Raw genomic sequence first — 57,671 nt, forward strand, 5'->3', positions numbered from 1 at the left:
GATGGCCGAAATCTACGGCAAGAAAACCGGCGTCTGCGAGGGCAAGGGCGGCTCGATGCATATCGCTGATCTGTCCCTGGGCATGCTGGGTGCCAATGGGATTGTCGGCGGCGGCCCGCCACTGATCTGTGGCGCTGCCCTGTCACACAAGCTGCTGAAGGATGGAGGAGTTGCAGTCGCCTTTTATGGTGATGGTGCTTCCAATGAAGGCACGACGCTGGAAAGCCTGAACCTCGCCACAGTCTGGTCACTACCAGCGGTGTTTGTGCTGGAAGATAACTGCTATGGCGAGGCGACAGCGTCTTCCTATGCCTGCGCAGGGTCCCAACGCGCACGCGCTGAAGGCTTCGGCATGCCCTATATCGAATGCGACGGCTCTGATTTCTTCGCTGTACACCAGGCTGCGGAAGAGGCGATCGCGCATGCCCGCTCCGGTAAGGGGCCTGTGATGATGCATGTCCATCTCGCCCGCTGGTACGGGCATTTCGAGGGGGACGCCGCGAGTTATCGGCGCAGCGAAGACGTAACGCGCCTGCGCGCCGAAAAAGACTGCCTCAGAAATTTTCGCGAGCAGGTGAGCACCGTCAGCACGATCGAGGCCTCGGCTTTCGATGCGATCGATAGCGCCGTACGCGAGGAGATCGATCGGGCAGTCAGCAAGGCCAAGTCCGATCCCGTGCCGCAGGCAGCCGACCTGCATGAGAATGTCTACGTCACCTACTGAGCCACATCACGCCAGGGAGGGAGAATTATCATGTCCAGAAAAAGCTTCAGACAGGCCATCAATGAGGCACTGCGTCAGGAGATGCGGCGCGATGAGCGCGTGATCCTGATGGGGGAGGATGTTGCGGGCGGCAAGGGCGGCAGTTCAGGGGTCGATGACGCCTGGGGCGGCGTACTTGGCGTCACCAAGGGGCTCTACACCGAATTCGGTCCGGATCGTGTGCTCGACACTCCAATCACCGAAGCCTCCTATATCGGCGCTGCGGCGGGGGCTGCCGCCACAGGCTTGCGGCCCGTTGCCGAGCTGATGTTTGTCGATTTCGTAGGCTGCTGTCTCGATCAGATTATGAATCAGGCAGCGAAATTCCGCTACATGTTCGGCGGCAAGGCACGCACACCGCTGGTGATACGCGCCATGTACGGCGCGGGACTCTCGGCAGCGGCCCAGCACAGCCAGGCGCTCTATCCGCTCTTCACGCATATCCCCGGTCTCAAGGTCGTCATTCCCTCATCGCCCTATGAGGCCAAGGGGCTTCTGATCGAGGCGATCCGGGACGATGACCCGGTGATCTTCCTCGAGAACAAGCTGATGTATGACGAGGAGGAAGAGGTGCCGGACGAGCCCTATACGATCCCCTTTGGCGAGGCGAATCTGACACGTGAGGGCGATGACGTGACCATTGTGGCTTTCGGCAGGATGGTCGGCTTTGCCAATCAGGCCGCCGACAAGCTCGAGAAACAGGGCATCTCCTGCACCGTACTCGACCCGCGCACCACCTCACCTCTCGATACAGGCACCATCCTCGACTGCGTGGCCGAAACGGGGCGCCTCGTAATCGTGGATGAGTCGAGCCCGCGCTGCAACATGGCCACGGATATCGCCGCACTGGTGGCGGAGGAAGGGTTCGATACGCTCAAGGCGCCGATACGCCGTGTCACCCCGCCCCATACGCCCGTGCCGTTTTCCTCGGCGCTTGAGAAGCTCTACATGCCCGATGCCGAGAAGATCGCCGCTGCAGTGCGCTCGGTCATGGATTACCGCGCCGTGCAGGAGGCCTGAGCCATGAGCGGGTCTATCATCCCCATCACCATGCCGAAATTCGGTCTCGCCATGACAGAAGGCAGCGTCGTTGGTTGGCTCGCCGCGCCAGGCGACACCATCACGGCCGGGCAGGATCTGGCGGAAATCGAGACCACCAAGATCACCAATGTCTATGAGAGTCCCGCCTCGGGCGTTCTGCGTCGGCAGCTCTCACCGGAAGGAGAGATGCGTGCAGTGGGCGCGCTCATTGGCATCCTTGCCGACCCGACAGTCTCTGATTCCGAGATTGACCAATTCATTGCCGGTTTCGAGGCCGAAGAAGGCAATGACGAAGAGAAAGCGCAGAGCATTCCTGCTTCCGGCGATCGCATGTTAACGCTTGGTGCGCTCACCCTGCGGATACAGGAAAGCGGCCTTACCGCAGGAGATCACCTGCCGATCCTTCTTATTCATGGTTTCGCCGGGTCTCTGGAAAACTGGATGCTCATTCAACCCGCTCTGGCGGAGCACACGCGGGTGATTGCCGTTGATCTGCCGGGTCATGGCGGCTCCAGCAAGCGCGTGGACGATGGCGCGACTGACACACTGGCCCTCCCCCTGGTGGAGTTGATGAACGCCCTCTCCCTCGAAAAGGCCCATCTCGTCGGGCATTCGCTCGGTGGCGCGATTGCCCTTCAACTTTCCGCCCTGGCTCCGGACCGCGTGGCCAGCCTCACACTGGTCGCCCCGGCCGGGCTGGGAGAGACTCTCAACGGGTCCTTCATCGAGGGCATCCTGACAGCTGACAGGCGCAAGACACTCGAGCCGATCCTCTCACTTCTGGTGCATGACAAGGGCCTGATCTCGCGCCAGATGGTCGAGGAGATGATCCGTTTCAAGCGCCTCGACCACGCACTCGACTGCCTGAGAACCATCGCTGCGGCGAGCTTCGACGGCGACCGGCAGAAAATCTCTCTTCTGCCGATTATGGCCGCATTCCCAGGGCCTGTGTCGGTATTCTGGGGGGAAGAGGACGAAATCCTGCCCATGCTCAGAGCAGAATCGCTCCCAGATCGGGCGGCGCTTACGCTCTTTTCCGGATGCGGCCATATGCCGCAACTGGAGAAGCCCCGTGAACTCGCCGAGCATATCGTCAGAACCGTTCTCTTCTGAAAGGCTCCCGGGGGGAGGCGCGTTTGCCCTGCCCCCGTACCGGCCCGAGACGATCCGCCAGACGCGCCTTGAATTGATTGATATATCTGTTATTCTCGATATATGGATAGTTCAGACGCGCTTAGCGCCTTTTCAGCCCTTTCTCAGCCCTCGCGTCTCGCGATCTTTCGCCTTCTGATACAGTATGAGCCGGACGGGCTCCGGGCTGGAGAAATTGCGCAGGCGCTGGATCAGCCCCAGAACACCATCTCGACCCATCTGTCGATTCTTCAGCGCGCGGGTCTTCTGACATCGCTTCGACAAGGCCGGGCGATTACCTATCGGGCAGCCCTGAGCCAACTCGAAGCCCTCATGCAATTCATGCTTGCCGAATGCTGTGCAGGGCGCCCCGACCTCTCAACCCCCCTTCTCTCAGGGCTGCGACCCTGCTGCATGGGCGCGAAGCCGGAAGGGTGAGGCAACGAGCAAACACCTCGTATCTTCTCCAAGGAAAGCGTCTCCATGCAGAACACGCCCCTTTTCGACACGAATTATCTGCCGCCCGTCGATCTGCACAGACTTGAGCCGACAGAGCGCGCGGATCACAAGCCCCGCATCCTGTTGCTCTATGGCTCGCTCCGTCCGCGCTCCTTCAGCCGGTTGCTGGTTCAGGAGGCAGAGCGCGTGTTGACCGCTCTGGGAGCAGAAACACGTGTGTTCGATCCGACCGGCCTGCCCCTGCTCGATACGGTAACCGAGGATCACCCCAAGGTTCAGGAGCTGCGTGCCCTGTCACTCTGGTCTGAGGGACAGGTCTGGTGCAGTCCTGAACGTCACGGCACGATCACTGCGATTTTCAAGAATCAGATCGACTGGCTTCCTCTCGAACTCGGCTCCATCCGTCCGACACAGGGGCGTACGCTTGCCGTCATGCAGGTTTGTGGTGGCTCACAGAGCTTCAACAGTGTGAATGCCCTGCGCATCCTGGGGCGCTGGATGAGGATGATCACCATCCCCAACCAGTCCAGCGTGCCCATGGCCTATAAGCAATTCGACGAGGATGACCGCATGATCCCCTCACCGCTCTATGATCGCGTGGTGGATGTCATGGAGGAGCTTTTGAAATTCACCCTCCTGACCCGCGACCGCGCTGGCTATCTGGTTGATCGTTACAGCGAGCGACGCGCCAGTTTCACGCTGCCCGCTGGACTTTAGACGCGTGATCCTTCCACGCGCGCTCGAGCCCTTGGCAGGAATGGCGAATGACGTTTTCCAGATCCTGCTCGTACAGACTGTCGGGCACGTCTGAGGAGAAGATCTCGAGAGTGCAGACGCCCCGATAGCCAGCCTCCCATGTTGCATGCAGCAAAGAGCCAAGGGGGATGGCCCCCGAGCCAGGCACGAGGCGGTCCATAGCGGAGAGCGGCGTGCGCCAGTCGCTCGCCTGAACGACGAAGATGCGGTGGCCAGCGCGACGAATGGCCCCGTCACAATCAGGTTGTTGCCAAATATTCCAGTAATCGAGGCACAGCCCACAGGAATCATGTCCAACGGCATCCAGCAGGTCGAGCGCCTGATCGACGGTCCAGATCGCCGTTTCGACATTGATCGAGGTGGGATTCAATGGCTCGATGGCGATCTTCACCCCAAGATCGGCGGCAAGGGGGACGAGGCGGCGCAGGTGATGCACCGTTTCATCCAGGCAGCGCTGCATGTTACCATTGCTGGGGGCACCGGTATTCATGACAAAAGAGGCGCCCTCAGCGTGGGGGGCAAGCCTCTTGAGACTCTCCGCAAACGCCGCGACGCGTTGTTCCACAGCTTCCGGCTGGGGGGCCATCTTGCTGCCGAAGAAGGTACGTATACGGGGCTGGACCGCGCTAACGGCAAGACCCGACGCGCGCGCGGCCTCCATTTGCTCGACAGCGCGTTCAGGGTCGAGTTTGGCCTCGCATATCTCGATCGCCTCCACCCCAAGTGCCGCATAATGAGCGACATCTTCCTCGAAGGACCAAGGCTGGGTGGTAAACTCGTTTACGCCAAAGCGAAAAGGAAAGCCCTCGATCATGCGATGAACTCCAGAACCGCGCGGTTGAATTTCTCCGTCTCGTCGATGAACAGCATGTGCGAACTCTCGGAAAAGCGCAGTTCACCGCATCCGGGCATGTTCTGTGCCACCCAGCTCGGGCCTTCCGGCACGAGAACGGCATCTTTCTCGGCAATCATCATCAGGGCGGGCAGGTTCAGATGAGGCAGAAGATCGCGCCAGTCGTGAACCGTATGATCCGCCATCATGGCGGCGCGCGCGTGAGCCGGGCTCTTGGCCATCTCACCGAGGAGCATGGACTGCTCCTCGTCCGATAATTCTGAGGCACAGCAATCGGCCAGATTCTGCCGGTCGAAATCCTTGGGAGCCAGGGTCAGTTTCTGGATGGTCTCCGCAAGCCCAGCCTGATCATAACAGGCGGCATGACCATGCTTCCATTCCGAGGAATAATATTGTCGCGGTGTCTGTTGCACGAAAATCGCATCGCGCAGCCGAGCCGTGCCGAACAACTCCAGATAGGACCAGATGATCGGACAGCCGATGGACCAACCGAGCACCGTGACATCATCAAGATCAAGAGCCTGGAGAAGATCGCGCAGATCGGCTGCGAGACGCGCGATACGATAGGAATGATCGGGCTTGTCTGACTCGCCATGCCCACGCAGATCAAGCGCGATTACCCGGGCCTTTTCCGACAATACGGGAATATTGCGATGGAAGAAGCGTCCGGAAAATGTCCAGCCATGGATCATGACCAGAGGTCTTCCCCGCCCCTCCTCCCGGTAATGCAGCTTCGTGCCATCGCTGGCGGTAATGAAGGGCATGGACGCTTCCTCGCATTTGCGTGATCAGAATGGGCGTGATCTGGCAAGCGCGTGAGCCGTGGTGAGGTTCCTTACGGAGACAAACCCGCGGGCGGCGAGGATGAAACATCCGGCGCTCCGGGCGTTGGAAACGCCAAGTTCGGATACGTATGACGCGCGGTACGGACGGCACTGTTCTTTGACGGAGCGCTGGAAAGGGCAGGACATCATGGGTCGAGGCAAGGGGCGTGTGGCCCCCAGACCAAGCAAGGCCAATCTGCCTGAGAAAATCTGCCCCGTCTGCCATAGGCCCTTTTCATGGCGCCGCAAATGGGCACGGGACTGGGATCAGGTTCGTTATTGCTCCGATGCCTGTCGAACCGCAGCACGCAAGACGGGGCTCAGTGCTTGAGGGATGGATCGGCGAGTATGAGTTCGGCGTCTTCCGGCATCTCCTCGGTGAACATGCGGATTGCCTCCTCGATATGCGGCGAACGCGGGCGATTTTTCATCCAGGCCAGGCCACTCTCGAGCCGCATCTCGTCCAGAAGCTCGTAGCTTGCGCGTATATGCTGATGTTTTCTGGCGATCGGCACGGCGTAGAACGGCAGAATGCCCCACCCATCGGTGCATAGAAAAAGCTCCTCGAGACCGATCGAGGAATTATATTCGACGATGTTTTGTGGAGGTTGCAGGTCGCGCGCTGAAAGAATGGCGTCAAAACGTTCCCTCAGGGCAACGCCCTTGACCGGCATGATCCATAAATTCTGCCGGTTCACCTCCCAGCCGCTCAGAAGTTCCGGCACAGAAAGAGACGCATTGCGCGATGCCGCGAAGCAGTTATCGCGATGCATGATTTCCAGGTTGAGATTCTCGTTCTGGTTGAGCTGAAAAAAATCGACGAACGCGAAATCCAGTTCGCCATTCTCGAGCATCTCGAGCAGGTATGGGCGCTCGCGATAAACGATCCTGATCTTGAGAGACCCGTCTCTCTGCTTGAGTTTCGAGACGCCCTGCATGATGCGTTTCTCGAGCGCAGGCGCCTGAAATCCGATATTGATCGCGCCTGTGCGAATCTCCTTGAACTGGTTCACCCTATGCGTCAGCTTTTCGAGCTCGGAACGAATGACACGACTGGTTTCGACAATTGAATGACAGATCTCGGTCGGCATCATTCCTGAATTCGACCGGGTGAACAGTTTGACGCCAAGAAGATTTTCCACTTCCAGACAGGCTTTTGACACCGCTGTCGGTGTGAGGTTGAGTTTTGACGATGCACCGACCAGAGACTGCGCGTTGAATATTTCTTCAATAACCCTGAAGTATCGAAGTTTCATATTTTTCATTGCTCGATGCGATTCAATATCGAAATCGCCATTATATGCTACGACCTTCCGTAAGGCTTCTGACGCCATTTGCATCCGGTGGCGATCATGCTTCATATGAGGATCGATCCAAGGAAAAATTTGTTAATGTTCTGTACCGATATTTTGACGGTACATTCCATGCAGTTGCCCAGATACGGTTAAGTCCCTGCAATATCCCAGTTTAAGCACCGGGTATTGCAGGGACTGACCAGATTGGAACGAGGTTTGGGAGTGTCCTGAGGTGCTCAGGAACCGGGGAGAACAGGACTGAGTCCCTGCGACCTGAATTCGGCACGCAGCGCGGCGCTCGTCTCATTCGAAGCGCCCGGACCCGTCGCGAGCACCTGTATCGCCAGCACACGGCGCCCCGCCGCTGAGAGGCGGCCAAGCGGCAGGACCGCGCAGCCATTCGTCCATCGCTGGGCGCGACCTTCTGCCGCGTGCCAGCCACGGGCGTGGTACAGGAAGTCACGCACGTCGATTTCAGTCGCACCGTCGGGGGCATACAGCGTCATGGCGCCTATCAGCACACCGAGCATGCGCCGATCATCGACAAAAGGCCCGATGACCTCGCTCGGACGCGCGGCAGGCGAGCAGATATGTACCGTGGAGCAGCCTTCGGGAAGGTGGAAGACATGGCAGCCATCATTCTCTCTCACCGCCTGCAGGATCTCCCCCGCTTCCGTGCGCAGATGAAGGCGAGGCGTCGTCTTCCCGGTCAACCGGCCGATGCGCTCCACTCCGGCGCGGCGCGCCAGTCTGTTCCAGATCGGCTCGACGAATGCTCGCGAGACATCAAGAGGCGCCGCCATCACCGGCTGGCTCTGCGACACTTCTGCGGTCGCGCCGGGCGCAATCCCACCCCGCCCCGAACCGAGGCCGTCGCGGTTGCCCGTGTCCAGATAGGTTTCGCTGAGCATGCCATCGGCCATGACGGTGGCATGGGTCTGTGTCTCTATATGGTAATAGCTGTAGCGGGTGAGGCTGGTGTCATGGGTGATCGAGCGGCCATTGACCAGCATTCTGGCGGGTATGAGAGCCCCATCGAGATACAGGCAGTGTTCGGGCGTGATCAGCAGATCCTTGTAGGGTACCCCGTCTCCCAACGCGCCTGCCGAGACCCGGACCGGATAATCGGTCGGCTCGAAGCGGGCACTCTCGGTGCACTCGACCGATCGCTGACCGACCCAGGTGACACGCTGCACTTCCTGACACCCGTTGTGATAGACATAGACAAGGTCGCCTGGCGCGATCGTTTCGACGGCGCGCTCTCCCTCGGGGGTTCTGACCAGGGTGCCGGCAAGGAAACAAACAGCGAAAATGGTCGAATTGCCGGGGCCATCCGACAGGTCGTACCGTGCAGGCTTCTTTCCCGCGCCCGGGACAGTCATTCTCAGGCGACGATCACCCGAAAGCACAAACTCGACATGATCGTCATCGGGAAAATCCACACCGATGATCTGGGATCTCGGGATATCCCGCAGAATGATCTGATCCGACGCCGACGGAGATTCGCCGTTGAACCCGGAGATGATCGATGTCGGGCTCGTCGTTCCGGTGAGTGTCAGCCGTGTATAGCCGTTACCCCCCAGATTGACCGTGCCTCCGGCATTGCCATCCAGTGTTGCCGAGGCACCCGGCGCAAGCGATGCCAGACCGATGAGCGACCCCCCGGCATCTATTTGCAACGAGCCCCCCGAGGCGACTGTCAGCGCTGTCGTTGTTCCCCCGGAAACGACCTCGAGCATGCCTGTGGACTGAACCGTGCCGCCGGAAACGATACCCGCGGCGGAGATATGCCCACCATAGACGCCGCCAGCCGCAGCACTCAGGAGCCCGCCCTGCCCGATCGTCCCACCCGACAGGATACCTCCGGAAGTCACCAGAGTACGCCCCCCGGAGAGAACGATCGCATTCGAGGCAATACCCGTCGCCAGGATCGTTTGTGTTCCTGCAGCCGAAACCACGGTCTGCACCGCCGTTCCACCACTGATGAACTGCTTGCCGCCACTGACCAGCGTGGAGCCAGAGGTCACACCGCCGCCATAAGTATTGTCGCGGGAGTTCCAGCCTACATCCTGCCAGCCATTGCCAGTAACGAGAGCATTTTCGGAATAGGCCCCCTGCCCCTGAACAGACTGATAGCCCCCGGAGAGTGTCGCGTTGAGCGATGTCCCGCCGGAACCCACCAGGATGGCCGCCTCTTCCGTCCCCCACCATCCGTTACCGGAGGCGGTGAGATGCGACGCGGTACCCCCCGACTGGATGCGAGCGACGGCACCGCGTGAAAGGACGGAACTCGCCATGACACCTGAAGATGAGACGAAACCGCGCGCGCCACTCAGGAGAGTGAAATTGGTGACCGTTCCGCCACTCAGGGCCAGAGCGGAGCCTCCATTCTGAACTGTCATGCCCGAGGTCTGACCATTCAGGGCCACTGCGGTGCCGCCCTGATTGACCTGGCCGACGCCACCGGAAGCGACCTGGGCGTTGAAGCTCGTGCCGCCGGCCTGAACGACGATCGATCCGCCCGACACAATGAGAGAGCCTGATGCGATTCCAGTGCCCATCACGGTCTGCGTACCAGCACTCGAGATCAGCGTATTTATGGCGGTGCCGCCGCTGAGGAACTGCTTCCCACCCCCGACCAGCGTCGACCCGGAGGCCACACCACCACCATAGGTATTGTCTCGCGAATTCCAGCCTACATCCTGCCAGCCACTGGCCGTGATGAGCGTGTTCTCGGAATAGGCACCCTGACCCTGAACAGACTGATAGCCCCCGGACAGTGTCGCATTCAGCGATGTTCCGCCCGCACCGATAAGGATGGCCGCCTCTTCCGTGCCCCACCAGCCATTCCCCAACGCCGTGATGCCGGTGGCCGTACCACCGGACTGGATACGGGCAACACCACCCCGTGAGAGAACGGAGTCAGCCATCACCCCCGCCGAGGATACGATAGCGCGCCCGCCACTCATCAGGGTGGCCGCGCTGAGACGCCCCCCAGACAACGCGACCGCGGAACCACCATTCTGCACGGTCAGACCCGATGCGACCCCGTTTGATGCCTGAGCGATACCCCAGACATTTCCCTGACCGCCGGAGAGGATCGCATTGTTGATACCGGTGCCACCGGCGTCGATCTGGAACTGCCCCCCGGCAAAAACAGTGCCGCCCTGCGCCGTACCGCCTGCTGCAACCTCCTGACGCCCGCCCGAAGAGACCTGCGTATCAACAGCAAGCCCGTTCTTGATGAACTGCGCCCCTCCGTTGATCAGCGTCGTGGAGGACGCGACACCGCCGCCAGTTGCCCCGTTATTGTTCGAACCGACATCCTGCCAGCCATTGGAAGTGACGTAAGCATCGCGCGAGACAGCACCATTGCCCTGGACGGACATATAGCCGCCCTCAATACGCGCATCGACGCTTGTGCCCCCTGCACTGAGGATGAGCGAGCCCTGTATGCCGGTACCGGGACCATTGAGACCCGTTCCAAGTGTTCTGACATTCTGGGCCGTGCTTCCTGAGAGGATCGCCACCTGTCCACCGCGCGAGACGAGCGCATCCTGTACCAGACTACCCGCAACCGCGCTGACGATACCCCCAGACTGCACTGTGCCACCCGACCAGACCACGCCGGAGAGAACGCTGAGACTCTGGCCGATCGTCAGATTATTCACGCGTGCCGAGCGATCGGCGTAGAAATCTCCGCCATTGAACTTGGTGTTGTTGATGGCGGTGCCGCCGCTATGGATCTTGTCGCCCGTATGATCGAGCATATTATTGGCCAGGACGCCGCCAGAGCTGACAACCGCCACAATGCTCTGCAGGGTCGAATTCTCGATCGTACCGCCGCTCTGGATGAAGGCGCTGGCCCATTTGGCTGTCCAAGCCGACATGGGAGATGTCAGACCCGTCACCACGGCTCCGCTGAACACATGCAGTTCCGGCGCCTGCCCAACCAGATTGACGGGGCCGTCTATGACCTGGCCATTACTCTGATAGACAGTTTTGCCATTTGCCAACACTGCGCTCCAGACGCCACTGATCGATGTAGTCATAGCTCGGCTTTCCGTCCGTTGATCCGGGATAAAGTCGGGAGACCTGGGGTTTCCCGAATACTTCTCACTTTCTGACTATCAACCGGCCATCAACGATCACACCTCGACTCCACCGAGAGAAGAAGGAATTATATATTTGGCAAATAGTTCACAATCTTCACTAATGAATAAAAATTAGTGGCGGTTAACGCAGATTTATGATGTGTCCTATAATCTGCCGAAAAAGATGAACAATCGAAATTAGGTTCACAGCCCTGAACTTATTTTCGATACATGACCCGGATAGTCCGGATCTGCGCGATCACGGCGGTTATCCGTTCATTCCCCGGCCTAATGCGAGGAAATACTCACGATTTTGTGACGTTGTGTATTCCCATGTAACTTTATGAAACAGGCGCAGAAAGAAGCAGAAGGAATCGTCTGCGAAATGCAAAAAACCCCGCCCTCTTGCGAGAGCGGGGTTTTTCGTAACCCTGAGGCCAGCGGGGCCAAAGCCCCGCCAGAAATCAGCGCTTGGAGAACTGGAAGGAACGACGTGCCTTGGCGCGACCGTACTTCTTACGCTCGACAACGCGGCTGTCGCGGGTCAGGAAGCCTGCAACCTTCAAAATGCCACGCAGAGCGGGGTCATAATGGGTCAGGGCGCGCGAGATGCCGTGACGCACTGCACCAGCCTGGCCAGACAGACCGCCGCCCTTGACCGTGCAATACACGTCGAACTGGTTGTAGCGATCGGTCAGCAGGAAGGGCTGCGTGATCAGCATACGCAGAACCGGACGAGCGAAATAGGTCGTGACCGGACGGCCATTAACGATGATATCGCCCTTGCCCGGCTTGACCCATACGCGTGCCGTGGCGTCCTTACGACGACCCGTTGCATAGGAACGGCCCTGTGCATCGCGCTTGACTTCGTGAACCGGAGCAGCCTGCGTGGCAGGAGCGATGCCGGCGAGGTCCTGAAGCGTACCTGTGCGCTCTTGAGTTTCAGACATATCTCTCAGGCCTCGATCACATTGAGGGTGTTCTTGCGGTTCATGGACGCAACATCCAGCTTCACCGGCTGCTGGCCTTCATGCGGGTGCTTGTCACCGGCATAGACATACAGATGCTTCATCTGGGCGCGCTGCAGCGGGCCGCGCGTGATCATACGCTCGACTGCCTTCTCGATCACGCTGCCGGGGTTCTTGCCCTCGAGACGCTGCGTGATGGTGCGCTCCTTGATGCCACCGGGATGGCCCGTGTGGTAATGGAACAGCTTCTGGCCCACCTTGTTGCCGGTCAGAACGATCTTCTCGGCGTTGATCACGACGATGTTGTCGCCGCAATCGACATGCGGGGTGTACTGGGGCTTGTGCTTGCCGCGCAGGCGGGTCGCGATGATGGTGGCGAGGCGGCCAAGAACGAGCCCTTCGGCGTCGATCAGGGTCCAGCCTTTCGTCACCTCTGCGGGCTTCAACGAAAGTGTGGTCTTCATGGTTCGGACTGATCCAGCAACATGTGTTGGTATTGGGGGCGCCTTATGGGACGCCCCCGGCATTAGGTCAAGCTTTTTCGACTCATGCCGCCCTCCTGAAAACGGCTGATTTCCGCCATTTTTCGTCTATCGGTATCATGATACCGCATAAATAAATCCCGAGATTGTCCCTGTTGCAAAGCCGGACTAACATGGCGACCGTCGATTGAGGCCGTTTCAAGAGGATGATCAGACGTGAAAAGACCCTGGCTCGCCGCAGGACTCTGCCTTGTTGTTATCGGTCTGGGCGGAATTGGCGTACGCCACGAGTCCAAGGCCGAGCTGCAGCGCGCTCTGGCCAGTTTCAGGGCCAATCTGCCCCCAGATGCCAGATTCGAGTACGACCGGGCCTATCCACGCTTTCTGGCGCGCGGTGCCGGTTTCGATAATGCCCGCTTCATACGCGGCGACGTCACCCTGAGCGCCCAGCACCTGACCATCAACAACCCAACGGGCTATCTGACCACCGGGCTGAGCTTTTCTCGCATTCACGCCGATCGCGTAAATATTGTCGGTCCGGTGAGCGGCACGATTGGCGAGTTGACGCTCAAGAACCTGCTCCTCCCCCCCTTCAGCCGCGAGAAGCGTGAGGTGGCCGAGCTTCCACCCGCCTCCCAAATCCATTTTCGGCATGGCCAGATCCATGACATCGCTCTGGTCTCCGAGCAGGGATGCACACTGAACATCGGCTATGCCTCACTCGACAATTACGGCCATGACGACGGTAATGCAGGGAGCCTCCATGAAGGCCATGCTTCCTGCTCGAACAAAAGCAAGCTGGCACTGGCCCTTTCCCGCGCGATCCATCAACCCGCCACAGCTCTAGCGCTCGATATCAGGGACATGCACGAGACCGGCACACGCTATGCGCGTTATGTCGGCTGGTGGGAGCAATTCGCGAGCAATCCCTCGCCGGACCATCTCGCCACACTGCAGGATGTGCAGGAAACACCCGCACGCGCCGAAACCAAAGGCGTTGCCCTGACGCTGCTTGGTGCCCGGATCAGCAGCGAGTCCAGTGAAGCGCGGCGCTGGAAGGAGGGGGCCGTCATCCAGACTCGAGGCGAGGCGCGTACAACCCTGCTCAGCCTCAGCCCGGCATCGCCTCTGGCACTGTTCCTTCCGCCGGTCACCCATATCGACATGATGACCCAGAACATCACGACAGACACCACGACCAGGCTGAGCACAATCGTCTTTGCGGCGCTGACCCCGAAATCCTTCGCATTCGAGGGCCGGATTGCCATGGATAATCTGGAGAGCAGCGATGCCACTCATCAGCCCGCCCTGATCTCGACCGATCTGACCTATCGCGATGATGGCGGCAATCTGGACACGCTCATGACGCGTATCGCCGCGCAACGAAACCAGTCTCTCTCGGATCTCAAGCAGATGATGGCGCTTCCCGCCGCATTGCTGGTGCAGAAAGTGCCGGGCCTCAGCGCCCTGCCCGAATTCCTGCAAGCCCCGACCGGGCGGAGCTTTACCCTCTCCTTCCATCCGCCAATCAAACTCAACGGCGAGAACCTCAAGAACTTGAGCACACCGCTGGCGAAAGACCCGGCCATGCGCGAAGCCTGGTCTTCCCCGCCCATCCTCTCCTCCACGTTGAACTGATCATGACGTCACCGGTCCATCTCATCGGGGCAAACGGTCGATCGGGTTTGGCGATCGCCCGCGCTCTGAGCGCAGAGGGCGAGACGATCATCCCTGTCATTCGCGCGCCAGCGAAGCTGCCGGACGACCTTCGCGCATCCGCGCGCGTCGCCGATCTCGAGGATTCGCGCACGCTTGCGGCGGCTCTGACCGATGCCACACGCATCGTCTCGACGGCCCATGCGCGTTTCATACCCGCCATTCTCGATGCGGCGCCTCAGACCGCCTGTCTGATTGCGCTTGGCAGCACACGCAAATTCACCCGCTGGCCAGATGCCCATGGCAATGGCGTGCTGAGAGGGGAGACAGCCCTGCTCGAATCGGGGCGCAAGGGCATGATCCTGCACCCCACCATGATCTATGGCGCGCAAGGCGAGGATAATGTGCAGCGCCTGGCCGCCCTGCTGAGGCGGCTGCCAGTCCTTCCCCTGCCCAATGGGGGGCGCTCTTTGGTTCAGCCCATCTATCAGGACGATGTGACGCGTGCGGTCGTGGCGGCGCTGGCTCTTGCCACCTCCGGACAGATCACCGGGCCTGAATCCCTCGTGATCGCCGGCCCCCGAGCCGTAAGCTATCGCGACTTCATCAAGGCCATTCTCACGGCGGCCGGGCTGGGCAAACGTGTTTTCCTGCCCGTATCGGGGAAGGTGCTGGAAATCCTCGCGCCTCTTTCGGCCCGTCTGCCCGGTCTGCCTTCGATCGGACGCGCCGAGATCAGGCGGCTCCTCGAGGACAAGGCCTTCCCAGTTACGCCCATGACAACGAGGCTGGGCATTACCCCTATCGCGCTGGAAGACGGGCTAGCCCGTCTTTTTGTCGCATCTGCCGATACGACGCCCCTTGCCAACGGACCACGCCCATGACCCGCCCGTCCAGAATCCTGACCCGTCTCGCAGGCTCCCTGCTGGCGCTGACCCTGATCTCCCCCCTTGCCGGGTGCACCGATCCGACGGGACCGGTCTTTGGCGACTGGTATGGTTTCAATCCCCTGCCGACACCCCAGGGCAATATCTCGATCGAACTGGTTCTGGATGGTGCGCCTACCGCAACGTCGGGCCGCTATCGCCTGCATCGCCAGTCCTTCTGGGCAGAAGACATGATGTTCAACCGCGCCGATACGCTGGATGGGACATGGACGCTCAAGGAATACACGGTTGACGGCAAGATCTGGCGCAACGTGTTTCTGAAGGGGCCAGAATTGCACATCGCCCATTACGTCCTTCTGCCCAATGGCTACCTGACCCCGGCTGCCGACGACAATACTCCCGATATGGGAGAGGGCGGCTGGAAATGCTGTCGCCTTGCGCCCAGAGCGCGTGACAGCTTTGGTTACGGGCGCGTGTGAGCGGCTCCCACCGCTCAGCCGCCCTGGATATACCCCATAGAGAGGTCGCGCTCTGGCCGCGAAACGGGAAGCCGTGGTGCAGGCCTCGCCGGATAGAAGGAATGTCTCTTGCTGATCGCTGAGTGGATGTCCCGTTCCGGGGTCGGTTTTGGCACGAGCGGCGCGCGCGGTCTGGTCACCGCCATGACCGACGCGGTTTGTTTCGCCTATACGCTCGGTTATCTTCAGCATCTCCAAAGTCTCGGTGCATTCCACCCCGGTGATGAGGTTGCCCTGGCGGGAGATCTGCGCCCCAGCACGCCACGCATCCTGCGTGCCTGTGCGGCGGCCATCCATCATGCGGGCGGGGTGCCACTTGATTGCGGCACTGTACCCACGCCGGCGCTTTGCCTTTTTGCCTATGGGCGCAGCATCCCCTCTCTCATGGTCACCGGCAGCCATATCCCGGCCGATCGCAATGGCATCAAGTTCAACCGGCCTGAGGGAGAATTCCTCAAGGAGGACGAAACAGGGATGCGGCGGCAATCCGTCACGCTTCCCGAAGGCTGGTTTGATGCCCAAGGGACGCTCCAGCATGAGTTTGCCCCACCGGGAACCGTCGATGTCCTGCCGGATTATATCGCGCGCTATCGCGACTTCTTCGGCGTGCATGCGCTGAGGGGGCTCCGGCTTGGCGTGTACCAGCATTCTGCGGTGGGCCGCGATTGCCTCGTCACACTGCTTCAGGCCCTTGGCGCCGAGGTCACCGCGCTTGGACGATCGGCCGTTTTCATACCCGTCGATACCGAAGCGGTTCGTGCCGAGGACTGTGCGCTCGCCCGCGACTGGGCCGCCACCGGGCTCTATGATGCGATCCTGACAACCGATGGAGATTCCGATCGACCGCTCCTGGCTGATAGGAAGGGCGCGTGGCTGCGTGGAGACGTTCTGGGTATCGTAGCCGCCCGTTTCCTGGGTGCCCAAGCCGTTTCCACGCCAGTCAACAGCAATACGGCGCTGGAAAAAGCAGGCTTTGCTTCCGTGATCCGACGGACGCGTATCGGCTCGCCCTATGTCGTGGCCGCCATGACCGAAGCCGCCGGCCAGGGCCATAGCCCCTCGGTTGGATACGAGGCCAATGGCGGTTTTCTGCTGGCGACGCCGGTTTCTCGTGAGGCCCGCATATTGCGGCCCTTGCCGACACGGGATGCCGTATTGCCCATGCTCTGCGCCCTGATCGCGGCTCGTGACCATGAGAACGATCTGGTCGCTCTAGGGGCCAGCCTGCCCGCACGCTACACGATGAGTGACCGATTGGCCCCGCTTCCCACCGCACGAAGCACGCAAGAGATTGCTACGCTGCAGAAGAAATTATCGGAAACGGGCCAGTTCGCGCCATTCACTGCGCTTTGCGGCGCGGTGGCAGGATGCGACGAAACCGATGGTTTGCGGGTGTTCTTCACGCAGGGGGATATCGTGCATTTGCGCCCCTCGGGAAATGCGCCGGAACTACGCGTCTATGCCGAGTCTGATACGCCGCACCGCACGGCGCAGCTTGTGGCTCTGGGCGTGGCCTATGCGCGCCCCTGGATGGACTGAGCGCACGGCTTTGTGTCACGTGATCTCCTCTGGGTGAAGCGGGTCCCGAGCGGATGTTCCGTGGATTTTTGGGCTGATCGCTTTATGATCGCCCAACCTTCCTGATCGACGGGAAGGATTTGCCTGCTCCCGGGACATCATACTGGATCGCGCCTTGTCTTCAGCTGCCCTGCCCGCTTCACCCCGGATCATCCCGGTCATTCTCTCCGGCGGTTCGGGCAGTCGACTTTGGCCCGTGTCGCGCGGCAGTTTTCCCAAGCAGTTCTGGCCTCTTCTGACTGAGCGAACCCTGCTTCAGGAAACCGCATTACGCGGCAAGGCCGCAGGACTTGGACAGCCAATCGTGGTGTGCAACGAGGCGCATCGCTTCATCATTGCCGAGCAATTGCGTGAAGCGGGTATTGAGGAGGCGCGTATCCTGCTCGAACCCTCCGCGCGCAATTCTGCCCCGGCCATCGCGGCGGCCGCCTTTCTGGTCGCTGAACAGACGCCCGATGCCATTCTCTGGGTCATGGCAGCCGATGCCGCGATTACCGACCTGGCGGGACTTTTCGCCACGCTCGATACGGCCGTCGAAGCAGCGACGCAGGGCTATATCGCGACCTTCGGCATCCAGCCGAACAAGCCGGAAACGGGGTATGGCTATATAGAGCGGGGCGCCGCCCTTCCTGACGTCCCCGGTGCTTTTCATGTGGCGCGATTCATGGAAAAGCCGGATCTCGAGAGGGCTACGACCCTCGTGCAGGATGCGCGCTATTCCTGGAACTCAGGCATGTTCGTTGCCCGCGCCGATATTTTGCTGCGCGAGATTGCCGCTTTCGAGCCGGACATCCATACGCATGTTGGCCAGGCCGTGGCGCATCGACAATCAGACCTCGATTTCGAACGGCTCGATCCGGAAATGTTCAATCTCTCTCCCGATATCTCGATCGACTATGCCGTAGCCGAGCGCACGCGCCACGCGGCTGTCGTTCCTGCCAGCTTTGGCTGGTCGGATATCGGCAGCTGGGATGCGCTCTGGGAGATCAGCCCCAAGGATGAAGAGGGCAACGTCATTTCAGGTGATGTTTTTCTGGATGCCACGCGCAATTGCTATGTGCGCTCGGACGCTGCCGTCACAGCGGTCATGGGCGTCGAGAATCTGGTCGTTGTGGTCACCGAAGACGCCGTGATGGTATCGCATCGCGATCGGGCGCAGGACGTCAAGAAAATGGTCACCCGCCTGACACAGGCCGGGCGCGCCGAAGCCAGCAGCCATAATCGCATGTATCGCCCCTGGGGTTTTTATGAGAGCCTGATCCGTGGAGACCGTTTCCAGGTCAAGCGTATTCATGTCGATCCGGGCCATGTCCTGTCCCTCCAGAAGCATTTCCATCGCGCCGAGCACTGGGTGGTCGTGGCGGGGACCGCCGTCGTCACGCGTGATGAGGCGGAAATCATCGTGCGGGAGAATGAGAGCGTCTATCTGCCCCTGGGCTGCACGCATCGTCTGGCCAATCCGGGCAAGATCGCCCTGACCCTGATCGAGGTACAGTCCGGCCCTTATCTGGGCGAAGACGATATCATCCGCCTCGATGATGTTTATGCGCGCCAATAGATCCCTGCGTAGACGCTTTTAGCCTGCAAGAAAGATGGCGCTCTGCGCCGTCTCATGCAGCGCCCGACGCATTCCCGAGATCCTGTCCGAATGGCAGGGTCGTCGTTCAACTCTGATTTTAGGGGAAATGCTGGGGCGAATGACGGGACTCGAACCCGCGACCACCGGTACCACAAACCGGCGCTCTACCAACTGAGCTACATCCGCCACACAGCGATGCCCGATGTAAAGAAATGCAGGGCAGGCGTCTAGCCCCCTTTGTCGAAATTCTTTTGCAAGCCCCGACCGGTTTCGCACGCCACGCCTGTCACGCCCTTTCTGGACGGGGATAACCCGGGTGATCCTTGCAAATGGTACCGTATTAAGCACTCTCCGCCAGCTTCCCCCTTGCGAACCGTTACGGCTCTTTCTACCTTTACGACGCCATTGCCACGTCGGGCCAGAATACGACGAAGAAATCTGATCGTTTTTTACCCGAAGGAGTCGTCTCTTGAATCTCTCGACCTATCGCGCACAGTGGGCTTTCAGCCCGCTGCGTGAGGTGCTGGCTGGCATGGTGGGCACGTTCGCGCTCATTCCTGAAGTCATTGCCTTTTCCTATATCGCAGGCGTTTCTCCGGCCGTTTCGCTCTACGCCTCTTTCGTCATCAGTGTGGCGATCGCCATCACAGGCGGCAGACCGGGCATGATCTCCGGAGCCGCCGGATCGGTCGCTCTCGTTGTGGCCGCTCTCGTGCATAATCACGGCATTCAATACATGTTTCTGGCAACGCTTATCGCGGGGGCGATGCAGATCGTCTTCGGATTGCTGCGTCTGCATGTGCTGATGCGGTTCGTGTCGAAAGAGGTGCAGACGGGCTTCGTCAACGCCCTGGCCATCATGATCTTTTCGGCACAGGTGCCGCAAATGCTGCATGTCACCTGGCATACCTATGCGCTGATTGCCCTGGGTCTCGCCATCATCTATCTGCTGCCGCGCCTGACCACGGCCATTCCTTCACCGCTGATCTGTATCGTCGTGCTGACCCTGATCACGATCTGGCATCCCATGCCCGTTCACACGGTGGCCGATCTCGGTGCGCTCCCCAATGGCCTGCCCTCGCTCGTTTTCCCGCATGTACCATTCACACTCGAAACCCTCGAAATCGTCATGCCCTATGCGCTGGCGATGGCCGCTGTCGGATTGCTTGAATCTCTCATGACCGCCGGTGTGGTGGACGACCATACCGACACGCATAGCGAACCACGCATGGAATGCACGGGTCTGGGCATTTCAAACATTGCCGTGGGCCTGTTCGGCGGCATTGCGGGCTGCGGCATGATCGGCCAGACCGTTGGCAATCTGCGTTATGGCGGACGCGGGCGCCTCTCCACCTTCACGGCGGGTGCGTTCCTCCTGGCCCTGATGGTGCTTTTGCATAACTACGTCGCCAAGGTGCCTATGGCGGCCCTCGTCGCCATCATGATCATGGTATCGGTTAGCACCTTTGCCTGGGGATCGCTGCGAGACGTCATGCGTCACCCCAAATTGTCGAGCCTCGTCATGATCGTGACCGTGATCGTGACGGTTACAACACATGATCTGGCAGCTGGCGTGGCCGTCGGCGTTCTTCTGAGTGGTGTGTTCTTTGCCTGGCGGGCAATGGGCATGCTCCGCGTCGAAACGCACAAGGCCGAAGAGAAGGATGTCTATACCGTGCATGGCCAGGTGTTCTTCGCCTCAGCTGACATGCTTTATGACGCCGTCGATTTTCAGACCAAGGCGAAGTCTGTCGAAATCAATGTGGCCGATGCGACATTCTGGGACATCACTTCGGTCGATATTCTCGAAAAGATCGTCGGGAAATTGCAGGGGCGATCCATCGACGTCCGTGTAGAAGGGCTGCATAGCCGCCGCCACGGTCTGATTGCCGAACAATCCGACGAGCCTCTGCTCTCGATGTAGGACCTTTTGCAGTCCCGCCTAAGACACACCCGGGCGGGACAAACGCTTCTATTTGGACAAAGCCTGCCGATACTATGGCGATCGCCAACCCGCCTCAAGACAACAGAATCGTCGCATTCCCTTTTGTCTGATCAGAAAGAAATAAAATATTGTCTAAATCACGCAACACAAAGTAGCAATTTTATTGTTCTTTACCGAAAATAATACCATTATTAGTGCCCAAAAATCGGAATGGGGTGCTGAGAATGATCGTATACGAAGGGAATGAGATTGTACTCCATCATCACAGAGGAAATTCCGCCTACACGATCATTACTTTCACCGGCTTAAACTTCGAGACTGTTGCCAGAGACTTCTTCTTGCTGAAGAATGTCGCCCGCATCAAAGATCTCGATGTCATCGGCTTCGCAACGAAAAAGCCAAACTGGTTTCTCAGCGACGAGATGGACGAGGCGATCAGGGTCATCGATCAGTTACTCGGTCCCGACAGGGTCCGTCTGGTATTCGGACAGTCCATGGGGGGATACGCTGCCCTCAAGTTTTCCAGAAAGCTCTCCGCCGATTGCGTCATGGCACTCTCGCCAAAATTCTCCATTCACCCCGATGAATGCGACATTGCGGAAGATTACGGAAAATACCTGACGGACAAGATGGTCAATATGTCCATCAAGCCGGGAGATATCGGAGGACGCCCCTTTCTTCTTTCAGATCCTAAAGACAGGGTCGACGCCTATCATACGCATCTGCTGAGTAACGTCAGCCCGGATATCATCCATGTGCCCACTTTCTATAGCGGGCATGTCGTCTATGAGAGCCTCTCTGGCTCCAAGTCCATCTCATCTATCATCAAAGCCCTCGCAAGCGGTCAGCCCACCCTTGTCAGGCGCGAGGTCAGTATTCAGCGTCGGCGCAACCCAGCCAATCTGAGAAATCGGCTTTTCCTGGCCTCACCGCGCCATGCGAGGCTCGTCGCCCTGACCCTGATTTCCGACCAGATCGACGCGATGAAGAACAGGATGTTTATCTTCGCCCATACCGGATTCGTCACCGGGATCATCTATCAGGTTGCATTGCGCGGAGATCACGCTCTTGCTGTGCGGCTCAAACGCAAGCTCATGATCAATCTCGCAACCCAAGGACAAGGCGAAGCCTTCGATCAGGTGCTCGCTACCAACAACATCGCAGGACCAATCTGCCTCGATTGTCATGAGCGTATCCTGTGCTACGATCCGGATGAAAAACGCCTTGTGGTGGAGCCGTTGACCCAACGCTCTTCACACCTGCTGCCAGTCTATCCGGGGGAGAATTCTCTAGCTTGCGTGACAATACTCGGAGAGCGCTTCATGCTGGTTGCAGCGGAAGACGCGATCAACTTCGTGCCCGCAGGAAAAACGAGATCTGGTAGCGTGATATTCCAGCCAAAAGGCAGTTTTTATACAATCGGTTTCGGTCAGAAGATTGCCACCTCTGTCCATGGCGGGTCTATCGCAATCCTGACCGATATTGAAAACGAATGGGAGCGTTTCGTTGTTGTATGACGTGACCCGGACTTCGTCATAATCCCAAGAGGCCGGTAATCCTCGAGCCGGGAATCGTGCCCCAAGGGCTGCTCACGCGAAACAGATGCCCGGGGTCGAGCTGCCATCGAAAATCTACCCACCGCGCCCAGGCCTGGAGAATGCGCCTGCTCTCTTGAAGGAGAGTGGCGCACCGTCCAGAGACTGTTCTCAGGGTTTTGGCCATCCCGTTGCCGGGCGGTCGAAATGGGACAGGAGATCCTGATCAGGGATATTCGTCAGATCCTTGCTCTCGCTCTTGATCAGCTTTTTGCTGGTTGCCTTGGAGAGGTGATCGCGAATGTCATGCAGCACGTGCGGGGCGGCGGCGAGGACGACACCCTCGAGCGCTGCATTTGCCGAGAGCGCGGCATCGATTTCCTCGGCGATCTGCCGAGCAAAGCGTTCACGCACCTGGACCTTGGGATCGGAGCGCGGTTCCTTGATCGAGGCCACCTCTCCCGCTGCGTCTGTCGCCTTGTCATGGGCTCCGAAGCGCTGGACGGTACGCATCTGTTGTCCGTCATAGCGCAGGAAGCGGGCCTTCTCGGCATCACAAACTGCGTAAAGAACTGGATCCTGATTAGCCATGAGAACTCTCCTTTTTCATGTAATCAGAACGCCGCAACAAGAATTCGGTTTTCGAATACACGCCAACTTGAAAGCCAGCTCAACCCGCCAGTGCCAGTGCGCGATGGACCATGTCCCAGCCCTGTCGGTCGGGTGCGTAGAGCAGCCCCCGGCCCGGGATCGCCGCATGATACGCACGGCCATTAAGACGCGCACCATACCCCCCGGCCTCGTGCAGGAGAAGCCAGCCCGGACAGTGATCCCAGAGACAGGTGCGGCTATAGGCAAGCACATGACCATGCCCGGCTGCGATCATCCGGTATTCATGGGCGGCGCAACGCAGATCCCAGAGCCCTGTCATGGAGCGCAGATTGTGATCGGCCAGCGCCGTATCGCCCAGCGGCAGGGTGCGCCAGGCGATTTTCCCCGTGATATCCTCGATCCGCGTGAAGGGTGTCGCGACATGGAGCGGCTGGACCTGTCCTGTTTCATCTTCAGTCCAGGCGCCCTCCCCCTTCAGCGCAAGCGCCGCGGATCGGGTGATCGGGTCGAGAATGACGCTTGCAACCGGGATACCGTAGTCGAGCACGGCCATCATGACGCCAAACACCGGCAGACCTGCCGCATAATTCGCCGTACCGTCTATGGGATCAATGGTGATCGAAAGCGGTACGTGCGCCGCTTCGTCGACAAGCGTCGGGTGCGCGCTGCATCGCTCCTCACCAATCATCAAGGCTTCGGGAAGAAGGCGCCTGATCGCGTTGGCTATGAATTCCTCCGCCATCACGTCGGCGACTGTCACGAGGTCGGAAGGCGATGTCTTGGTCCGGATATCGCTCTCGCTCAGGCGGCAAAAGCGCGGCATGATGATGCGCTCGGCCGCCTCACGGGCGATGGCGCTGAGATCTTCCAGAACGCGGCGCGTCACGACCGAAGGACGCGACGACGTCATGATACCCTCATCCTTCACCGCGGCTTTCCTCCCCAGAGATGCTCGCGCTCTCTATGACCCCCGTATCGTGAAATCCAGTATCAAAGTGATTTCAGGCAGAGACAAGGCATTCCGGATAGAGCTGCCCGAAGCGTGACCGATCCTGCTCGAACAGGCGCACATCGAGCGTGATCTCGGTCTCCTGATCGAGCCTCTCGAGCACCTCACCATGTTCGTACAGCCAGGCGAGCGCCGCACCATTGGTGATCTCGAGGCGAATGCGGGTCAACACCATCGACGCGGTCATATGCTGATCGAGCATCGAGTAGAGATTGGGCAGCCCCTCGCCCGTGATGGCTGAAATAGCCACACAGCCCGGATGGCGAGGCACCGCCTCGATTCCCCCCATGAGGTCGGCCTTGTTCAGGACCTCGATCGTGCGCTGGGGCCAATGCGCGTCCAGCATGCCATCACGTACCATGCCATCGAGCACGTTGATTACATCCGCACGCTGAGCAGCGCTGTCGGGATGCGCCACGTCGCGGACATGCAGAATGATATCGGCCTCAGCCACTTCCTCAAGGGTCGCACGGAAGGCCGCCACGAGTTCGGTCGGCAATTCACTGATGAACCCCACCGTGTCGGACAGGATGACGCGTCGGCCCGAGGGCAGGCGCAACCCGCGCATGGTAGGATCGAGCGTGGCGAAAAGCTGATCCTGCGCGTGCACGGCCGAGCCGGTAAGGGCATTGAACAAAGTCGATTTGCCAGCATTGGTGTAGCCGACAAGGGCCACTACGGGAAACGGCACCTTCTTGCGCGCGGAACGATGCAGGCCGCGTGTTCGGCGCACCTGATCGAGGTCCTTGCGCAGACGCACGAGACGCTCGTCGATCATGCGGCGATCGGCTTCAATCTGGGTTTCACCGGGACCGCCCAGAAAGCCGAAGCCGCCGCGCTGACGCTCAAGATGGGTCCAGAGACGCACAAGACGGGAGCGCTGATATTCCAGATGGGCAAGCTCGACCTGAAGCACGCCCTCTCGGGTGGCCGCGCGCGCACCAAAGATGTCCAGAATCAGCCCGGTGCGATCCAGCACCTTACTGTTCAGGGCCTTTTCAAGATTGCGCTGCTGGCCCGGAGAGAGCTTGGCATCGACAATCACGACTTTGACGTCGTTTTCCTCGACGAGTTCGGCAAGCTGCTCGACCTGCCCCTTGCCGAAAAGCGTGGCGGGCCGGACAGACCTTATGGCCAGAACGGCCTGTCTGACCACCACGAGGCCAATCGAGGAGGCAAGTCCGACCGCCTCTTCAAGACGGGCTTCCGCAGCGCGGAACTCGTCATTCGGCGTCGGACGCTCCCAGGGAAGAATAACCGCAGCGCGTGTCGCGGGAGGCGTAGTACTGGTCGTCACTGACACGTTCCGGGAGAACTCCTCGCCTTACAGGCCGATATCGCCTTCTGGCGCGAAAAGCGACAGCGGTGCGACGGGCATGATCGTGCTGACGGCGTGCTTGTACACGAGCTGCGTATGACCATCACGACGCAGGATGATCGTCTCTTGGTCGAAGCGCGGGATCACGCCCTGAAGCTTGACGCCATTGACCAGAAACACGGTTACCGGAAGACCGTGCTGCTGGAGATGCTGCAGGAACAGCTCCTGGACCGTCTCGCCAGCGGCGAATTCGGAGTAGGGCACTGCGGGCGGCGCGGGGGTGGGGTTTGCTCTGGCCAAGATTGCTCTTCTTCTTTTCCGGTGTGTGTGAGGTCCCCTGATCGGGGGCCAGAGGGGTAACGTGACAGATACGTCTCTGGCTTCCTACCCCTATCTTATCTTCATTGATATCCGGTTTCCAGACTCACAAGGTCCGATCTTCCGGCGTGACCCCAAGCTGCTTGAGCTTGCGGTGCAGGGCACTGCGCTCCATCCCGACGAAATTGGCCGTACGGCTGATATTGCCGCCAAAACGCAGAAGCTGCACCTGCAGATACTGCGTCTCGAACAGATCACGCGCCTCGCGCAACGGAAGCGCCATGACGTCAGCGCCGGCATCGAGCCGCGTCATTGAGGGCGCACCCTGGCTCACTGTACTCGGCAGCATGTCCGCCCGGATCAGATCCTGCCCGTTAGGCATCATGATCAGCAGGCGCTCCATCAGATTGCGCAGCTCGCGGATATTGCCGGGCCACTCATAGGATTGCAGCGCCGCCAGCGCATCCACGGACAGCTCTCTGGGGGCGAGACCGGCATTTTCCGCATAGCGAAGCAGGAAATGCTGGGCCAAAGCCGGAATATCCTCACGTCGCTCGCGCAAGGAAGGCAGACGCAAGGGCACCACGGCCAGACGATAATACAGATCCTCCCGGAACCGACCGAGAGAGATCTCGCCCTGCAGATCGCGATTGGTCGTGGCGATCACGCGCACATCGACCTTCACCCGCGTGGAACCGCCCAGACGCTCGAAAGTCTGGTCCTGCAAGGCGCGCACGATCTTGCCCTGTGTCTCGAGTGGCATGTCCGCCACCTCGTCCAGAAGCAGCGTTCCCTTGTGGGCGCGCTCCAGAACACCCGTGCGGCGCATGGTCCCGTCGGACTGCCCCTCGATGCCGAAAAGCTCCTCCTCGAAGCGGTTCGGTGCGAGCGTTGCACAATTGAGGGCGATGAAGGGACCTGTGCCGCGTCTTGATCGAGCATGCACCATACGGGCCGCAATTTCCTTGCCCGATCCCGCTGGCCCCGTGATCAGCACCCGCGAGTTGGTAGGCGCCACGCGTTCGATCTGGCCACGCACGGCCGCAATACCCGGCCCCTCGCCAAAGAGCATGGTCTCATTGCCCGAACGCAGGCGCAGCTCGGCATTCTCGCGCTCCAGACGGGCTGCCTGGAGGGCACGCTGCACCACGAGGATCAGTCGATCGGTCTGGAAGGGCTTTTCAATGAAATCATACGCGCCATGCTGCAGGCTCGATACGGCAGTTTCGATCGTGCCATGACCCGAGATCATCACCACAGGAAGCCCCGGCTCCTCCGCCTTGATGGTCCTGAGCAGATCGATCCCGTCCAGGCGCGAGCCCTGAAGCCAAATATCAAGGATCACAAGCGACGGGCGACGGGCCCTGAACGCTGCCAGAGCCTGGTCAGAATTGGCCGCCACGCGCGTCTCATAGCCTTCATCGCGAAGGAGTCCCTCGATGAGCAGCCGTATATCCGGCTCGTCATCGACGATCAGGATTTCATGCTCCATGCGCATCCCTCATCAGCCGTTCATTGCTCCTTGCCCGCTTCATCCAGTTCGGGGCTGCGATCACGCACAGGAAGGGTGAGCGTCGAGACGGTACCCCGTCCGTCCGGTCGGTCCTCCAGCCTGATGCCACCTGCATGATCCTCCATGATCTTCTTGACGATCGCGAGCCCGAGCCCCGTCCCTTTCGGTTTGTGCGTGATATAAGGTTCCGTCAAGCGGTGCCGGTCAACTGATGGCAAACCAATGCCATCATCCACCACCTGAACGGCAGCCTCCCCCGCGTGAATAGTCAGTGAAACCTGTATCCGTCCCAGTGTCTCACGCGGCTCTCCCGACAGCAGGGTCGGGTCTTCCTCTCGTTCCGAGGCGGCGACCATTGCAATCGCATCGGCCGCATTCTGGAGCAGGTTGGTCAGGGCCTGGCCGATCAGGCGCCGGTCACACCGCACTATAGGCCCCTGGGGCGGAAGATACGTCGTGTCGAAAACGATCTCCGGATGGGCGTTGCGCTGCAGGACGAGGGCTTCGCGCACCAGACGCGACAGATCCTCGTCACGCAGCACGGGCTGAGGCATGCGAGCGAAGGACGAGAACTCATCGACCATGCGGCCGATATCGCCCACATGGCGCACGATCGTATCGACGCACTGGCCGAATGTCTCGGGATCGGAACTGATCTCGCGCAGAAAGCGCCGTTTGAGACGTTCGGCCGAGAGCTGGATAGGCGTAAGGGGGTTCTTGATCTCGTGAGCGATACGGCGTGCCACATCGGCCCAGGCTGCCTTTCTCTGGGCGGCCAGCAGGGCGGTAATATCATCGAAGGTCACGACATAGCCGGCTGAGTCATCGCTGCGCTGCTCGCCCACCACGCGCACGAGAAGCGTCCGCCCCGCACTCCCGACGCTCGGCCCTTCACCCAGAACCGCGCTTTTCTCCGGCGCATCGATCTGGATTTCATCTGTATGCGCCTCACCGGGCTCTGCCCGCGCGAGATCGAGCATCGTCGCGAATTCAGGCACCATGTCCCTTAACGGCTTGCCAATGACGGCATCCAGATCGCGCTGCAAAAGGCGGGCCGCTGCACGGTTGGGCAGTTCGATCACCTGATTTGCATCGAGTCCGATCACACCGGCAGACACGCCGGACAGAACCGTCTCGGTAAACCGACGACGCTCGTCGATCTGCTCATAGGCAACCATCAGCTCCGTACGCTGGGTCGAAAGCTGATCCGTCATGCGGTTGAAGGCGCGGGACAATGTCCCCACTTCGTCATCGCGGCGCACATCACGGGTCCTGGCTTCGGGAACCCGTACGCTCAGATCACCCTCGCTCACCCTCCTGGCAGCGAGAATCAGCAGGCCCAGTGGCTGGGTAATCTGCTTGGCCAGCACCAGACCCGTCAGCATGCCAATGCTCAGCACGAGCAGGGCAAGAAGCGCGAAGATCAGAACGAAGCTGATCTGGATGGCCGAGCGATGGGCGTTGAGACGCTGATATTCGGACACGACGGCATCAGTGTGACGCATATGGTCAAGAATCTTGGCGTCGACTGGTCGTGTGATGACCAGCATGAGCCCCGAGCTTGGCCCCAGACTCACCACGGCGCGCACGGTGCGCTCATCGGGGCTGTCAAGAATGGCCACATCATTGGTGCGTGCCAGCGTCGTCGCATCCTTGGGAGGAAGCGCCAGCTGCTTGCCCTGCAGAGCGGCCAGACCGCCCGAAGCCACCACCTTGTTGGTATAGGAATCGAAAACGACCGCCTCGTTCAGTCCCCGCTCGGTCGCCTCCACATCGAGCATCATACCGAGTTGGCCCGGATCGCGCATGAGATCCACGCCGTGACGATACATCTCGTCGTTATTGGCGGTGATGATGATATTGGCCAGAGCGAAGGCCTCGGTGCGTATGTTGTCGTTATGCTCCTGCAGATAGCCTGCGGCCACATCCCGTGCCTCGGTCAGAGCTGTGTTCACCCGGTTCGAGAACCAGATCTGGATGCCAAAATGGAAAAACAGGGCGGCCAGACCGCCGACCACCACCGTGGGGGCCACGGCCACCACACCGAAAAGCGTGATCAACCGCACATGGAGCCGTGCCCCGGCCAGACCGGTCCGGCGCTCGGCGAGCATCCTTCCGACCCGGATGATGACAGCGGCCCCCAGAAGCAGCAGCACGACAAAGTCGAGCAGGAAGACCAGCGACTCGATTTGAGGCCGGTAGGCGAAGGTCAGCCCGCGCGCGAGCACAACAAAGGTCGTCACAAGCAGGACGAGCGCCGCGCAGGCCAAGACCATGGCCGTTTTCAATCGCGTGATGCGGCGTATCACGCGCCGAAACGCCGTTTCGTCACCCGCCGGGCCAACATGGCCATTGCCAGAGCCTGCGAGCACCCTGTCGTCGTCTTCATCAAGAGGGTCGGTCTCAGCGTGGGAAGGGCGGGTATGGGAAGGCGCGGCATGTGAGGCATCTGATGTCGGGGCTTCCGGCGATAAGTCACCCGAGGACAGATGACCCTCGCCGTGATCGGTCTGAGAATTCCGGGACATCGTCCGCTCGTCAACTGCAGCGCCGGAACGCTGATCGTCATCGGCGCTCTGATGGCCCCGGGTTCGCGCGAAAATCTCCCGGTTTCCTGTCATGAGCGCGACCGTCCTGCCTCTATTCCGAGGCTTTGCAAACGCTTGCGCAGCGTATTGCGGTTAATACCAAGCAGGGCCGCGGCCCGGATCTGGTTGCCATCCGTCGCCTTGAGCACCAGCCTGAACAGGGGGCGCTCCACTTCGGCCATAACACGCGCATGGAGTGAGCCCTGGATATCGGTCTCCAGATCCAGCATGGAAGGCAGATAGCGCGCCATCAATCCCTGAAATGACGCCGCATCGGGGGTCGCATCGATGCGATGCAGTTCTGCGAGCCGCGCAGCCGTAACGATATTGCCCCGCCTGTCTTCAGAGGCATGATGCAACAACTGCCTGATTTGCCGGAAATTGCCAGGCCAATCCTGCCGGGCGAGCCAGGGCACCGTATCATCGTGCAGAGCCAGACCCGTATCGACCTGCCCCACCCAGACGGCGCACAACGCGCTCAGATCCTCACGTCTTTCGCGTGCCGGGGGAACAGAAACACAATGCGGCGCCAGCATCGCCCCCAAAAGCGTACTGAGACGGCGGTCCTGCACCAGACGCGCGGGAGTCCATGAGCTCGTACAGATCAACGCAGGCCGCTCTGCAGCAGGCTTGCACTCGATGAGGTTGTGCAGCGCCGACTGGAGAGCGGGCTCGCTCATCCCGATTTCGTTGATAAACAGGCAGGAAACGCCCTCATCCTGCAACGCCTCTTCAAGCGAGAGCCGATCAATGACCGGGACAAACCTCCCGGGACGGGACGAATGCGTCCAGAGATACCGGGCAGCACGGGTTCTGCCACTGCCCTGCTCACCCACCAGCACATGCAGACCAAATTCAGAAAGGCTGGAATCGAGCCCGTCGCGTAATTGCCTCACGGCGTCCGACTGGCCATCGAAACCAAGACTGGCTGGCGCTCTCATCTGGGGAGCGACCGATCCGCTCTGTTCGGCGCCGGGCAGGGTCGGGGCCGCTCTCACAGGAGTGCGGCTGAGTCTGGACCAGCCTTGCCATCGGGCAGGACCGTGAAGCGAAGCGCGGATCGGATCATTCAGGCGGCTTCTTCGACCGTTTCGGGACGCTGATGCGTCGACTCCCTGTCGCGTATGACACCCTGAGCGATCTGCTGATCGTAAAACGCCGTGAGATGGGCAATCACGTCCTGCGCCTGATCCATCTTGTTGATGCTGGCGCGAAACGCAGCCGATCCGGGCAGGCCGTGCGAGTACCAGGACACATGCTTGCGTGCGAGACGCAGACCTGGGCGCTCACCGAAATGGTCGAGCATCATGCCGTAATGACGCAGCACGATCGCTTTTTCAGTTGTCAGATCGGGGTCGGGCATATTTTCGCCGGTACGCAACGACTGCGCGACCTGGGCCAGGAACCAGGGACGGCCGTAGCAGCCGCGCCCGATCATTACGCCATCGGCACCGGAAGCCGCGAGGGCATCGCGCGCATTCTGGATCGAGACGATATCGCCATTGACGATCACAGGCAGCTTCACGCTTTCCTTGACCGTGCGCACGAAATGCCAGTCAGCCGTCCCGTTATAGAACATCTGTCGCGTGCGCCCATGCACGGTCACCAAGCGAATTCCCACCTCTTCCGCGATACGCGCGAGGCGGGGAGCGTTCAACGACTGATGATCCCAGCCCATGCGCATCTTGAGCGTGACGGGCACTGAAACCGCCTTGACGGTCGCCTCGAGCAGCGCTGCCGCCTTGACCTCATCCCGCATCAGGGCCGAACCAGCCGACTGGCCGACCGCTACCTTCTTCACGGGGCAGCCGAAATTGATGTCGATGAGATCAGCGCCCTGATCGACGGCGATCCTGGCCGCCTGGGCCATGGCCTCAGGGTCGCACCCGGCGAGCTGAACGGAGTTGGGGCCGTTCTCAGCACTGCGGGCCATACGCAGCGTGTTCTCGTTCTCACGCACCATGGCCCAGGAGGCGATCATCTCGGAAACGACCAGTCCCGCCCCGAGCTCACGGGCCAGCTGACGGAAGGGCAGATCCGTCACACCCGACATCGGCGCCAGAATGACCGGCGTCTCGATCACCACCCCGTTGCCGAGGTCGATAGGGCGTAGGTGGAGGCCGCGGCTCGAGACAGCCTCGTCGGGAAGAGATGAATGGGTCATGATCGGCCAAGGATACCGAGGCGTCCCGGGCGAAGCAATCAGAGATCGTTGAGACCACACGCATCCCGATCGATGCGCTCATCAGGGACATGGATGGGGCCGGAATGCCCCCGATACCCAAGCGTTCAGGACCGTGAACCAGGTCCTGGTCCGGCGAGGGCCCTTGCGAGTCGCGACAGGGTGGATGCTTCTCCGGGCAAACCGAAACGCAGCAAATCCCTGTCCCACTCGAAGCGACGTACGAGCAGGCCAGCCCGGGCCAGATCATCCCAGATCTGTTGCGCCTGCGGCGAGCGGAAAAGGCTGAAGAGCGTGGTGCCGCCTACGTAATCGAGCCCGGCCCGAGTGACGATACGGCGCAGCGCCGCCATCTCGGTGGCGAGGCGGCTTCCCATCTGGGTACGCCAGCGATGATCGGACAGCGCCTCGCGCCCGATATGACAGCCCGGCGTACTCACGGGCCACGGTCCGATGGCAGCGCGCATCGCATGAAGCACTGGATGCGACCCAAGCAGGAAGCCGATCCGGATGCCCGCCAACCCGTAGGTTTTGCCAAATGACCGGCAGATCACCAATCCGGGATGGGGCAGAAGACTGGCTGCGCTCTGAGGTGCAAAATCAGCAAAAGCCTCGTCCAGCACCACGAGGCCGCCCTGTCGCTCATGGGTTGCGGCGAGCGCCGCAATCTCGTCCATCGTCAAACTGTGGCCTGTCGGATTATTGGGGGAACAGATGACGGTGACCATGTGCCTTTGCGGCAGCGCCGAGGCCACGGTGCAGGACGCGGTGAAACTAGGGACATGCTCGACCCCGAAACCGGCTTTTGCCCATGCCGTCTCGTGGCCGCTATAGGTCGGCCCCACGATCCTGACCAAAGACGGCAGGAAGAAGCGTGGCAGGAACACCGGCAGGAGGCCGATCAGCATCTGAGACCCGGCGGCCGCCAGCACATGATCGGCCGACACGCCATAGGCATCTGCGGCGGCCAGACGCAGCGCCTCCTCCTCCAGCGGGTCCGGAAGACGGTTCAGCAAGGCATGATCCATCGGGGAGATGGGGTAGGCATGAGGATTGATACCGGTAGAAAGATCGATCCAGGGCGTCGGCGCTTCGGGATAGAGCCTCGCGAGATCGCTCAGCCGCCCGCCATGCGCCGGCCAGGGCGTCATGCTATGCTCAACCCCATCATGCGACCCACTCATACTATGCCATGTTCCTTTCCCTGACCCTTTGCGCCCTTCTGATCGAGGCTGCTTGCGGGTATCCGGACGCCGTGTTCCGCCGGATTGGCCATCCGGTAACATGGATCGGCGCGTTGATCACGGCGCTCGAAAAACGGCTGAACCGGTCAGGCTCGGTCGCGACCTTGCGCGCGTGCGGTCTGGCGGCCCTGATCATGATCGTTGGTGTACCGGTTCTCCTGGCCCTCCTCGTCCAGAGCGCCCTTCGCACCCTGCTGCCTGCACCGCTTGCTTTCATGATCGAAGCTCTCCTCGCCAGCACCCTCCTCGCCCAGCGCGCGCTGTACACCCATGTCCATGCCGTTTTGCTCGGGTGGCAGCAAGAAGGGCTGGCAGGGGCACGCCAGGCCGTCTCACAGATCGTGGGTCGTGATCCGGAGACACTCGACAGGGCGGGTGTCATACGGGCTGCGATCGAAAGCCTGGCCGAAAATTTTTCGGATGGGGTCGTGGCGCCGGTTTTCTGGATGCTCGCTTTCGGCCTGCCCGGTGCTGTGGCCTACAAGGCGATCAACACCGCTGACAGCATGATCGGTCATCTATCACCGCGCTATCGTGATTTTGGTCGGGCGGCTGCGCTTTGCGACGACTGCCTGAACATTCCTGCCTCGCGCCTCGCCGCCCTGTGGCTATGCAGCGCGGCGCTCCTTGGCCACTGCTCCGTCACCGGTGCCCTGGCTGCCATCCGGCGCGACGCGGCCATGCATCGTTCGCCCAATGCTGGCTGGCCGGAAGCAGCCATGGCAGGAGCCCTCGCTTTGCGTCTCGCCGGTCCCCGGCATTATGCTGGAACCCTTGTCGCCGATTCCTGGATGGGCAACGGAACTGAAGACGCCCAGCCCGACGACCTCGCGAAAGCGTTGGCGCTATACCGCTTGGCCTGCCTGATCCAGGCAGGTTGCGTCACGGCCCTCCTCGCTGGAGTATGGATATGACCGCCCCCGTTTTTGATCAGAGCTTTCGCGATCATCTCGACACGCTTTTCCAATGGCGGCGCGACGTCCGTCATTTCAGGCGTGACCCGGTTCCGGAACCGGTGCTCGACCATATGCTGGCCCTCACCTGCACCACGCCCTCGGTTGGTCTCAGCCAACCCTGGCGATTCATGCGCGTGGATGATCCCGTGAGGCGACAAGCCGTGAAGGAGGATTTCACGCGCTGCAACGCGCGCGCCCTTGCCGCACGTGACGAAACCGATAGTGGTGATTATGCCCGGCTCAAGCTGGCCGGGCTCGATGATGCGCCCCATCATGTGGCGGTGTTCTGCGAACCCGACCCTCTCCAGGGGCGCGGACTCGGGCGCATGACCATGCCCGAAACCGTCCAGTGGTCGGCCGTGATGGCCATTCATGGCTTCTGGCTCGCGGCACAGGCCCATAACGTCGGGCTGGGCTGGGTGTCGATCCTCGACCCGGACAGGATGAAGACGCTGCTCGACGCCGCGCCGTCATGGCGATTCATGGCGTATCTCTGCGTCGGATATCCGGAGGAGGAACATGATACGCCCGAGCTCGAAAGACGCGGCTGGGAGACACGCGCCCAGGCACGTAGGCACTGGATTCAGCGCTGATCGTCCCCCGACAGGAAGGACTGGGCTGAGCTCAGAGAGACGCGGTAAGAGAGGGATCTGAAGAAACTGTCAGAGATCCAGAGGGTCGGGAAACACGACATTCGGGCCGGATCCAGGATCGGGGAACGGGACTCCCTGAGCCGCACAGGCCATCCATTCGACAAAAAGGCGCACTGCTGCCGAGCGCTGTCGGGTCGGATAGGTATAAGCCAGAATGCTGCCTGATTCCGCGGCCCACTCGGGCATCAAGCGCTTCAGCCGCGGCGCAAGTGCGGGATCTTCATAGAAGAAACTTGGCAGAACTGAAAAGCCGCGCCCCTGCATCACACTTTCCAGCACGAGATTCATCGGCCCCAGCAGCAAGCATGGTTCGAAGGAGACATGGCGACGCTCCAGCCCACGCGTAAATTCCCATCCGGGCTGGTCCAGGTGGTTGACGTACCCGATGAAGGGGATTTTCGAGAGTTTCTCGAAACTGTCCAGCACACCACTGCGGGAAGCAAGGTCGTGACCGATCACCAGATGGCGCTGAAAACTCCCGATGCGCCGGACATGCAGGGAGGGATCTGACAGGGGGCGGGTCCTGATGGCCACATCGAACCACGTCATCTTGAGGTCGGAAACATCATCGGCCAGCGTGAAGCTGATCTTGCACTCGGGATAACGCTCCGCAAAAGCGTGAATGACTGGCAGAACACGATAGCGGCCATAAGCGGCATTGGCGAGCACACGCAGTTCACCGCGTGGCAGGGATCCATGGTGCTCGGCGTCGAGAAAAGCTGTTTCAATCGCCTCCATCCCCGCCAGACAACGATGATAAAACGCCTCCCCGGCTCGGGTCGGCAGGAGTCCCTTGGAGGTGCGCAACAGGAGATCTGTCTGCAACGACGCCTCAAGGTCGCTGATCGCCTTGCTTATAACGCTCTTTGACACCCCTGTGATGCGTGCGGCCCCGGTCACGGAACCAGCCTCAATGACCGCTATAAAATAGGTCATCCCATTGAAATTTATTCTTTTTCTCATGTTTTTACCTCAATGGTCGTTCCAAAAAAGCGAACATCTCGTTGCCAAAACAGCGCTTGTCTTTACGGTATGTTTCTAGAAAACTTCACTTCGTAAAAGTGGATCAATAGCCGAGGCCTCCAGAGTTCAAATTCGTTACCTATCGTTAAACAGTTTCAGCGACGTTCACAGCTAACACTGCATTTACGAATGTCTCATTAGAAAACGCGGCACGTGATTTACATCAAGACCGGAGATCGAAATGCACCATTTCAACACAATGCCAGGCGAACAGAATTCGGCCGTAAATTTGTGGAATATGCCGGTTGAGAACTCAGAATTCGTCAGGAATATACCATCCTCCCATCACGATTACTATGAATCGAAGCTGGTATTCGACGGCGTTGCGTCTGATAAAGAAGTGACAATGTTCGGGGTTGACGGCGGGTTCGCGCTGGACGGCGTACATCAAGACCATGACGACCTCGCCCCTGCCGGAGATCTTCTTGGCGATGCCGTCGCCTTCCTGGGTGCCGATACCGATCTTCTGGGCGAGTCCGAGCGCGAGCCGGTTTCAGTCCGTGTCGTATGGAACTTGCTGGAAAATGTGAGCCGGGTTTATCTGCCGAAGCTCACCCCCTCGAGCGAACGCGATACGGTCTGCCTGTCGGTGAAGGGCGATCCCTACGCTGTACGCGAGAACGGAGTCATGCTCGACGCCCTGAATTATGTGCGCATGCTGTTCTCGGAGCAGGGTCAGGCTTTCGCTGCCATCTGAGGCTGGGGCAGACAAGCATCCCGCTACAGACGCTGCTCTCTTTCAGGCGCCCCTCACGCCTTCGCGAACCTCTCTGGCAAATCTGCTCAGGCCAGAGAGAGCATTCCTTCAATATCGAGATACTGTTCCAGATGGTCTGCGAGGCCATCGAGAACGGTGATGATACGGTCCCGGTTCTCGAAGCCCTGTGACGCTTTTCCAAACTGCGCGAGAAAACTCTTCCTTGATTCTGGATGGTCAAACAGACCGTGCAGATATGTGCCGCTCACACGCCCATCGCCAGAGCGCGCACCATCGTGACGCCCCCCGGCAAACCGTATCAAAGGGCGCGCCAGCCCGGCACCCGTGGTTTCCCCGGCATGGATCTCATAGCCGGATACGCAGGATAACGCCGGCAGAATCAGGCCGGTATTTTCCCGTACTGTTTTCGACGCCGCGATAACCGTCTCAATGTCGAGATAGCCCAGCCCCGCACAGGCGCCCGGTTTTCCCTCCACGCCCTCCGGATCGGCAATACGTCTCCCCAACATCTGATAGCCACCGCAAAGCCCCAGAACATGGCCTCCACGACGGTGATGGGCCTTGAGATCGATATCCCATCCCTGGGCGCGGAAGAACGCGAGATCGCTGATCGTTGCCTTCGATCCCGGCAGGATGACGAGATCGCAGGGAGGCAGAGCCTGACCCGGCGGGGTGAAGAGCAATGTAATCTCCGGCTCGGCGCGCAGAGCGTCCAGATCGTCAAAATTCGCGATCATGGGCATCAGGGGCACGACCACGCGCAGACTCCCCTCGCCCTGCCAACCAGTAGGAAGATCGCCTGTATCCTCTGGTGGCAACGCGCGCATGGCTGGAAAGAACGGCACGAGCCCGCAATCCTTCCAACCAGTTCTTTCAGCGATGAAGTCTCTCCCGGGGCCGAAGAGAGAGGGGTCGCCGCGCATACGGTTGACGATGAATCCCCTGATCCGATCCCGGTCATTTTCGGACAATACACAGGAGGTTCCAACCAGGCTGGCGATCACCCCACCCCGATCGATATCGCCAATGAGGATCACGGGCAGATCAGCCGCTTCGGCAAAGCCCATATTGGCGATGTCACCCTGCCTGAGATTGACCTCCGAGGCCGATCCCGCCCCCTCGACGAGCACGATATCGGCCTCAGCCTGCAGGTGTCGAAAGCTCTCGAGAACGAAAGGCATCAGCAGGGGTTTGACCTCCTGATACCCTCGCGCCTGCCTCTGGCCCCAGAGCCTGCCCTGGAGAATGATCTGCGAGCCGCATTCGGACTGGGGCTTGAGCAGTACCGGGTTCATATGAACGCTGGGAGCTACGCCGCAGGCGAGCGCCTGGAGCGCCTGGGCTCTGCCGATCTCCCCGCCATCGGCCGTGACGGCAGCATTATTCGACATGTTCTGCGGCTTGAAGGGCCGCACGACCAGACCCCTCCGGGACAAGGCGCGGGCGAGCCCGGCGACGAGGACCGATTTCCCGACATTCGATCCCGTCCCCTGAAACATCAGGGCGCGGGATTTCAAAATTCCACTCCCTGCTGGGCCTTCACGCCCTGACGGAAATGGTGCTTTACCAATGTCATCTCGGTCACCAGATCGGCCTCGTTGAGGAGCCACTCCGGGGCGTTGCGTCCGGTAATGACCACATGCTGCCATGCAGGACGGTTGCGCAACCCTGCCAGAACAGTTGCCTCGTCGAGATAACCATAGCGCAGGGCGATATTGAGCTCGTCGAGCACAACGAGCGCCACGTCCTGCTGCGCCAGGGCCTCCAGCGCCTGGTCCCAGGCACGGGCGCAGGCAGCCACATCGCGCGCGCGGTCCTGCGTCTCCCAGGTAAAGCCCTCCCCAAGGGCATGAAACTGCGCGAGTGTGCCGAACCGCTCGAGGGCCCGACGCTCGCCCGTATCCCAGGCCCCCTTGATGAACTGAACGATCACGACCCGGCGCTCATAGCCGAGCATCCGCAGAGCGAGGCCGAAAGCGGCAGTGGATTTTCCTTTTCCCGGCCCGGTATGGACGGCGATCAGCCCTTTTTCGATCGTCTTCTCCGCAACCTCGCGATCCTGCACTTCCTTGCGGCGCTGCATTTTGACGCGATGGCGATCATTTTCCTCATCCGGGGTCATTTCATCTCCAATGCATGTCCGGCCACCACAAACAGGACGCGACGCGCCTCACATGCCAGCCTTTGATGCAACAGCCCTGCCTCATCCCGAAAGCGCCTGGCAAGTGCGTTCTCAGGCACGATACCGAGCCCGACCTCATTCCCAACGAGAACACTCAACGCTTTGCGTGGGCGCAGCGCTGCGAGCAGCCGCTCCGTCGCCTTGCGGATATCCTGCTCTTCGAGAATAAGATTGGTCAGCCACAAGGTCAGGCAGTCGATCAGCACAGGCCCGTCATGAGCCAGAGCTGGGGCAAGATCGAGCGGCTCCTCAACCGTTTCCCACCCTGGATCACGCTGCGCTCGGTGCAGATCGATCCGGGCGCGCATTTCCTCATCCCAGGCGCGGCCGGTAGCGATATAACGCCAAGGCCCAGGCTCGGCCGTCACCAGTTTTTCGGCATGGCGGCTCTTGCCCGATCTCACGCCACCCAGCACCAGAATGGTGTTCATCGCCCGCTTCCCCTTGCAGAACCCTGCTTATCCCAACAGAAAGGGGCCATGTCACCCTTCCCCTCCCTCAGTGCCCTGCATTCAGCCTGCCTCGCCCTGCCCGCGCCCGATGACGCAGCGCTCGCAGCCATACGGGCACGTGAGGCGGTCCTCACCAAGCCAGCGGGCAGTCTCGGCCAACTGGAAGAGATCGTGGCCTGGTACGGTGCCTGGCGTCCACTTGTGTTGACCCAGGTCGATATCTGTATCTTTGCAGGCAATCATGGGGTTCTCGCCCAGAATGTGTCCTCCTGGCCGGCAAGCGTGACAGCGGCCATGGTCGAAAATTTCGAACAGGGTGGCGCCGCCATCAATCATCTGGCGCAGGTCGCAGGGGCCGGACTACATGTCGTCCCTGTGGGAGCGCTCGCACCCAGCGCGGACCTGACGGAGGCCCCGGCTCTCACCGTCACACAATTCCTGGAAGCGGTCTCGACAGGCTATGACGCCGTACCCCAGGGCTGCTCCCTGCTGGCCCTTGGCGAGATGGGGGTGGGCAACACCACCGCAGCCGCGGCCATGGCTGCGGCGTTTTTCGGTGAGGATGGACGCTACTGGGCCGGGCGCGGAGCGGGCCTCGATGGTCAGGGCGTGGCGCGCAAGGCGCGTGCCATCGACAAGGCTCTGGCGCTCCACGGACGCAACCATGCCCCCCTCGATCTGGCGCGTCTCTATGGCGGCTGGGAGCTGGCCGCACTCATGGGCGCCACCCTCGCAGCGCGGCATCGGCGCATTCCCGTCCTGCTCGACGGTTTTGTGGTCACGGCGGCTGTGGCTCCCCTGGCCGCCGTGACCGCGACGGGGCTTGCCCATACGCGACTTGCCCACAGATCGCACGAACAGGGCCATCATCAACTGGCGTCGAGGCTCGGTCTGAACCCCCTCCTCGATCTGCAGTTGCGTCTTGGCGAGGGGTCGGGCGCTGCACTGGCCGTCCCGCTTGTGCGTGCGGCCCTCGCCTGTCACAATGGCATGGCAAGTTTCGCAGATGTCGCGATCGACGATAAGAACGAACGAATAAATAATAGCTGAATGATGACTCTACGCGCAGATTTCGCTGCGGGGCTCAGCCTGCTGACACGGCTGCCGACCGGCTGGATTTTTCCCGGGTCGAAAACCATCGATCTGGCCCGATCGAGCTGGTGCTGGCCCCTCATAGGAGGCGCGATCGGTGCCGCAACCGGTACAATCCTGACCGTTGGTGTCATGCTTGGCATGCCCGCGATCGTTGCTACGGGATGGGCTGTGATTTTCCAGCTCTTCCTGACAGGCGCTCTGCATGAGGATGGTTTTGCCGACAGCATGGATGGTCTGTTCGGCGGCCGGACCTCGGAACGGCGTCTGGAAATCATGCGCGACAGCCGCATTGGCAGCTATGGCGCTCTCGCCCTGTGCCTCGCCATACTGCTGCGCGCCGGCACGATGAATGCCCTGGCGGGACAGCCCCTGCATATCATCGCCATTCTGATGACCGCCGGGGCCTTCTCGCGACTGGCGCTGATGCTGCCCATTCTCTGGCTGCGCCCTGCGCGCGCTGATGGTCTGGCGCATGAATTGCGGCATCTGCCCGCACGCTGCCTTCTCGTCGCGATGCTGTTCACGGCCCTGATTGCCAGCTCGCTTTCGATTCTGGGCGCGCTTTCCCTGTTTCTCTTCGCCTGTCTGGCCACATTGGCCCTGTGCAGCGTCGCCTATCGTCTGATCGGCGGGTACACGGGCGATATATTGGGTGCCACGGCCATTATTGTGGAGCTGACCGTATTGAGCGGTGCCAGCCTGAATGGCTTCGACAAGCTTCCTTTCTGAGAGTGTCTCGTCCGAAAGGGGGAGGAGAATTCCCGCCCCCGCCCTCTCAGATCGGCTCGATCCGCCTCAGCGTCGCATTTCTCTCCCGGGCGCCTCAGCTGGCCGAGGAGAGATCGATGGCAGCAATCACGCCATCATCCGTACCGAACACCATGACACCACCCAGCGGGGAGAAGGCCAGACCGGTTACCTTGCCGCGCTTGCCGAGGCAGATGGGCAAAACGCGTTCTGAGCCGAGCTCGGCGAGAAGGACCGATCCGTCTTCGAAGCCTGCAGCGATGATATCGTTCTTGGGATGTGCCGCGACGGCGGAACAGAACACGCCGGGCAGCCGGGCGAGCTCGGTAGGCGGTTTGCCCATCGGGCCGCCGCCAAAGAAGGGCCAGAGCACGATGGCATCAGCGCCCGATGTGGCGAGCCAGCGCCCATTACGGGTGAAGGAAAGCGAGGTCACGCGCTTGGGATAGCCGCTCATGCGCATGTTGTGACTGTCGGACAGGCGCCAGCCATGCAGGTCATTCTCCTGCATGGCGGTAACAAGCGCCTCGCCGGCGGGATGAATGGCGAGCGTGGTGTGGCTGCCCTTCCATTCGAGCGGGCGCACCGTATCCACCTTCGCGCCTACAAACCACATCGACACGCCATTATAATGCGAGGCCGCGACGCGCTTGCCCTTGGCATCGAAAACGATGCCGGTAACGGTCGAGGGGTGTTCGAGCGTCTTGAGCGTCGTATCACCGGACGCATTGCGGATTTCGAGCTGCTTGCCGACGGAAAAAGCGATGTGCTCGGTGGTGGTCGCCACGCACTCGACCCAGCGACGGCCCTTGTGCAATGCGGTTACCGTGCCATCGGGCAGGGTACGGCACAGACGGTTATCCTCGCCGCCACTCACGAACCCCGCCTTGCCGGTATCGGGAGCAAGACAGAGCACAGCGCCGTCATGGGCTTCGATACGTAGCCAGGTCTCGGGAAGCTTGAGCCCGGCCACAGGGATGAGAAAGATCTCACCCTCGACCGTACCCAGCGCGAAGGTCTGTCCGTCGCGCGCGCAGGCGACGGCTGTGACAGGGGAGCCAATGGTCTTTTCCGCGCCACGTGTGGCGAGGAGTTCAGTCATCTCGCTCATGCGCGGCAGCTCTCGAAGCCACGGCGCAGCTGCGGACGGTTCAGATTGCGGCCGATGAAGACGATGCGCGATTCCGTGCTGTCACCCTCCTTGCCCTTCCCGATGAAATCGCCATCGGCCATCATGTGGACGGCCTGGAACGCAAAGCGCTCCTCCTTGCCTGCAAAATGCATGATGCCCTTCGAGCGCAGGATATCCGCACCCTGCTCCTGCAGGATCGCACCGATCCAGGCCTGGAAGCGCTGCTCGTCGAGCGGTTCCGCAACAGAGAAGGACATGCTGGTCACGCCTTCCTCATGCGAATGCTCATTATTCTCGAGGAAGTCGGGCATGGTTTCGAGGGCACGTTCGAGATCGAACCCGCCCTGGTCGAGCACCGTGCTGAGCGCCACGGCACTGTGCCGGGCACGATGGATCTGCACGCTGGCATTGATCCCGCGCAGACGGGCTTCGATGGCCTCGAGCCCGGCCTCATCCACCAGATCGGTCTTGTTGAGAATGATCACATCAGCAAACGCGACCTGACGAATGGCCTCGGGACTCTCATCAAGGGTCTGGATCACGTTATAGGCGTCCACGACGGTCACGACGGCGTCGAGACGGGACTTCTCGCGCAGGTTTTCGTCCACAAAAAAAGTCTGGGCCACCGGAGCTGGGTCAGCAAGCCCGGTGGTCTCAACAATGATACCGTCGAACTTGCCGCGCCGACGCAGCAAACTACCCAGGATACGGATCAGATCGCCGCGCACGGTGCAGCAGATGCAGCCGTTATTGGTCTCGAACACCTCTTCATCTGCGTCGACCACCAGATCGCCATCGACCCCAAGCTCGCCGAACTCGTTCACGAGCACCGCATATTTGCGTCCATGTTCGCTTGAGAGGATGTGATTGAGCAGGGTGGTTTTCCCGGCACCGAGAAAGCCGGTGAGAACAGTGACAGGGATCTTGGTTTCGGACATCGGCACTCCGGATCTTCGCGAAGAGTTATGGTCGGCTCAGCATATAGGGTGGCGGAGAGGCGAGGAACAGAGGCAGACTTCAGCGCGCGCGTTGCTCAGCCCTGACGCAGCACGATCGGGCTCCCCGCATGCGTTCCGGCCTCGGGTTCCGGAGCGTCGTCGATGCGGTGCCAGGCTTCGGCAAGCCCCACGCCCAGCAACATGAAAGCCCATCCCCCCAGAGGAAGGTTCAGGAAATCACTGGCTGAGGCGAGCGGCCATTCCTGCACGAAAAACGCGGCGAAAAGGCCGATACGCCAGGCCTGGTGGGCCCCGCGCCACGGCCAGAGGGCACGCAGACAGGCGAACACGAATCCACTGAAGAGAAACAGCCCGGGTACGCCCGCATTGGTCAGCGCCTGCAGATAGTGATTATGGGCGTGCTGCACGCAGATGGTCCGCCCGCCGCCATCCACCTCCGTGTTGAACCATGGCAATCCGTGATGGTAGATCGGGTGGGAGCAGGCATGGCGGAAGGCGTCATAACCCAGGCCCGTCACCGGATGATACTGGGCCATGATAATGGCGCGGGTGAAGACCTGGCCGTATTGCGACTGCCAGAAATGCGTCATCTGATCGGCCGCGAGAATGACCAGATGATGAAATGCCTGCGGCGCAAGAAAGCGGACCATCAGGACCAGAACCGGCAAGCTGCAGGCCGCCACGATGGCTGCGGGGCGCATCGGTCGATAAAAGGCCGCGCAAACGGCAATTCCCAGCACAGTAAGGACCGTCGGTATGCGTTGCCCGGCGAGCACCATCAGCGCCATGACAGCAATGGCCAGAAGACTCATTGCGACAAAACCCTGCAGACGGATCGCGCGCGCAGGCGGGATACCCTGGCTTCGGCTGCGGGCGACGAGCCCGGCGCAACCCAGCATCATGACGGGCAGGACGAGTCGCGAGAAAGGCGCCGCAGCGCGCGGATGGGCATAAGGCCCGGTCAATGTTCCATCGATATAGCGGGGATAACCAAAGAGATTATGGCCGAACACCGCCTGGATCACGAATTGCAGGACGAAGTAGAGGCAGCAGATCACGAGCACCCAGCGCATCGCCCCCCGCACGGAAGGGAGACGCAATGTCCAGACCTGCATGGCCGCCGCCATCAAAGGGAAGCGAATTGCCAGACAGGCCTGGGTCAGGGCCTGAGAGGACCCTAGTCCGATATGCGGCAGGGAGCAGACGATTTGCCAGACCCACCAGAGAAGGGCCACGCGTACCCAGAATTGTCGTCCCCAGCCCCAGCCGATCCGCGCCTCTGTCGAATGACCCGAGCCCAGACCGGAGCGTATGAGCAGACCGATTGCCAGCACGTCCATCGCAATTTCGGAAAAGACCCTGCCATGGGTGAGAAACACCGGCATAAGCAGCGTCATCCCGATACCGAGGCGGTCGAGTGCCGAGATGAGACGATCTGTTCTTGTCATGGTTTCGGTGATGCCTCGTCCCAGCATATGGCGCAAGAGAGCCGCTGATTACCTGTTAGGGCTCCAGAAAAAGGACACCACAACTCCTATTAGAGGCTTTTTCATGAAGCGAGGACCGGGCCCGATAGTCGCGCGTGTCTATTCCGGATCCTTCACCGTCAGATCCCGGCCCAACCCAGGATCTCTGCAACCCACGCCATACTCTCTTCTGCACCGGATCGATCCCCTCCTCCGGGAAGTGAAGAGAGCAAGCCGAGCTGCCTCCTTTGCATTCCTACGATCAGAAAAACGTGCCGCCAGAACGCTCGCAGGGCGCAGAATTGCGCGTGTATGGCCAGGCAGGGCGATGCCCTGTGGCATTCTCGAGCGAGGAGTCGCCTGATGCAGATATTCGAGTACCGATTGGGGATCCATCGCTTCCCCGCAGGCCAGTAAGCTTTTTCGTGCACCCAGCAAACGGTGCGGGGGGACGATCCGAACCCCAGTGAAACAGGGCTTCCCGCCTTTGCCAGAGAAGCCCCGCATCGATCCCGCCCTCGCGATGGTATCGGCCTGTCCGCCTCAGTCCCCTCCTCGTGACGCAGCCATAATAACACAAACGTGATGGCCAGTGCCGAAGGCGCGAAATGAAAATCCGGCCCTCACGCGCCTGCATCCGAATGCGGGACGCCGAGGAGGGGCTGGGAAAACGCGCCCGCACGACGAGGCATTTCTACCTCGATGGAAGGCGGCACCCTCTCACCGTCTCGCGAGCGCATCCCCCGCACGGGAACGAAAACCGGATCGGTGTGTTAACGCATCACAGTGTTAACGCTGCACAAGCCTTCCCATTCTGAGAGGATCAACAACAATGCGCGCATACACCCGCCGGGCCCTCGCCGCCTCGACATTCGCCGCTGCGGCTCTGGCCATCATGCCGGTTGCGCATGCAGCACCCAAGGCACCCGATGCACTGGGCACGCCGGTCGGCCAGATTACCCTGACCGCCAAATCGGCTGATGTCGGTATCGGTTATACCTGGGGCCAGGGCACACTGACCTTTGGTCACAAGACCTATCGTTTCAAGATCTCTGGCGGCAACATCGCCGCTGTGGGCTTCTCGAAGATCGAGGCCACGGGCGTCGTCTACAACCTCAAGAACCTGCATGATTTCGATGGTGGCTATGGCGCCCTGAACGGCGATGCCACACTCGACCGCGGGATCGGCGGCGCCATTCTGAGCAACAGCAATGGCGTGAAGATCAAGATCACGACGGCCACGCGCGGTGCGCATCTGGCCGCTGGCGGTCAAGGTCTGTCGTTCCAGATCGAAGACTGAGCGTCCGTCGGTCGTTCAGCGAGAAAGGCGGCCTTCGGGTCGCCTTTTTTTATGGCGTTCTCCAGGCCTGTGCTGCGCGCGCGCGCTGATCAGGCGCTCTTCCCTGAAAACGCACCCGATCACGCTGTGGCAGAACACGCGTATGAACTCTGAAAAGGCCTCAAAAGCACTTTTTCCGTAGGGGCGTGGACGGTGCCAAGCGTCGCTTCTGCGCATAGAGAGCAATATTCCAGGCGTCGTGAAGAGACGCATGTCGTGTGCTGTGCAGGGCATCAGCGTCGCACCAGGAGAAGATGAGCCTGTCTTGCCGCCGGTGATGCGGGGCAGGCTGAAGCGACAAGCCGTCCTTTCCAGGCGCCCCTGCTGCACGGAGGCAGAATTGCGACGGAAAGAGCCATTCCCCCCGCGTAGCGCGCCAGATCCCTTGGGGTCAGTCCGTCGGTTGGCTGGAAGAGACTGAAGGGGCCTTCCTTTGGCCCATCATGCTCCGCAGAACAGTGTCGCGCCGGATCAGCCCATGAAAGAGCGCCGCACCGCTATGCGCGAGGATCAGACCGAAGAGCCCGAAAGCCAATATGGTATGCGCCAGTCGCAGCCAACCCCACAGTGCCGCATTTCTGGGCAGGATGGGCGGTAGCAGCACATCGCTACCAAAAAGAGGAACAGGATAGCCCCCCGCAGAGAGCATGGCCCAGCCGATGAGAGGCAGCGCGATCATCAGCCCGTAAAGGGCCCAGTGCGACGCATGCGCAGCCAGAACGAGAACCGGGGAAAGATCTCCAGGCAAGGCGGGCGGCGGATTGAGCATGCGATTGAGCAACCGCAGAAGGGCCAGAATCAATATGGCCAGCCCCAGAGGCCGGTGAAAGGCAACGAGGGCATGATAGGCGGGCCCGACACTGGATGCCATGAAGACACCCACGAAAAGCATGATCAGAACAAGCACGGCCATGAGCCAATGCAGGAACCGTGCGCTCCGTGCGAAAACGAGAGGGGGAGTCATGAGGCCTTCTCCGGGACCGGAACTGTCGCAGGGCTATCTGGCCGGGTCGGGGCCGAGGGCGAGAAGGACGGCACAGGACGGCCCTCGCGTGAGCGCTCGGCAAATGAGCGCATATAGGCAGCCGAGCGCGCCTGAAGCACAGGATCATCCGAAGGCGCAATGCCGGGCGGCAGGATCAGAGGATCAAAGGTGATTCCTGTGCATGCTCCGGTGGTCTCACTCTCGATCCTGTCGAGCGTCAGCGTGCCAGCCTCGATCTGCTGGTCGTTCTGGGACCATTGGCGGCTCGGATCACGCACATTTTCTCCCTTTCCCGCAAGGGTCAAAACCAAATTCCAGCGCAGCGGGTGCGAGGAAAGGGCCTCATCTAGTTGCTGGAACAGGGAGTCCTTCCCCTGCTCCGGAGCTTCGGTAAAATGCTGCTCCTCAGGCACCATGGCAAAACGAACGGGATGGGTCTGCCCTTTCGCGTCTTGCAGGATAAAACTGTTCAGACTGCGATAGGTGTCACTCTCGAACCCCGAGGTCACCTGACGGCGCGCCAGGGCCATCCCGGCCGCTGCCAGCCAGGGATGGGCCTGGCGGAATGCGGCCACAGCGCCGGGGTCGGGCTTGCCCGTGACCGGATCAGGACGTACCGCCTTCTGAAGCGCCTGGAATTCCTGCGGCGTGCTCACCGGAAATACCGGAATGTCATTCAGCCCCATGCGCCATTCCTGTCCGTCAGGGGCCATCAGGCTCAGCGCCATGCTGCGCACTTTTCCTGGAGCATCGCCCTGATACGGCATACCGCCTGCCAGCGCGAACCGTCCGATCACGGGCACTCTCTCCGCCCGAAACGCAAAGGCGGTCGAGAGCGCCGCGGCAGCGCCTGACCCCTCATACCAACCTGCAACGCGGACGCCCTTGGCATGATTACGCCTGAAACCCGGATGCTTGCCATCCACCCCCTGAAGCGCGGAAAGGAGGGTGTTCTGCGTGACCCGATGCGGGCTGAACCATCCGCCTGCAGCCGCGAACCCGGCCAGAAGCAGGCACGGCAGGGAAACAACCCCAAGCCAGCGTACCAACCCGGAAGACGTCCCGGGTGCGTTCTTGGCCATGACGATCCATTCTCCGCAGCGATCATGCTGGCAATCGGAAGCGTCTGGCGCTTCCCTGCCCTCTCTCGACCGAACGCTATCAAAGAGCTGGGAGCGCCGTTAGAAAATTCCGTTTTAGGAACGAGGGTCGGAACACGCCCCTAGCACCCGCTGACCCGAAGCTGGATTTTGCGCAAGATGAATGGCAGGTCTGATCGGGCGTCGTACAAGCTCGCCTTGGCAATTCGGACAATGCCCCCCGAGACGGGTTTCTGCGCAGCGAATGCAGAATGTGCACTCGAAGGAGCAGATCAGCGCATCCAGCGCCTCCGGCGGCAAGTCGCGATCACAGCATTCGCAGTTCGGTCTCAGAGCCAACATGAAGAGTTTTCCTACGAGGTTTCGAGGGACCATGCCCTGTTTGGCTGAATCATGCGACCGAGAAGAACCGGTCGCGTTGCACAGTGCGCACATTCCAGGCCTTGCGGCAGGATTGCGAAGCCTTCTCAACTCAGGCAGTCTCGTGACGTTTTCGCACAGATTTTCCCCGGTGGCGGCTTGTCGCCCCCCAGCTCGAGGTCTCCCACCATGCGTTCAGCCCTGCTCAAGGCCGTCTCTCTTTTCGCCCTTTCCGGCGCACTCGTAACGATTGCGCTTACTCAGGCCTCGTCCGCCCAAGCTGCCGATACGGCGTCTGGTGCGCTGCTCGGCAATGACGGCAAAGCCCATGGCACCGTGACCGTGACCGACGCACCGAAAGGCGTGATCCTTCGCGTGGTTGCAGAAGGTCTGGCTCCCGGGTGGCATGGCATGCATTTTCACGAGAAGGGTAGCTGTGTCCCACCGAAATTCACAAGCGCGGGCGGTCACGTCCACGCGGTTACACCGGTTGTGCACGGTCTGCTGACCCCGAATGCGACCGATGCCGGCGATCTGCCCAATCTCTATGTCGCGAAGGATGGCACAGCGACGGTGGAGTTCTATTCCACCCTCGTCTCCCTTCATGGCGTCGAGGGGCGCCCGGCCCTGAAAGATGCCGATGGCTCGGCGCTGATCATCCATACCAGCCCGGACGACTATACCACCCAGCCGATCGGTGGCGCTGGCGCCCGCGTGGCCTGCGCAGTTCTGAACTAGGCATCGAGGCCCAACAGCCAACCGCCCCCGATGTCCTCATAAGATTCCCCTTCCCCGCAGGGAGGGGAAACCCGGCGTGATAGCGTCTTTCACCCCGACCGAAATCCGGAGATATCAGAGACCCAGATCGCTCAGGCCGGGATGGTCATCCGGTCGGGCACCTTGCGGCCAGTGAAAAAGACGATCCGCCTTTTCTATCGCCAGGTCATTGATCGACGCCATGCGACAGCACATCAGCCCCTGGCCATCGAAGATCCAGTTCTCGTTTCCGTAGGACCGGAACCACTGCCCCGTCTGATCGTGCCATTCATAGGCAAATCGTACGGCGATACGCGCGCCCTGAAAGGCAAAAAGCTCCTTGATCAGCCTGTAGTCGCGCTCCTCCTCCCATTTCCGGGTCAGGAACGCGATAATGGCCTCTCGGCCTTGCAGGAATTGACTCCGGTTGCGCCAGACGCTGTCGGGACTATAGGCCAGGGCCACCTGCCCGGGGTTGCGACTGTTCCAGCCATCTTCGGCGCGACGCACCTTGAGACGGGCGGAGTCCAGGGTAAACGGCGGTTTGAGTGTCTGGGGCATGGGGATATTTCCCTGATCGCCGTCACGCGATTTTCCGAAAAGCACCGTCTCTAATCACCTGGATGACCGCTCCGGTAAGAAGAGACAGATCCTCGGGCGTGATCGTGAAGGCCGGTGTCAGATAAAGAATGGTGCGATAGGGCCGTACCCAGACTCCAAGAGCGACGAGGGCAGCCTTGAGTCGCGTCATATCCTCGATCTGATCCAGCTCGACTACGCCAATGGCACCAAGCACGCGCACATCGCGCACGCCGGGCAGGGCGCGACAGGGCTCGAGTCCGGATTTCAGACCAGCGGAAAGAGCTGCGATCTGAGCCAGTCTTGGCTCGCGAGCGAACAGATCGAGCGAGGCACAAGCCGCCGTACAGGCAAGGGCATTGGCCATGAAGGTCGGGCCATGCATGAGCGCCGCGCCAGGAGCATCGGACAGGAACGCCTCGAACACATGGCGCCGCGCCACTGTGGCGGCAAGAGCGATCGTTCCGCCGGTCAGAGCCTTGGAGAGGGTAATGATATCAGGCACGATCCCGGCCTGCTCACAGGCAAACATCGTGCCGGTGCGACCGAACCCGGTGAAGATCTCGTCGAGAATCAACAGGACATCGTGCCTGTCGGCCAGCTCTCTCAGGCGGACGAGCACCTCAGGGGCATGGAAGATCATGCCTCCCGCCCCCTGGACCAGCGGCTCGACGATAATGGCGGCAATCTGATCGCCTCTCCGGCTCAGCAGGTCGTCCAGTGAGTCGAGACCGGCCTCGTCGCGCGGCAAATCGGCAATGACCTGCTCAGGAAAAACCCCGGCAAACAGGCTGTGCATGCCTTCTTCCGGGTCACAGACCGACATCGTGGCCAAAGTGTCACCATGATAGCCATCGCGGAAAGACAAAAGCTTCGTGCGGCCTGTTACCCCGCGATTGATCCAATACTGGATGGCCATTTTCATGGCGACTTCGACCGCAACCGACCCGCTATCAGTGTAGAAACAGTGATCCAGATCTCCCGGTAGAAGGCTCGCCAGACGGGTGGAGAGCTCGCGCACGGGTTCGTGTACCAGCCCCCCCAGCATCACATGGGGCATGAGATCGAGCTGCGTCGTCAAGCGTGCGCGAATATGCGGGTGGTTGTAGCCGTGACAGGCTGTCCACCATGAGGCGATACCATCGACCAGAACCCGCCCGTCCTCGAGATGGATTCGCGTACCCTCGGTACGCTGCGCCACCAATGGCGCGGGCGCCTCTTTCATCTGGGTATAGGGAAGCCAGATCAGGGGCAGATCTGGCGTCGTCTCATCGGTCATGACATCTCGTACAGGCCGGGATCGCCGGGTTACTGGGTTACGGGTTATTGGCCGCTATCGGGCTCGCGATCTGCATCGTACAGCACCTGAAGCACGGCACACCACGGATACCGCGTATCATAGAACTGGCCTTCTGCCGTCGCGAGCGCTCCGTTCGAATCGGTCGGTACATGGGTGAGCGCCACTGTGTCATCCACATTGCCGCCGATGATGCTCAACTCATTGCCAAAGGGCGGAGCATTCTGATGCGTGGCAACGACGATGCCACAATGCGAGGGAAAGCCGTATGACGTGGGCAGCATGGCAAAGGTCACGCTGCGACTCTTGCCTCGTCCCACACAAAGCAGATCACCCAGCTGCGGCGCATAGGTCTTGGGGTCCTGGGCGCGCAGCCCGGTGGACTGACCCGATGCGGCCGCATTGATATAGGTCGAATGGTTGGGCGAATACGGGAAGCGATCATTGGCCCCAGCCACACGCATCACATAGGAGATGAAGGCGGCCGACCAGGCATAATGTCCGTCGTTCTCAGGGCGGAAAAGCTGGCCGTCGGCGTTGTATTTACCACTCCACGCCACTTCCGTTTCGTACGGGTCCTGACCGATCCACCAATACTCCCCGACGCGCTGCCACAACCCCGGGATACGTTCCGGCTTCAGCGAGGGCGCGCTGGGCTCGGGCCGGTCCTCGGGATCATCATCACTGACGGGGCTGCCAAACATGCGCCATTCGCGCATGGCGATGGCTACGACATCCTGACGATTGAACGGCACAAAATTGCGCGAGGCAAAATCGGGCACATGCCCGTCATACCCATAGGCTCCGACACGTCCATTGGCGTATTGGGCCATGGGCGTCTGGGCCGGATTCTGAGCCACGGGTTGAGCGGTATTGGCCGCACAGCCCGAGAGCAGAACAGCAACACCGAGCGCGAGAATTATTCGCGCCGGTGCGCCTGCGTGACTTTGTGCAATCGGCAAGAAAGAAGACAGTCCGGCGCCCATGATGATTCTCTACTCCCTGTATGCGCAACGAGCGCCGAACAGCGCCGGTTCATTACAGGGAGATAGGAACGAGTGCGGCGCTGCGGTCAAGTGCCGCCCCTGACCTCCAGGGGCAAGGCCTCGACCATATCCCCTCAGGATCGAGGCGCCGGTGCAAGCGCAGAAAACTCAGCCGGCCTGGTCGGGGAACAGAGCGGCTAGGGCGGAAGCGCTGGCGTCGCAACGTCCGCGTTCGGTAATGAGCCCTGAGACGAGGCGCGCCGGCGTAACGTCAAAGGCCGGATTGGCAGCGCTCGTGCTCATCGGTGTGACGCGGATGCGGGCGGCCTGACCCTGCTCGTCCAGACCATGCACATAGGTCACTTCCTCGCCCGAGCGTTCCTCGATGGGAATTTCCTTCACACCATCGGTCACGCGCCAGTCGAGTGTGGAGGAGGGCAGCGCCACCCAGAAAGGCACGTTATTGTCATGAGCGGCCAGCGCCTTGAGATAGGTGCCGATCTTGTTGGCCACATCACCCTGACGAGTCACGCGATCCGTGCCGACGATCACCAGATCCACCTCACCATGCTGCATGAGATGGCCACCCGCATTATCGGCGACGAGGGTATGCGGTACGCCATGCGCGCCCAGCTCCCATGCGGTGAGCAAGGCGCCCTGGTTGCGCGGACGGGTTTCATCCACCCAGACATGCACGGGCAGACCCGCATCATGCGCCATATAGATCGGCGCGAGTGCCGTTCCCCAATCGACGGTCGCAATCCATCCTGCATTGCAGTGGGTTAGAATATTCAGGCGTTCCTGCCCGGGGCGACGCTTTTCCCAAAGGGTGCGGAACAATTCGAGACCGTGACGGCCAATGGATTCATTGACTTGCACATCCTCGTCGCAAATCGCATCGGCTTCGGCATAGGCCGCCGCCACACGCGCTTCCGGGGTAACGGGTTTCAGATGGGCCACCATACGCTCGATGGCCCAGCGCAGATTAATGGCGGTCGGGCGCGTCTCGACCAGACGCGCTGCAGCGTCTTCGAGCCCCTTATCCGTCGCATCCTTCTGAAGCGCGAAGGCAAGCCCATAGGCGGCGACAGCCCCAATCAGCGGCGCGCCGCGTACCTGCATGGTGCGGATGGCGTGCGCCACCTGCTCTTCCTCCCGCAGCGCCAGAATATCCAGTGTCCAGGGGAGCCTGGTCTGATCGAAGATATGAACCAGCTGCGGGTCCTGTGCGTCGCGCCAGACGCTGCGATAGGGCGTGCCGTTGATTTTCACGTGGAGTTCCGTCTTTCGGGCGTCATGAAGAGTGGCCCTCCATGTGGCAAATAAGGGCATCAGACTCAAGTTCCAGCCCCGCCCTTTCCCCGACGCGTCCGTGAGTCTTCATGCAATTGCCACAGGAATACGCCACGGGCGTGACCCATAACCACCGATATCACAAGGGGATGTGGTTTTACGCACGCGCCGTTACACGCTAAGCTATCCCATAAGCAGAAGGACCCCATCATGAGCGAACCGCAATGGCTGACCTGGGCACGCGATGTTCAGGCGATCGCCCAGAACGGGCTCACCTTTTGCCAGAACCCCTATGACCGAGAGCGCTACGAACAGCTCAGGAAGCTTGCCTCCCAGATGATCGGGGCACTGGGGCAGGGCGATCCGGATTCCGTGCTGGGCCTTCTGGAAAACGAGAAGGGCTACGCCACCCCCAAGATCGATGTGCGCGGTGCGGTGTTCAATGACCGGGGACAGATCCTGATGGTGCGCGAGGCCATCGATCAGGATCGCTGGACCCTGCCCGGTGGCTGGGCCGATGTGAATTACACCACAGCGGAGAACACGCTCAAGGAAGTGCTGGAAGAGAGCGGTTACACGGCTGAGATCGTGCGTCTCGCCGCGCTATGGGATCGCAACAGGCAGGGCCATCCGCCCGATATCTACAGCTGTGCCAAAGTCTTCTATCTCTGTCGCCTCACCGGCGGCAGTCCGAGCATCGACAATCTGGAAACATCGGGGATCGGCTGGTTCGACAGGGAAACCCTGCCCGACGATCTCTCCCTGACACGCCTGCTGCCGCATCAATTGCAGCGCATGTTCGACCATCACGACCAGCCGGATCTGGCAACGGATTACGACTGAAACCATGAAGGTTCTGACCGTACTCCCCCGGCGGGAAGGCTATGCGCCCGACCGGGCTGGCGCCATCGCTCTGCTCGTGTCGCGGCTCGCTTCTCCCGAGGATATCGTGATCGGCACCGAGATCACCGGCACACCCCTGCCCGGTGGGCAATTCGTGGCCGTGAGCGAACCAGGTGGGGTTCACCGCTGGCGGCGTGACGGTACGCGCTATCGCATCGCCTGCCAGCGCGAGATCAAGCGTCACAAGCCCGATCTGATCGAGGTCCATAACCGCCCTGCCCTGGCGCGCGCCCTGAGCCGCTGCGGCATTCCGGTGCATCTGATCCTGCATAACGACCCACAGGACATGCATGGCGCGCGTCGCCCGCGCCAGAGACAAGAACTCATGCAGCATGTGCGTGTGTTCGTCGTGTCGCTCTGGCTGCGCCGTCGCTATCTGGAAGATCTGGATGACGGGCCGGTCACGGTCATGCCCAATTGCCTAGACCTCACAACCCTGCCCACGCCGCCTGCCGAACGGGCGAAGCTCGTGCTTTTTGCCGGGCGCATGGTGTCTGACAAGGGTGCCGATGCCTTCGTGCGGGCCTGGGCTGCCGTCAGCAAACAGGCGCCAGGCTGGCGCGCCATCATGATCGGCGCCGATCGCTTTCGCTTCAATTCGCCCCGCACCACCTTCGTCGACCGGGTTGAAGCGAGCGCGAACGCGGCAGGAATCACGTTATGCGGCTACCAGATGCATCATCAGGTGCTTGAAGCGATGGCCGCAGCCTCTATCGTGGTGGTCCCCAGCCGCTGGCCCGAGCCCTTCGGCCTCACCGCGCTCGAAGCCATGGCGAGCGGTGCCGCCGTGATTGCCTCGCCGCGCGGCGGATTGCCCGAGGTGGTCGGCAATGCCGCCCTTCTGGCTTTACCGGATGAGGGCGATGCCCTCGAACAGGCGCTGCTGCGCCTGATCGAAGAGCCTGCCCTGCGCGCTGCATGCGTCGAGCGCGGCTATGTGCAGGCGCGCAAATTTGATCTCTCTCCGGCACGGGAAATGCTGCAGAAAATGCGCGAGCGTTCGGTAAAAAGCGGCAATCGCCGCTAAAACGCTCCAGTTTGCGCCGCATATTCGACACATTGAGATCATTGATTGACATCGAACGGTATTTGACTGCGAGGACTCATGTTCAAGACACGTTTTCTGCCCGCCCTGGCCCTGACAGCTCTTGTATCAGCGCCACTGGCCCATGCGCAGACTTCCGGATGCAACAACAATACTTCCGGTAACGATATGATCGGTCGACTGGCCAATAAGGAAAACTGCCTGAATGACCGCGTGCAGAACTGGCAGAACAAGAATCACGAAGCTGCTGAGGCCCGTGAAAAGAAGCTGACCGACCTGCGTGACAAATACACCAACGCCCCCGAGCGCGAGCGTCAGAAGATCCAGAACAAGATCGACGACCAGAAGAACAAGCTGAACGAGATCAAGCAGGAACGGACCCAGCGTATCGATCAGTTCCGCTCTGATCAGAAAGAGCAGCATCAGCGCATGAAAGCGCTGTCTGACAAGACAAAGCAGGATTTCCGCAATCTCGGTCGCCTGAACTGAGACATCTGCCGAAATGCCCCGCCCTGCGCCCGACAATGGGGGTAACGCAGGGCCACGCCTCGGAGCCTCAGATTAAAAACGCCACACCTCGCCGAATCCGCATGTCGTGCTTTGACATTCACGGGTAAGACGAAGCGCATGACGGCTTCCCTTCCCCCGCATACTTCCGATGTGACGACCGGCCGCCCTGATCCGCAAACGCACGATCAGGCCTTCTCAGCGCTGCCTGGCAGGCTCGTGGTGCTGACCGGCGCCTCCGGCGGGATCGGTATCCTCACGGCGCAGCGCCTGCTGGCCGAAGGGTATCGCGTAATAGCTCTGTGCCGTTCCAGACCCGCCCTCGACGCACCGGGTCTGCGGCACCTCCCCTGCGATCTGGGCAGTACGGCATCTCTTGCCGAGGCTGCCACATGTCTCCAGCAAGAGGGATCGGCCCTCCATGCGCTCATCCATTGCGCCGGAACCATTACCCCCTCTTCCGTGGCAGAGGCGCAGGACGCCGATCTGGTGGCCCAGATTGCCCTCAATCTCACCGCCCCGATCCTGCTGACACGCCAGCTTCTGCCGCTCATGTCCCTGCAAGATCATCGACCGCACAGGCATGTGGTATTCGTCAATTCGATGGCGGCCGTCATGCCGCTGGCAGGCAGTGCGGTCTATGCCGCCTCCAAGGCAGGTCTGCGCAGCTTTGCCCTGTCTCTGGCTCAGGAGATGCGCCACAGCGGAATCACGGTCAGCACGGTGTTTCCTGGAGCGGTTCAGACCGAGATGCTGGCACGCGAGATGCAACAGGGAGGGTCGATGCTCAACTATGTCAGCACACCGCTCGACCCCGATCATGTTGCGCGCGCCGTCACGGCACAGCTCGCCCGTCCGCACACCGAAACCTACCTGCCCGCCATGGACGGCATTTTCGGGAGGCTCTGTATGCTGGCCCCCAGGCTGCTGGGGCTGACCCTGCCATTGCTCGGCGCTCTCGGACGGCGCGGCTATCGCAGGGCCATGGCGCGAATGCCCCGTACCGGCGATCATCGCAACAGCTGATTGACAAGCCCCGGGTCCTGACGGCAGGGACAAATCATGACGCGCTTTGACATGCTTTTCAGCCAGGCTCTGGACTCACTCGAGTCACGGAAACTGCGCCGTCGGTTGCGCCCGCTGCACCGCACACCGGATCAGGTGATGCGTCAGGGACAGGCCATCCTCGATTTCTCATCGAATGACTATCTCGGCCTGTCCGGTCATCCGCTCCTGCGCGAGCGCGCGGCGGACTGGGCCATGCAGCATGGCACAGGCGCACGCGCCTCGCGCCTCGTATCGGGCACGCTCGACCTGCATGAGCAGATCGAGCGGCGGCTTGCCAGCTTCAAGGGCACCGAAGCCGCACTGATCTTCGCGTCAGGCTGGCAGGCGAATGCGGCTGTCCTGCCGGCACTTTTTCGAATGGCCAGGGAACAGACAGGAGAAACGCCGCTGGTCTTCGCGGACCGGCTGAACCATGCCAGCATGCATCATGGCTGTGCGGCGGCGGGCGTCCGTCAGATACGCTTTCGGCATAACGATCTGGATCATCTCGACGCCCTGCTCAAACGCCATGCCGATCTGCCGGGCCTGCGCTTCATTCTGACCGAGAGCGTATTCTCGATGGATGGCGACACAGCCGATATCGCCGCCCTTTCGGCATTGGCCCGACGGCACGACGCCTTTCTCTATCTGGACGAGGCGCATGCGACGGGCGTGCTGGGTCCGCAGGGCCGGGGCCTGTCGCATGGTCATCCGGTCGATCTGGTCATGGGCACGTTCAGCAAGGCGTTGGGAGCCATGGGCGCCTATATCGCGGGGTCACGCGCACTCTGCGACTGGATCATCACCAGCAGCTCGGGCTTCATTTACAGTACCGCCCCGTCTCCGCCGATGCTGGGCGCCATGGATGCCGCGCTCGATCTGGTGCCCGGAATGGAAGCCGAACGTCTGGGCTTGCGTCAGAAAGCGCGAAGCTTTCGGGACA

General features: G+C 60.8%; 54 protein-coding genes and 1 tRNA gene (1 of these 55 running past the window's edge). 25 read left to right on the forward strand and 30 right to left on the reverse strand.

Annotated features, from left to right (window positions below):
• The 5 genes from C0V97_RS10800 to arsH form a co-directional block, all read left to right on the forward strand.
• A partial coding sequence (locus tag C0V97_RS10800) for a thiamine pyrophosphate-dependent dehydrogenase E1 component subunit alpha (protein ID WP_148114935.1) occupies positions 1–724 on the forward strand: 724 nt, incomplete at its 5' end.
• Between the two features lie 30 nt (positions 725–754).
• Positions 755–1,783 (forward strand): alpha-ketoacid dehydrogenase subunit beta, encoded by a 1,029-nt coding sequence (locus tag C0V97_RS10805; RefSeq protein WP_127102607.1) that lies wholly within the window; start codon positions 755–757, stop codon positions 1,781–1,783.
• A 3-nt stretch (positions 1,784–1,786) separates the two neighbouring features.
• Positions 1,787–2,917 carry an acetoin dehydrogenase dihydrolipoyllysine-residue acetyltransferase subunit gene (locus C0V97_RS10810; protein WP_127102608.1) on the forward strand — a complete coding sequence of 377 codons (1,131 nt, stop codon included), beginning with the start codon at positions 1,787–1,789 and terminating at the stop codon, positions 2,915–2,917.
• 102 nt (positions 2,918–3,019) lie between these two features.
• Positions 3,020–3,373 carry a helix-turn-helix transcriptional regulator gene (locus C0V97_RS10815; RefSeq protein WP_127102609.1) on the forward strand — a complete coding sequence of 118 codons (354 nt, stop codon included), beginning with the start codon at positions 3,020–3,022 and terminating at the stop codon, positions 3,371–3,373.
• A gap of 45 nt (positions 3,374–3,418) precedes the next feature.
• The gene (arsH, locus tag C0V97_RS10820; RefSeq protein WP_127102610.1) at positions 3,419–4,111 is read left to right on the forward strand and encodes an arsenical resistance protein ArsH; all 693 of its coding nucleotides are present in this window, start codon (positions 3,419–3,421) and stop codon (positions 4,109–4,111) included.
• On the opposite strand, the gene C0V97_RS10825 is transcribed toward arsH, so the two are convergent.
• Both C0V97_RS10825 and C0V97_RS10830 read right to left on the reverse strand, forming a co-directional pair.
• A complete protein-coding gene (locus tag C0V97_RS10825; RefSeq protein WP_127102611.1) occupies positions 4,089–4,964 on the reverse strand; it encodes a sugar phosphate isomerase/epimerase in 876 nt (291 codons plus the stop codon). The two genes, arsH and C0V97_RS10825, sit on opposite strands and share 23 nt — an antisense overlap.
• The gene (locus C0V97_RS10830) at positions 4,961–5,767 is read right to left on the reverse strand and encodes an alpha/beta fold hydrolase (protein WP_127102612.1); all 807 of its coding nucleotides are present in this window, start codon (positions 5,765–5,767) and stop codon (positions 4,961–4,963) included. The genes C0V97_RS10825 and C0V97_RS10830 overlap by 4 nt, the downstream gene beginning before the upstream one ends.
• A 208-nt stretch (positions 5,768–5,975) precedes the next feature.
• Here C0V97_RS10830 and C0V97_RS10835 point away from each other — a divergent pair, with 208 nt between their 5' ends.
• Complete coding sequence (locus tag C0V97_RS10835; RefSeq protein WP_127102613.1) at positions 5,976–6,158, forward strand: DUF2256 domain-containing protein; 183 nt, start codon at positions 5,976–5,978, stop codon at positions 6,156–6,158.
• On the opposite strand, the gene C0V97_RS10840 is transcribed toward C0V97_RS10835, so the two are convergent.
• The 4 genes from C0V97_RS10840 to rplM all read right to left on the reverse strand — a co-directional run bounded on the left by C0V97_RS10840 (position 6,148) and on the right by rplM (position 12,648).
• A complete protein-coding gene (locus C0V97_RS10840; protein WP_158625403.1) occupies positions 6,148–7,083 on the reverse strand; it encodes a LysR family transcriptional regulator in 936 nt (311 codons plus the stop codon). The two genes, C0V97_RS10835 and C0V97_RS10840, sit on opposite strands and share 11 nt — an antisense overlap.
• Before the next feature lie 275 nt (positions 7,084–7,358).
• Entirely contained in the window at positions 7,359–11,174 is a 3,816-nt protein-coding gene (locus C0V97_RS10845) for a Hint domain-containing protein (RefSeq protein WP_127102615.1), read from the reverse strand.
• 506 nt (positions 11,175–11,680) lie between these two features.
• Positions 11,681–12,166: a 30S ribosomal protein S9 gene (gene rpsI / locus C0V97_RS10850; protein WP_023977906.1), complete on the reverse strand. Its 486-nt coding sequence runs from the start codon at positions 12,164–12,166 to the stop codon at positions 11,681–11,683.
• 5 nt (positions 12,167–12,171) lie between these two features.
• The gene (gene rplM, locus C0V97_RS10855; protein WP_023977905.1) at positions 12,172–12,648 is read right to left on the reverse strand and encodes a 50S ribosomal protein L13; all 477 of its coding nucleotides are present in this window, start codon (positions 12,646–12,648) and stop codon (positions 12,172–12,174) included.
• A gap of 234 nt (positions 12,649–12,882) precedes the next feature.
• Between rplM and C0V97_RS10860 the strand changes: the two genes are divergently transcribed.
• From C0V97_RS10860 to C0V97_RS10880, 5 genes are all read left to right on the forward strand, one after another.
• On the forward strand, positions 12,883–14,304 hold the full coding sequence (locus C0V97_RS10860) for a hypothetical protein (RefSeq protein ID WP_127102616.1): 1,422 nt from the start codon (positions 12,883–12,885) through the stop codon (positions 14,302–14,304).
• Between the two features lie 2 nt (positions 14,305–14,306).
• The gene (locus tag C0V97_RS10865; RefSeq protein WP_127102617.1) at positions 14,307–15,206 is read left to right on the forward strand and encodes an SDR family oxidoreductase; all 900 of its coding nucleotides are present in this window, start codon (positions 14,307–14,309) and stop codon (positions 15,204–15,206) included.
• Positions 15,203–15,688 carry a hypothetical protein gene (locus C0V97_RS10870; protein WP_233582110.1) on the forward strand — a complete coding sequence of 162 codons (486 nt, stop codon included), beginning with the start codon at positions 15,203–15,205 and terminating at the stop codon, positions 15,686–15,688. The genes C0V97_RS10865 and C0V97_RS10870 overlap by 4 nt, the downstream gene beginning before the upstream one ends.
• Positions 15,689–15,814: 126 nt before the next feature.
• A complete protein-coding gene (locus C0V97_RS10875) occupies positions 15,815–17,266 on the forward strand; it encodes a phosphomannomutase (RefSeq protein WP_127102675.1) in 1,452 nt (483 codons plus the stop codon).
• 154 nt (positions 17,267–17,420) lie between these two features.
• The gene (locus C0V97_RS10880; protein WP_127102618.1) at positions 17,421–18,863 is read left to right on the forward strand and encodes a mannose-1-phosphate guanylyltransferase/mannose-6-phosphate isomerase; all 1,443 of its coding nucleotides are present in this window, start codon (positions 17,421–17,423) and stop codon (positions 18,861–18,863) included.
• A gap of 131 nt (positions 18,864–18,994) precedes the next feature.
• Here C0V97_RS10880 and C0V97_RS10885 read toward each other — a convergent pair.
• Positions 18,995–19,070 (reverse strand) — tRNA-His (locus C0V97_RS10885).
• Between the two features lie 283 nt (positions 19,071–19,353).
• Between C0V97_RS10885 and C0V97_RS10890 the strand changes: the two genes are divergently transcribed.
• Together C0V97_RS10890 and C0V97_RS10895 are read left to right on the forward strand one after the other, a co-directional pair.
• Complete coding sequence (locus C0V97_RS10890; protein WP_127102619.1) at positions 19,354–20,808, forward strand: SulP family inorganic anion transporter; 1,455 nt, start codon at positions 19,354–19,356, stop codon at positions 20,806–20,808.
• A 359-nt stretch (positions 20,809–21,167) separates the two neighbouring features.
• Positions 21,168–22,346, forward strand: coding sequence for a hypothetical protein (locus tag C0V97_RS10895; protein ID WP_127102620.1), 1,179 nt, complete (start codon positions 21,168–21,170; stop codon positions 22,344–22,346).
• A gap of 189 nt (positions 22,347–22,535) precedes the next feature.
• Here C0V97_RS10895 and C0V97_RS10900 read toward each other — a convergent pair whose 3' ends face one another.
• The 9 genes from C0V97_RS10900 to cobD all read right to left on the reverse strand — a co-directional run bounded on the left by C0V97_RS10900 (position 22,536) and on the right by cobD (position 33,088).
• Positions 22,536–22,955 (reverse strand): host attachment protein, encoded by a 420-nt coding sequence (locus C0V97_RS10900; protein WP_127102621.1) that lies wholly within the window; start codon positions 22,953–22,955, stop codon positions 22,536–22,538.
• 79 nt (positions 22,956–23,034) lie between these two features.
• Positions 23,035–23,886: an inositol monophosphatase gene (locus C0V97_RS10905; RefSeq protein WP_127102622.1), complete on the reverse strand. Its 852-nt coding sequence runs from the start codon at positions 23,884–23,886 to the stop codon at positions 23,035–23,037.
• A 91-nt stretch (positions 23,887–23,977) separates the two neighbouring features.
• Complete coding sequence (gene hflX / locus C0V97_RS10910) at positions 23,978–25,282, reverse strand: GTPase HflX (protein WP_127102623.1); 1,305 nt, start codon at positions 25,280–25,282, stop codon at positions 23,978–23,980.
• Between the two features lie 27 nt (positions 25,283–25,309).
• Positions 25,310–25,567: an RNA chaperone Hfq gene (hfq, locus tag C0V97_RS10915; protein WP_127102676.1), complete on the reverse strand. Its 258-nt coding sequence runs from the start codon at positions 25,565–25,567 to the stop codon at positions 25,310–25,312.
• A 160-nt stretch (positions 25,568–25,727) separates the two neighbouring features.
• Positions 25,728–27,113: a sigma-54 dependent transcriptional regulator gene (locus C0V97_RS10920; RefSeq protein WP_127102624.1), complete on the reverse strand. Its 1,386-nt coding sequence runs from the start codon at positions 27,111–27,113 to the stop codon at positions 25,728–25,730.
• Positions 27,114–27,133: 20 nt separating this feature from the next.
• On the reverse strand, positions 27,134–29,410 hold the full coding sequence (locus C0V97_RS10925) for an ATP-binding protein (RefSeq protein WP_127102677.1): 2,277 nt from the start codon (positions 29,408–29,410) through the stop codon (positions 27,134–27,136).
• 341 nt (positions 29,411–29,751) lie between these two features.
• Positions 29,752–30,720: a helix-turn-helix domain-containing protein gene (locus C0V97_RS10930; protein WP_127102625.1), complete on the reverse strand. Its 969-nt coding sequence runs from the start codon at positions 30,718–30,720 to the stop codon at positions 29,752–29,754.
• A 71-nt stretch (positions 30,721–30,791) separates the two neighbouring features.
• Positions 30,792–31,886, reverse strand: coding sequence for a tRNA dihydrouridine synthase DusB (gene dusB, locus C0V97_RS10935; protein WP_127102626.1), 1,095 nt, complete (start codon positions 31,884–31,886; stop codon positions 30,792–30,794).
• A 125-nt stretch (positions 31,887–32,011) separates the two neighbouring features.
• Positions 32,012–33,088, reverse strand: coding sequence for a threonine-phosphate decarboxylase CobD (cobD, locus tag C0V97_RS10940; protein WP_158625404.1), 1,077 nt, complete (start codon positions 33,086–33,088; stop codon positions 32,012–32,014).
• Positions 33,089–33,096: 8 nt separating this feature from the next.
• On the opposite strand from cobD, the gene cbiB reads away from it, so the two are divergent.
• A complete protein-coding gene (cbiB, locus tag C0V97_RS10945; protein WP_127102628.1) occupies positions 33,097–34,062 on the forward strand; it encodes an adenosylcobinamide-phosphate synthase CbiB in 966 nt (321 codons plus the stop codon).
• On the forward strand, positions 34,059–34,697 hold the full coding sequence (bluB, locus tag C0V97_RS10950; RefSeq protein WP_127102629.1) for a 5,6-dimethylbenzimidazole synthase: 639 nt from the start codon (positions 34,059–34,061) through the stop codon (positions 34,695–34,697). Before cbiB ends, bluB begins: the two co-directional genes overlap by 4 nt.
• A gap of 69 nt (positions 34,698–34,766) precedes the next feature.
• Here bluB and C0V97_RS10955 read toward each other — a convergent pair whose 3' ends face one another.
• Positions 34,767–35,693, reverse strand: coding sequence for a LysR family transcriptional regulator (locus tag C0V97_RS10955; RefSeq protein WP_158625405.1), 927 nt, complete (start codon positions 35,691–35,693; stop codon positions 34,767–34,769).
• 433 nt (positions 35,694–36,126) lie between these two features.
• On the opposite strand from C0V97_RS10955, the gene C0V97_RS10960 reads away from it, so the two are divergent.
• Positions 36,127–36,477, forward strand: coding sequence for a hypothetical protein (locus tag C0V97_RS10960; protein ID WP_127102631.1), 351 nt, complete (start codon positions 36,127–36,129; stop codon positions 36,475–36,477).
• Between the two features lie 86 nt (positions 36,478–36,563).
• On the opposite strand, the gene C0V97_RS10965 is transcribed toward C0V97_RS10960, so the two are convergent.
• Genes C0V97_RS10965 through cobU form a run of 3 tightly spaced genes read right to left on the reverse strand, consistent with a single transcriptional unit; the run spans position 36,564 to position 39,111 of the window.
• Positions 36,564–38,015: a cobyric acid synthase gene (locus tag C0V97_RS10965; protein WP_199751838.1), complete on the reverse strand. Its 1,452-nt coding sequence runs from the start codon at positions 38,013–38,015 to the stop codon at positions 36,564–36,566.
• Complete coding sequence (gene cobO, locus C0V97_RS10970) at positions 38,012–38,620, reverse strand: cob(I)yrinic acid a,c-diamide adenosyltransferase (RefSeq protein WP_127102632.1); 609 nt, start codon at positions 38,618–38,620, stop codon at positions 38,012–38,014. The genes C0V97_RS10965 and cobO overlap by 4 nt, the downstream gene beginning before the upstream one ends.
• The gene (cobU, locus tag C0V97_RS10975; RefSeq protein ID WP_127102633.1) at positions 38,617–39,111 is read right to left on the reverse strand and encodes a bifunctional adenosylcobinamide kinase/adenosylcobinamide-phosphate guanylyltransferase; all 495 of its coding nucleotides are present in this window, start codon (positions 39,109–39,111) and stop codon (positions 38,617–38,619) included. The genes cobO and cobU overlap by 4 nt, the downstream gene beginning before the upstream one ends.
• A 48-nt stretch (positions 39,112–39,159) precedes the next feature.
• Here cobU and C0V97_RS10980 point away from each other — a divergent pair, with 48 nt between their 5' ends.
• Both C0V97_RS10980 and C0V97_RS10985 read left to right on the forward strand, forming a co-directional pair.
• Complete coding sequence (locus C0V97_RS10980) at positions 39,160–40,182, forward strand: nicotinate-nucleotide--dimethylbenzimidazole phosphoribosyltransferase (protein ID WP_127102634.1); 1,023 nt, start codon at positions 39,160–39,162, stop codon at positions 40,180–40,182.
• Positions 40,183–40,956: an adenosylcobinamide-GDP ribazoletransferase gene (locus tag C0V97_RS10985; protein WP_233582111.1), complete on the forward strand. Its 774-nt coding sequence runs from the start codon at positions 40,183–40,185 to the stop codon at positions 40,954–40,956.
• 94 nt (positions 40,957–41,050) lie between these two features.
• Here the strand turns inward: C0V97_RS10985 and C0V97_RS10990 are convergent, their stop codons facing one another.
• The 3 genes from C0V97_RS10990 to C0V97_RS11000 all read right to left on the reverse strand — a co-directional run bounded on the left by C0V97_RS10990 (position 41,051) and on the right by C0V97_RS11000 (position 44,513).
• Positions 41,051–42,076, reverse strand: coding sequence for a WD40 repeat domain-containing protein (locus tag C0V97_RS10990; protein WP_127102680.1), 1,026 nt, complete (start codon positions 42,074–42,076; stop codon positions 41,051–41,053).
• Positions 42,077–42,081: 5 nt separating this feature from the next.
• Positions 42,082–43,044 carry a GTP-binding protein gene (locus C0V97_RS10995; protein ID WP_127102635.1) on the reverse strand — a complete coding sequence of 321 codons (963 nt, stop codon included), beginning with the start codon at positions 43,042–43,044 and terminating at the stop codon, positions 42,082–42,084.
• Between the two features lie 95 nt (positions 43,045–43,139).
• Positions 43,140–44,513, reverse strand: coding sequence for an O-antigen ligase (locus C0V97_RS11000; RefSeq protein ID WP_127102636.1), 1,374 nt, complete (start codon positions 44,511–44,513; stop codon positions 43,140–43,142).
• Positions 44,514–45,363: 850 nt separating this feature from the next.
• On the opposite strand from C0V97_RS11000, the gene C0V97_RS11005 reads away from it, so the two are divergent.
• The gene (locus tag C0V97_RS11005) at positions 45,364–45,831 is read left to right on the forward strand and encodes a hypothetical protein (protein WP_127102637.1); all 468 of its coding nucleotides are present in this window, start codon (positions 45,364–45,366) and stop codon (positions 45,829–45,831) included.
• A 430-nt stretch (positions 45,832–46,261) separates the two neighbouring features.
• Here the strand turns inward: C0V97_RS11005 and C0V97_RS11010 are convergent, their stop codons facing one another.
• The 3 genes from C0V97_RS11010 to C0V97_RS11020 all read right to left on the reverse strand — a co-directional run bounded on the left by C0V97_RS11010 (position 46,262) and on the right by C0V97_RS11020 (position 48,390).
• Entirely contained in the window at positions 46,262–46,834 is a 573-nt protein-coding gene (locus C0V97_RS11010; protein ID WP_127102638.1) for a cytochrome b, read from the reverse strand.
• On the reverse strand, positions 46,831–47,937 hold the full coding sequence (locus C0V97_RS11015; protein WP_127102639.1) for a catalase family peroxidase: 1,107 nt from the start codon (positions 47,935–47,937) through the stop codon (positions 46,831–46,833). Before C0V97_RS11015 ends, C0V97_RS11010 begins: the two co-directional genes overlap by 4 nt.
• A 114-nt stretch (positions 47,938–48,051) precedes the next feature.
• Entirely contained in the window at positions 48,052–48,390 is a 339-nt protein-coding gene (locus C0V97_RS11020) for a DUF1272 domain-containing protein (RefSeq protein WP_370265474.1), read from the reverse strand.
• A 114-nt stretch (positions 48,391–48,504) separates the two neighbouring features.
• Between C0V97_RS11020 and sodC the strand changes: the two genes are divergently transcribed.
• The gene (sodC, locus tag C0V97_RS11025) at positions 48,505–49,053 is read left to right on the forward strand and encodes a superoxide dismutase[Cu-Zn] (RefSeq protein WP_127102641.1); all 549 of its coding nucleotides are present in this window, start codon (positions 48,505–48,507) and stop codon (positions 49,051–49,053) included.
• A gap of 114 nt (positions 49,054–49,167) precedes the next feature.
• On the opposite strand, the gene C0V97_RS11030 is transcribed toward sodC, so the two are convergent.
• The 4 genes from C0V97_RS11030 to mtnA form a co-directional block, all read right to left on the reverse strand.
• A complete protein-coding gene (locus C0V97_RS11030; protein ID WP_127102642.1) occupies positions 49,168–49,632 on the reverse strand; it encodes a nuclear transport factor 2 family protein in 465 nt (154 codons plus the stop codon).
• 22 nt (positions 49,633–49,654) lie between these two features.
• The gene (locus tag C0V97_RS11035; protein ID WP_127102643.1) at positions 49,655–50,929 is read right to left on the reverse strand and encodes an adenosylmethionine--8-amino-7-oxononanoate transaminase; all 1,275 of its coding nucleotides are present in this window, start codon (positions 50,927–50,929) and stop codon (positions 49,655–49,657) included.
• A 44-nt stretch (positions 50,930–50,973) separates the two neighbouring features.
• The gene (locus C0V97_RS11040; protein ID WP_127102644.1) at positions 50,974–51,933 is read right to left on the reverse strand and encodes a DUF2272 domain-containing protein; all 960 of its coding nucleotides are present in this window, start codon (positions 51,931–51,933) and stop codon (positions 50,974–50,976) included.
• Between the two features lie 168 nt (positions 51,934–52,101).
• Positions 52,102–53,205, reverse strand: a complete 1,104-nt coding sequence (gene mtnA / locus C0V97_RS11045; RefSeq protein WP_127102645.1) for an S-methyl-5-thioribose-1-phosphate isomerase — start codon at positions 53,203–53,205, stop codon at positions 52,102–52,104.
• 231 nt (positions 53,206–53,436) lie between these two features.
• Between mtnA and C0V97_RS11050 the strand changes: the two genes are divergently transcribed.
• The 5 genes from C0V97_RS11050 to C0V97_RS11070 form a co-directional block, all read left to right on the forward strand.
• Positions 53,437–54,069, forward strand: coding sequence for an NUDIX hydrolase (locus tag C0V97_RS11050; protein ID WP_127102646.1), 633 nt, complete (start codon positions 53,437–53,439; stop codon positions 54,067–54,069).
• A 4-nt stretch (positions 54,070–54,073) separates the two neighbouring features.
• Positions 54,074–55,156, forward strand: a complete 1,083-nt coding sequence (locus C0V97_RS11055; protein ID WP_127102647.1) for a glycosyltransferase family 4 protein — start codon at positions 54,074–54,076, stop codon at positions 55,154–55,156.
• A gap of 78 nt (positions 55,157–55,234) precedes the next feature.
• The gene (locus C0V97_RS11060) at positions 55,235–55,663 is read left to right on the forward strand and encodes a hypothetical protein (RefSeq protein ID WP_127102648.1); all 429 of its coding nucleotides are present in this window, start codon (positions 55,235–55,237) and stop codon (positions 55,661–55,663) included.
• 138 nt (positions 55,664–55,801) lie between these two features.
• Complete coding sequence (locus tag C0V97_RS11065; protein ID WP_127102649.1) at positions 55,802–56,707, forward strand: SDR family oxidoreductase; 906 nt, start codon at positions 55,802–55,804, stop codon at positions 56,705–56,707.
• 36 nt (positions 56,708–56,743) lie between these two features.
• Positions 56,744–57,671, forward strand: partial view of an aminotransferase class I/II-fold pyridoxal phosphate-dependent enzyme gene (locus C0V97_RS11070; protein ID WP_127102650.1) — the 5' portion only. The gene runs 257 nt beyond the window's last position; the window shows 928 of its 1,185 coding nt (coding positions 1–928); the start codon lies at positions 56,744–56,746; its stop codon lies off the right edge, out of view.

The organism is Asaia sp. W19 (genome assembly GCF_003994335.1).
Taxonomy (GTDB): Bacteria; Pseudomonadota; Alphaproteobacteria; order Acetobacterales; family Acetobacteraceae; genus Asaia.

Coding starts and splice junctions, on each gene's coding strand:
- arsH (WP_127102610.1), top strand. CDS start 3,419: ATGCAGAACACGCCCCTTTTCGACACGAATTATCTGCCGCCCGTCGAT.
- C0V97_RS10875 (WP_127102675.1), top strand. CDS start 15,815: ATGTCCCGTTCCGGGGTCGGTTTTGGCACGAGCGGCGCGCGCGGTCTG.
- C0V97_RS11030 (WP_127102642.1), bottom strand. CDS start 49,632: ATGCCCCAGACACTCAAACCGCCGTTTACCCTGGACTCCGCCCGTCTC.
- sodC (WP_127102641.1), top strand. CDS start 48,505: ATGCGTTCAGCCCTGCTCAAGGCCGTCTCTCTTTTCGCCCTTTCCGGC.
- C0V97_RS11055 (WP_127102647.1), top strand. CDS start 54,074: ATGAAGGTTCTGACCGTACTCCCCCGGCGGGAAGGCTATGCGCCCGAC.
- C0V97_RS11015 (WP_127102639.1), bottom strand. CDS start 47,937: ATGGCCAAGAACGCACCCGGGACGTCTTCCGGGTTGGTACGCTGGCTT.
- C0V97_RS10905 (WP_127102622.1), bottom strand. CDS start 23,886: ATGACGTCGTCGCGTCCTTCGGTCGTGACGCGCCGCGTTCTGGAAGAT.
- C0V97_RS10835 (WP_127102613.1), top strand. CDS start 5,976: ATGGGTCGAGGCAAGGGGCGTGTGGCCCCCAGACCAAGCAAGGCCAAT.
- C0V97_RS10990 (WP_127102680.1), bottom strand. CDS start 42,076: ATGACTGAACTCCTCGCCACACGTGGCGCGGAAAAGACCATTGGCTCC.
- cobO (WP_127102632.1), bottom strand. CDS start 38,620: ATGACCCCGGATGAGGAAAATGATCGCCATCGCGTCAAAATGCAGCGC.
- cobD (WP_158625404.1), bottom strand. CDS start 33,088: ATGAGTGGGTCGCATGATGGGGTTGAGCATAGCATGACGCCCTGGCCG.
- rplM (WP_023977905.1), bottom strand. CDS start 12,648: ATGAAGACCACACTTTCGTTGAAGCCCGCAGAGGTGACGAAAGGCTGG.
- C0V97_RS11010 (WP_127102638.1), bottom strand. CDS start 46,834: ATGACTCCCCCTCTCGTTTTCGCACGGAGCGCACGGTTCCTGCATTGG.
- C0V97_RS10960 (WP_127102631.1), top strand. CDS start 36,127: ATGTTCGGGGTTGACGGCGGGTTCGCGCTGGACGGCGTACATCAAGAC.
- C0V97_RS10925 (WP_127102677.1), bottom strand. CDS start 29,410: ATGGTCTTGGCCTGCGCGGCGCTCGTCCTGCTTGTGACGACCTTTGTT.
- C0V97_RS10805 (WP_127102607.1), top strand. CDS start 755: ATGTCCAGAAAAAGCTTCAGACAGGCCATCAATGAGGCACTGCGTCAG.
- C0V97_RS10845 (WP_127102615.1), bottom strand. CDS start 11,174: ATGACTACATCGATCAGTGGCGTCTGGAGCGCAGTGTTGGCAAATGGC.
- C0V97_RS11020 (WP_370265474.1), bottom strand. CDS start 48,390: ATGTGCGCACTGTGCAACGCGACCGGTTCTTCTCGGTCGCATGATTCA.
- C0V97_RS10985 (WP_233582111.1), top strand. CDS start 40,183: ATGATGACTCTACGCGCAGATTTCGCTGCGGGGCTCAGCCTGCTGACA.
- C0V97_RS10865 (WP_127102617.1), top strand. CDS start 14,307: ATGACGTCACCGGTCCATCTCATCGGGGCAAACGGTCGATCGGGTTTG.
- C0V97_RS10825 (WP_127102611.1), bottom strand. CDS start 4,964: ATGATCGAGGGCTTTCCTTTTCGCTTTGGCGTAAACGAGTTTACCACC.
- C0V97_RS11050 (WP_127102646.1), top strand. CDS start 53,437: ATGAGCGAACCGCAATGGCTGACCTGGGCACGCGATGTTCAGGCGATC.
- C0V97_RS10980 (WP_127102634.1), top strand. CDS start 39,160: ATGTCACCCTTCCCCTCCCTCAGTGCCCTGCATTCAGCCTGCCTCGCC.
- C0V97_RS10815 (WP_127102609.1), top strand. CDS start 3,020: ATGGATAGTTCAGACGCGCTTAGCGCCTTTTCAGCCCTTTCTCAGCCC.
- C0V97_RS11065 (WP_127102649.1), top strand. CDS start 55,802: ATGACGGCTTCCCTTCCCCCGCATACTTCCGATGTGACGACCGGCCGC.
- C0V97_RS11035 (WP_127102643.1), bottom strand. CDS start 50,929: ATGACCGATGAGACGACGCCAGATCTGCCCCTGATCTGGCTTCCCTAT.
- bluB (WP_127102629.1), top strand. CDS start 34,059: ATGACCGCCCCCGTTTTTGATCAGAGCTTTCGCGATCATCTCGACACG.
- dusB (WP_127102626.1), bottom strand. CDS start 31,886: ATGACCCATTCATCTCTTCCCGACGAGGCTGTCTCGAGCCGCGGCCTC.
- C0V97_RS10900 (WP_127102621.1), bottom strand. CDS start 22,955: ATGGCTAATCAGGATCCAGTTCTTTACGCAGTTTGTGATGCCGAGAAG.
- C0V97_RS10830 (WP_127102612.1), bottom strand. CDS start 5,767: ATGCCCTTCATTACCGCCAGCGATGGCACGAAGCTGCATTACCGGGAG.
- C0V97_RS10870 (WP_233582110.1), top strand. CDS start 15,203: ATGACCCGCCCGTCCAGAATCCTGACCCGTCTCGCAGGCTCCCTGCTG.
- C0V97_RS10995 (WP_127102635.1), bottom strand. CDS start 43,044: ATGTCCGAAACCAAGATCCCTGTCACTGTTCTCACCGGCTTTCTCGGT.
- C0V97_RS10840 (WP_158625403.1), bottom strand. CDS start 7,083: ATGAAACTTCGATACTTCAGGGTTATTGAAGAAATATTCAACGCGCAG.
- rpsI (WP_023977906.1), bottom strand. CDS start 12,166: ATGTCTGAAACTCAAGAGCGCACAGGTACGCTTCAGGACCTCGCCGGC.
- C0V97_RS10920 (WP_127102624.1), bottom strand. CDS start 27,113: ATGGAGCATGAAATCCTGATCGTCGATGACGAGCCGGATATACGGCTG.
- C0V97_RS11040 (WP_127102644.1), bottom strand. CDS start 51,933: ATGGGCGCCGGACTGTCTTCTTTCTTGCCGATTGCACAAAGTCACGCA.
- C0V97_RS11005 (WP_127102637.1), top strand. CDS start 45,364: ATGCGCGCATACACCCGCCGGGCCCTCGCCGCCTCGACATTCGCCGCT.
- C0V97_RS11060 (WP_127102648.1), top strand. CDS start 55,235: ATGTTCAAGACACGTTTTCTGCCCGCCCTGGCCCTGACAGCTCTTGTA.
- cobU (WP_127102633.1), bottom strand. CDS start 39,111: ATGAACACCATTCTGGTGCTGGGTGGCGTGAGATCGGGCAAGAGCCGC.
- cbiB (WP_127102628.1), top strand. CDS start 33,097: ATGTTCCTTTCCCTGACCCTTTGCGCCCTTCTGATCGAGGCTGCTTGC.
- C0V97_RS10810 (WP_127102608.1), top strand. CDS start 1,787: ATGAGCGGGTCTATCATCCCCATCACCATGCCGAAATTCGGTCTCGCC.
- C0V97_RS11000 (WP_127102636.1), bottom strand. CDS start 44,513: ATGACAAGAACAGATCGTCTCATCTCGGCACTCGACCGCCTCGGTATC.
- C0V97_RS10955 (WP_158625405.1), bottom strand. CDS start 35,693: ATGACCTATTTTATAGCGGTCATTGAGGCTGGTTCCGTGACCGGGGCC.